Below are 55,546 nucleotides of genomic sequence, written 5' to 3'. Positions count from 1 at the left end.
TCGTATTTGGATCCGGATTTTCCCGGACAAGCCAATTTCGAACAAGCCAGCTGAAGTTCGTATGGGTAACGGTAAAGGTAACCCGGAGTACTACGTCGCTGAGATTCAGCCAGGCAAGGTACTGTACGAAATGGACGGCGTCGATGAGACGTTGGCCCGGGAAGCGTTCCGTCTGGCCGCCGCCAAACTGCCACTGGCGACGACGTTTGTCATCCGCCAAGTCGGCCAATAAAAGGAGTTGTATATGAAAGCAACAGAACTCCGCGGCAAAGACCAGGCAGCTCTCCAGACAGAGCTGAATGATTTGTTGAAGGCCCAGTTCGGCATGCGCATGCAAATCGCTACGCAGCAGCTGAGCAATACTTCGCAACTCAAGAAGGTACGCCGCGATATCGCGCGTGTGAAGACAGTGATGAACTCGAAGGATGCCAAATGACCGACACAACAACTGCTAAAGTGGCGCTGAAGCGCACGCTGGTCGGCAAAGTGGTGTCCGACAAGATGGACAAGACGGTTACCGTCTTGATCGAACGTCACGTCAAGCACCCGCTGTACGGCAAGATCATCATGCGCTCGAACAAGTATCACGCGCATGACGAGACCAACTCGGTCAAGACGGGTGATACCGTCGAGATCCAGGAAGGTCGCCCGATCTCCAAGACCAAAGCCTGGACGGTTACCAAAGTTGTGCAAGCAGCTGTCGTAATCTAAAGCTTGGCAAAGCAGGGGAAAGGACCAGTCGCCTGGCGGCTGGCCCGACCCCCCCGCTAATCTGAAGAGCCCGGCCGGCGCCCTCCGTTGTATAAGGGGCGTGGGGCAGGGCGATTCACCATTTAGTTCTTGCGGGCCCGCCAGTGTTATGCGATACTAGCGGGCTTCGTTCATGTGTTGCCGCAAAATTAGTCACCCCGGTGGCTGCGGTCCTGAAACGAGAGTTTTTGGAAAGTCCATCACCCAATCGGTGGCTCCAGCAGGAGCTACTGGCGGGACCAAGACTGACCGCAGGCCCACATTGTGGGAATTCTTCGGCTTAAGTTGGGAAAGAGAATACTATGATTCAAACTGAAAGCCGGCTGGAAGTGGCCGACAATACCGGTGCCAAAGAAGTAATGTGCATCAAGGTATTGGGCGGTTCCAAGCGCCGTTATGCTGGCATTGGCGACGTGATCAAGGTGACCATCAAGGTTGCTGCGCCACGCGGCCGTGTCAAAAAAGGCGAAATTTATAACGCCGTGGTGGTGCGTACTGCTAAAGGTGTGCGCCGCCAAGATGGTTCCCTGGTGAAGTTCGACAGCAATGCTGCCGTCCTGCTCAACGCCAAGTTGGAGCCGATCGGTACCCGTATTTTTGGACCAGTCACGCGCGAACTGCGCACTGAGAAGTTCATGAAAATCGTGTCCCTGGCACCTGAAGTCCTGTAAGGAGTCGTAATGGATAAGATTCGTAAAAACGACGAAGTCATCGTTCTGACCGGAAAAGACAAGGGCAAGCGCGGCGTTGTTCAGCAACGTATCGATGCTGAGCATGTCGTGGTTGAGGGCGTCAACGTCGCTAAAAAAGCGACCAAGCCGAACCCGATGACCGGTGTAACTGGTGGTATCGTCGATAAGACAATGCCGATTCACGTGTCCAACGTTGCATTGTTTAATGCAGCGACTGGCAAGGCAGACCGCGTAAGCTTCAAAGACGTCGACGGCAAGAAAGTCCGTGTTTTTGTGTCTTCCGGCGAAGTAGTGAAGGTTTAATCATGGCCCGTCTCCAAGCATTTTACAAAGATAAGGTCGTTGCCGACCTGGTAACCAAATTTGGCTACAAATCGGCAATGGAAGTGCCGCGCCTGACCAAGATCACCCTGAACATGGGCCTTGGCGAAGCAATCGCGGACAAGAAAGTCATCGAGCACGCTGTCGGCGACATGACCAAGATCGCTGGCCAGAAGCCGGTCACGACCAAGGCACGCAAGGCAATCGCGGGCTTCAAGATTCGCGAAGGTTACCCGATCGGTGCGATGGTCACGCTGCGTGGCGCCCGCATGTACGAGTTCCTCGACCGTTTCATCACCGTGGCCCTGCCGCGCGTGCGCGACTTCCGTGGTGTCAATGGCCGTTCGTTCGATGGTCGCGGCAACTACAACATCGGCGTCAAGGAACAGATCATCTTCCCTGAAATCGAGTACGACAAGATTGACGCGCTGCGTGGTTTGAATATCAGCATCACGACAACCGCCAAGACCGACGACGAAGCGAAAGCTCTGCTCGCCGCCTTTAAATTTCCGTTCAGAAACTGAGATCATGGCAAAACTATCCCTGATTAACCGCGAACAGAAGCGTGCAGACCTGGTGGAGAAATTCGCCCCGAAGCGTGCCGCTCTGAAAGCCATCATCGATGATCAGTCGAAGACGGAAGAAGAACGTTATGAAGCCCGTTTGAAGTTGCAGGCATTGCCGCGCAACTCGGCACCGACCCGCCAGCGTAACCGCTGCGCGATCACCGGTCGCCCACGCGGCACATTCCGTAAATTCGGTCTGGCGCGTACCAAGCTCCGTGAATTCGCCATGCGTGGTGAAATTCCGGGTATGACTAAAGCAAGCTGGTAATAGGAGAATATGCAATGAGTATGAGCGATCCTATCGCCGATATGCTGACCCGCATTCGCAACGCCCAAGGCGTACAGAAGACGACCGTGGCAATGCCGTCGTCGAAAGTCAAAGTGGCGATTGCCAACGTCCTCAAGGACGAGGGTTACATTGAAGATTTCGCTATCACCGAAGCCGGTGGTAAAGCGGAACTGAAAATCGGTTTGAAGTATTACGCTGGCCGTCCGGTCATCGAGCGCCTCGATCGCGTGTCCCGTCCGGGTCTGCGCGTCTACAAGGGCAAAGATGATATCCCTACAGTCATGAATGGCTTGGGCGTGGCGATTGTGTCGACCCCGCAAGGCGTCATGACTGACCGCAAAGCGCGCGCCACCGGTGTCGGCGGCGAAGTTATTTGCTACGTGGCTTAAGGAGTAGACGATGTCTCGAGTAGCTAAGATGCCAATCGCTGTCCCAGCTGGCGCCGAAGTGGCGATCACTGCAGCAGCGATCACGGTAAAAGGTCCATTGGGTACGCTGGTTCAGCCCCTTAATGGCCTGGTAAAGGTTGAAAACAATGGCGGCACCCTGACGTTTGACGTAGTCAACGACAGCCGTGAGTCGAATGCGATGTCCGGCACCTTGCGTGCCCTGGTCAACAACATGGTAAATGGTGTGACCAAAGGCTTTGAGAAGAAACTGACGCTGGTCGGCGTGGGCTACAAAGCCCAGGCTGCCGGTGACAAGCTCAATCTCTCGCTGGGTTTCTCGCATCCGGTCGCGCATGCAATGCCGGCTGGCGTCACCGTCACCACCCCGACCCCGACTGAGATCCTGATCAAAGGGATCGACCGTCAGCAGGTTGGCCAGGTTGCCGCTGAAGTGCGTGCTTACCGCTCCCCTGAGCCTTATAAAGGCAAGGGCGTTCGCTATGCGGACGAAGTGGTTAAGCTTAAAGAAACCAAGAAGAAATAATAAGGCTGACCATGGACAAGAAAGAATCACGTCTGCGTCGTGGACGCCAGACCCGCATCAAAATTGCGGAGATGAAAGTAAATCGCTTGTCGGTACATCGTACCAACCTGCACATTTACGCCAACCTGATCAGCCCGGACGCGAAGATCCTGGTTTCGGCCTCGACCGCCGAAGCCGAAGTGCGCGCCGAACTGGCAGGCAAGTCCGGCAAGGGTGGCAATGCCGCCGCTGCCGCACTGGTCGGCAAGCGCGTCGCCGAGAAAGCACTGAAAGCAGGGATTACCGAAGTTGCGTTTGACCGCTCCGGTTTCCGTTACCACGGCCGTGTGAAGGCGTTGGCAGAAGCCGCGCGTGAAGCCGGTCTGAAGTTCTAAGGAAGAATCGTCATGGCAAAAATGCAAGCGAAAATGCAAAGCGACAAGCCGGATGATGGCATGCGCGAAAAGATGATCGCGATCAACCGTGTGACCAAAGTGGTCAAGGGTGGTCGGATCATGGGTTTTGCCGCACTGACCGTCGTCGGTGACGGCGACGGCCGCATCGGCATGGGCAAGGGTAAGTCGAAAGAAGTTCCAGTCGGTGTGCAAAAGGCAATGGAAGAAGCCCGTCGCAACCTGATCAAGGTTCCTCTCAAGAACGGTACCCTGCATCACACCGTTTCCGGCCAGCACGGCGCATCGAAAGTAATGATGATGCCTGCCAAGCCTGGTACTGGCGTTATCGCCGGCGGCGCAATGCGCGCGATCTTTGAAGTAATGGGCGTGACGGACGTGGTGGCGAAATCCACCGGCTCGTCGAATCCTTACAACCTGGTGCGTGCTACGTTGAACGGTTTGTCGAAAATGAGTACTGCTTCCGACATCGCTGCCAAGCGCGGCAAGTCGGTTGAAGATATCCTCGCTTAAGGTGAACAAGATGACACAAGCTACTGGTAACAAACCCACCGTCAAAGTTCAGTTGGTCATGGGCCTGATCGGCACGCGCGAATCGCATCGCGCTACCGTTCGCGGCCTGGGTCTGCGCCGCGTCAACTCGGTTTCCGAGCTGGAAGACACCCCATCGGTGCGCGGCATGATCAACAAAGTCTCGTACCTCGTTAAAGTTGTCGCGTAAGCCTTCGGGCTTATTCGAACGGAGAAATTCATGGAATTGAATACAATTCAACCAGCTGAAGGCGCCAAGCATTACAAGCGTCGCGTAGGCCGTGGTATTGGCTCGGGCATCGGTAAAACCGCTGGCCGTGGTCACAAGGGTCAAAAGTCGCGTTCGGGCGGTTTCCACAAAGTCGGTTTCGAAGGCGGTCAGATGCCTTTGCAGCGCCGTCTGCCTAAGCGTGGTTTCAAGTCGCTCAATGCAACGTTCAAAGCGGAAGTTCGCCTGTCGGACCTGAATAACCTGGCGGTCGGCGATGTCGACATCCTGGTGCTCAAGCAAGCTGGCATCCTGCAAGTGCTGGCGCGCGATGTGCGCGTCATCCTGTCCGGCGAGATCACCAAAGCGGTGAACCTCAAGGGCTTGAAAGTGACTGCAGGCGCGAAAGCGGCAATTGAAGCTGCTGGCGGCTCGGTAGCCTGAGTTGGCTAACGGCTTGATCGGAGCACAAATTGGCGACTAATTCACAACTTGGTAAGAGTGCGGCAGCTGGCTTCCCTTGGGGTCGGCTCTGGTTTTTGCTTGGCGCGTTGGTCGTGTACCGTATCGGTGCGCACATCCCGGTTCCCGGGATTGACCCGGTACAACTGGCAGCGCTGTTCAAGCAGAACGAAGGCGGCATCCTGGGCATGTTCAACATGTTCTCGGGCGGCGCGCTGGAGCGTTTCACCGTATTTGCGCTCGGTATCATGCCTTACATTTCGGCCTCGATCATCATGCAGCTGGTGTCGATCGTTTCGCCGACGATGGAAGCGCTGAAGAAGGAAGGCGAAGCAGGACGCCGGAAGATCACCCAGTACACCCGGTATTTCACGGTGGCGCTGGCGTTGTTCCAGGCATTCGGCATTGCTGTGGCGCTCGAGTCGCAAGCGGGCCTGGTACTTGATCCTGGCATGGCGTTTCGTTTCGTGACAGTGGTAACACTGCTGACCGGCACCATGTTCTTGATGTGGCTGGGTGAGCAGATTACCGAACGCGGTCTTGGTAACGGTATTTCGATTATTATTTTTGCAGGTATTGCGGCCGGTCTGCCGTCGGCGCTGGGTGGCTTGTTCACCTTGATTTCGAACGGTTCGATCAGCAGTCTTGCAGCGATCTTTATCATCCTGCTGGTGGTGTTGGTAACGTACTTCGTGGTGTTTGTCGAACGTGGCCAGCGCAAGATTTTGGTCAACTATGCGAAGCGCCAGGTCGGCAACAAGGTCTATGGCGGTCAAACCAGCCACTTGCCGTTGAAGCTGAACATGGCCGGCGTGATCCCGCCGATCTTCGCGTCGTCGATCATCCTGTTCCCGGCGACCATCGTGGATTGGTTCACGAAGGGTAAAGACAGCAGCAGCCCGTTCATCGGGTTCTTGAAAGACCTGGCGGCATCGATGGGTCCTGGTGAGCCTATCCATGCGCTGTTGTATGCAGTAGCAATCGTATTTTTCTGTTTCTTCTATACAGCGCTGGTATTTAACAGCAAGGAAACAGCGGATAACTTGAAGAAGAGTGGCGCGTTCGTGCCGGGGATTCGTCCCGGCGACCAGACCGCCCGCTACATCGACAAGATTCTGATGCGGTTGACGTTGGCCGGCGCGGTGTACATCACCCTCGTGTGTTTGTTGCCGGAATTTATGCAAGCCCAATGGAAGGTACCGTTTTATTTTGGTGGTACTTCCCTGTTGATTATTGTGGTTGTCACCATGGACTTCATGGCTCAAGTACAAAACTACGTCATGTCGCAGCAATATGAATCGCTGCTGCGCAAGGCAAATTTCAAGGGCGGAATTCCGACGCGATAAGCGCCCAGGAGTGCACAGACCGAATGGCAAAAGACGACGTCATACAAATGCAGGGGGAGATTCTTGAGAATCTGCCTAACGCTACATTTCGAGTAAAGCTGGAAAACGGCCACGTGGTGCTCGGACATATTTCGGGTAAAATGCGGATGAATTACATTCGCATCTTGCCTGGCGACAAGGTGACGGTGGAGTTGACGCCGTACGACTTGAGCCGGGCCCGGATTGTGTTCCGTACCAAGTAAGATTAAAAATCGAACCAATCTAAAGAGAGTGCAAATATGAAAGTTCTCGCATCAGTCAAGCGGATCTGCCGCAACTGCAAGATCATCAAGCGCAAAGGCGTTGTCCGCGTAATCTGCGTGGAACCGCGTCACAAGCAGCGTCAAGGTTAATTTAACGTTATTTATTTGAGGAATAACGAATGGCACGTATTGCAGGGGTAAACATCCCAAATCATCAGCACACTGTTATTGGCCTTACGGCGATCTACGGTGTTGGACGTCCACGCTCGCAGAAGATTTGCGACGCGACCGGTGTTGCGACGAATAAAAAAGTCAAGGACCTGGACGATAACGAACTCGAGAAGCTGCGTGACGAAGTCGCGAAGTTTGTCGTAGAAGGCGATCTGCGCCGTGAGCTGTCCATGAACATCAAGCGTTTGATGGATCTGGGTTGCTACCGCGGTATGCGTCACCGGAAGGGCCTGCCTTGCCGCGGCCAGCGTACACGCACCAACGCCCGCACCCGCAAAGGTCCGCGCAAGGCTGCTCAATCGCTTAAGAAATAACTAGGAAACAAATATGGCTAAGCAACAAAGCAGCGCCGCAGCAGCGCGCGTACGCAAAAAAGTTAAGAAGAACGTCGCTGAAGGCATCGCGCATGTCCACGCATCGTTCAACAACACCATCATTACGATCACCGATCGCCAGGGCAACGCCCTGTCGTGGGCGACGTCCGGCGGTGCAGGCTTCAAGGGTTCGCGTAAATCGACCCCGTTCGCAGCGCAGGTTGCGGCTGAAGCTGCAGGCAAGGTCGCTGTTGAGTGCGGCGTGAAGAACCTCGAAGTACGCATCAAGGGCCCAGGTCCTGGTCGTGAGTCGGCAGTTCGCGCTTTGAACAACCTGGGTATCAAGATCACCGAAATCCAGGACGTGACGCCGGTGCCGCACAACGGTTGCCGTCCACCGAAGCGTCGTCGTATCTAATACGCCGCACTTCGCTGAAAAGATCGCCGGTGCAGTTCCCGAATAGGGTATACTGCCCGGCTGTCGTCGCCTGTCGCGCATGTGCGCCGGGTATTGAAGCCACCGTCCGGACTACAGCAGATTCGGACTAGCGCCTGCCGCATCTTTTAATAAAGGTGTCCTCGGGGCGTGATCATTAAATAAAAGGAAGCATCGTGGCACGTTATATCGGACCTAAAGCAAAATTGTCCCGCCGTGAAGGTACGGACCTGTTTCTCAAGAGCGCACGTCGTTCGCTCGATTCGAAATGCAAACTGGACGTCAAGCCAGGTCAGCACGGTGTCAAATCGGGCGCCCGCACTTCGGACTACGGTAACCAGCTGCGCGAGAAGCAAAAAGTCAAGCGCATGTACGGCATCCTCGAGCGCCAGTTCCGCCGCTATTTCGCCGAAGCGAACCGCCGCAAGGGCAATACCGGCGAAACGCTGCTGCGTTTGCTGGAAGCGCGCCTCGACAACGTCTGCTACCGGATGGGCTTTGGTTCGACCCGCGCCGAAGCGCGCCAGTTGGTCAGCCACAAAGCGTTCACCGTGAACGGCAACGTTGTCAATATCGCTTCGTATTCGGTCAAGACCGGCGACATCATCGCTGTGCGCGAAAAGTCGAAGAAGCAAGTGCGTATCCTCGAAGCACTTTCGCTGGCGGAACAAATTGGTATGCCAAGCTGGGTGTCGGTCGATTCGAAGAAGATGGAAGGCACTTTCCGTTCGTTCCCAGAGCGTAACGAAATCGCCAACGACGTCAACGAAGCGCTGATCGTCGAGCTGTACTCGCGTTAATAGCGGCAGTTTCTAGCTTTGCCGTAGTCGTATTTCCGCCCGCTCCACAAGGAGCGGGCGTTTTCACTAATGCCATCAGCCTTATCGGCGTAACGAGCCGAGGGTATTGAAAAGGACATTTCATGCAAAACAGTTTGTTGAAGCCACGTATTATCGATGTTGAATCCCTCGGTGCCGGTCACGCCAAAGTCGTGATGGAGCCGTTCGAGCGTGGCTATGGCCACACATTGGGTAACGCGTTGCGTCGTGTGCTGCTGTCGTCGATGGTCGGCTACGCGCCTACCGAAGTGACGATCGCTGGCGTTGTGCACGAATATTCGTCGTTGGACGGCGTGCAGGAAGACGTCGTCGACCTGTTGCTGAACCTGAAGGGCGTTGTGTTCAAAGTGCACAACCGTGATTCGGTCACGTTAACGTTGAAAAAGGAAGGCGAGGGCGCGATCCTGGCATCCGATATCGACCTGCCGCATGACGTCGAGCTGATCAACCCGGACCACGTGATCGCTCACCTGACCGCCGGCGGCAAGCTCGACATGCAGATCAAGGTCGAAAAGGGCCGTGGTTATGTTCCGGGCAACGTGCGTCGCCTGTCCGAAGACACCAACAAGACGATCGGCCGGATTATCCTGGACGCGTCGTTTTCGCCGGTGCGCCGGGTATCGTACTTCGTTGAATCGGCCCGTGTCGAACAGCGTACCGACCTCGACAAGCTGGTCATCAACATCGAAACGAACGGCGTGATCACGCCCGAAGAGGCGATCCGCCAGTCGGCCCGTGTACTGGTCGATCAGCTCAACGTATTTGCCGCGCTGGAAGGCACGGAAGCGGCCGCCGAAGCGCCATCGCGCGCCCCGCTGGTCGATCCGATCCTGCTGCGTCCGGTCGACGACCTCGAGCTGACGGTGCGCTCGGCCAATTGTCTCAAGGCCGAAAACATCTACTACATCGGCGACCTGATCCAGCGTTCGGAAAACGAACTGCTGAAGACGCCGAACCTAGGCCGCAAGTCGCTCAACGAAATCAAGGAAGTGCTCGCTTCGCGCGGCTTGACCTTGGGCATGAAGTTGGAAAACTGGCCGCCTGCCGGGCTTGAGAAGTAAAAACATATTTTGCAGCATCTGGCCGGGCGCTGTGCCCGGTTGGCATTTTTTAACTTTTTTTAAAACCGGTCCGCGGCGATTCAATCACCGATCGAAGAACTGGAATAAAAACACTCGAAAGGAATTACCATGCGTCACCGTCACGGCCTTCGCAAGCTGAACCGTACCTCGTCCCACCGTCTTGCCATGCTGCGCAACATGACTGTTTCCCTGCTGCGTCATGAAGCCATCAAGACCACCCTTCCTAAAGCCAAGGAACTGCGTAAAGTGATCGAGCCGATCTTGACTATGGGCAAGACCGACACCCTGGCCAACAAGCGCCTGGCATTCGCCCGCCTGCGTGACCGCGAAATGGTGCTGAAGCTGTTCGCTGAACTCGGCCCACGCTATGCAAACCGCAACGGCGGCTACCTGCGCATCCTGAAAATGGGTTTCCGCGTTGGCGACAATGCCCCGATGTGCTACGTCGAACTGATGGACCGCCCAGAAGTCACCGATGTGGAAGATGCCGTAACGGCCGAGTAATCAGCGCGCTCATCGTCACTATCATCGTTACAATCAAAGCCAGGCCTAGCCTGGCTTTTTGTTTTTTACAGCCGCGCAAAGAGTGGCCCGGCGTGAAGCGTGGCACGGGTGTACTATGCTGGCTGCGCCCGGAAGGACGGGCAAGCGTTAAAATTTACAGGAAAATCATGGCCAGTGTTTCGACCCGTTCCGCCAATGCCAGTTCGCCGTTGGCGGGGCTGTTGCGCGTATTTGCGCCGTTATTTGCGCCGTTATTTACGCTGTTGCTGCTCGCGGCGATGCTGGTCCCCGGCCACACCAAAGCCGCCGACGACTACCTCGAACCCGGTGCTGCTTTCAAATTTTCTGCCCGCATGATAGATGCCGGCACGGTCGCCGTTACCTACGAGATCGCTGACGGTTACTACATGTACCGCGAGCGTTTTAAATTTACGGCCGAGTCCGCGACCTTGGGCAACCCCAGCTTCCCGGCGGGTAAAGTCAAATTCGACGACACCTTTCAAAAAAACGTCGAAACCTACCGCCATTCGGTAACGATCACGATTCCCGTCCAGGCGCCGGGCCTGTTCACGTTAAACGCGACGTCGCAGGGCTGCGCCGACGCCGGCCTGTGCTATGCGCCGCAAGACGCCAGCGCGCGCCTGATGGGCAGTACCGTTGCGCTCAGCACGCCTGCCCAGGCGACGTCGATCGGCGCGCCGGCAGCCGCACCTGCGATGAGCCTGCCCCCGGCGATCAGCGCCGGCATGCCCGCGACCTCTGCCACCGCCGCCGCCGCTATGACCCCTGCCGCCAGGCCGTCCGAGCTGGGCGGCATCACTGCGGTGCTGGCTGGCGGCAAGCTGCTTGCCATCATCCCGGCCTTCATCCTGCTCGGCCTCGGCCTGGCCTTCACGCCCTGCGTGCTGCCGATGGTGCCGATCCTGTCGTCGATCATCGTCGGCGAAGGCGCCCAAGTCAGGCGCTCGCGCGGTTTGCTGTTGTCAAGCACCTACGCGCTCGGCATGGCACTGGTCTACACCTCGCTGGGCGTCGCGGCCGGGCTGCTCGGCGAAGGGCTGGCGGCGGCGCTGCAAAATCCGTGGGTGCTGGGCAGCTTCGGCATCCTGATCGTCGCGATGGCGCTGTCGATGTTCGGCGTCTACCAGTTGCAAGTGCCGGCCGCGCTGCAGACCCGGCTGGCTATGGCGTCGGGCCGCCAGGCGTCCGGCAAGCTGGCCGGCGTGTTTGCCATGGGCGCCATTTCGGCCCTGATCGTCGGCCCGTGCGTGGCGGCGCCGCTGGCCGGCGCCCTGGTCTATATCAGCCAGACCCGCGACGTCATCATCGGCGGCGCCGCACTATTTGCGATGGCGATCGGCATGAGCGTCCCGCTGCTGCTGGTGGGCGTGTCGGCCGGCTCGCTGCTGCCGCGCGCCGGCGCCTGGATGGATGCGGTCAAGCGTTTCTTCGGCGTGCTGATGCTGGCGATGGCGATCTGGCTGGTGTCGCCAGTGCTGCCGGCGCTGCTGCAGATGGCGCTGTGGGCGGCGCTCCTGATGGGCTACGGTTTCTACCTGATGCGCCCGGCGCGCCACTGGGGCGCCACCGCCCTGGGCGCGCTCTTCGCCGTGCTCGGCATACTGCAGCTGATCGGCCTGGCCGGCGGCGGGCGCGATCCGCTGGCGCCGCTGGCCAGTCTCGGCGGCGCGGCGCAGGCGCACGGCTTGCAGTTTGCGCGCGTCAAGACAGTGGCCGATCTCGACGCCGCGCTGGCACGCACCGGCGGCAAGACCGCCTTGCTCGACTTCTACGCCGACTGGTGCGTCTCGTGCAAGGAAATGGAAAAACTGACGTTTGTCGATCCCGCCGTCAAAGCCCGATTGGCCGACAGCGTGCTGATGCAGGTCGACGTCACCGCCAACGACGCCGACGACAAGGCCATGCTCAAGCGTTTTAATTTGTTCGGGCCGCCCGGCATCATCATGTTCGATGGGCGCGGCCAGGAGATCCCCGACAGCCGCGTCATCGGCTACCAAAACAGCGTCAAATTCGCCGCCTCGCTGGAGCGGCTGAAGTAGTTGGCGACGAGTCAGTGCGGCATCACGCCTTTCATCTCCGTCATCGCTGCGCCGTCGTGGTGGCCGCCACGATGGCTACCGCCGTGCATGGTGGCGGTGTCGAACGCCTTCTTCTGCGGCGGCGTCAGCACCGCATAAAACGTGTTCAGCGCGGCCAGGTGCGATTCCATCGCGGCGGTGTGCTGCTTGGCCATGCCGAGCATCTTCTCCATGCGGGCCGGCGCCGGCAGCATGGCCCAGGCGGCGCGCTCGCCGTGCTGGTCCATCGCCATTTCGGCGGCCGGCTTGATGGCCGACTGGTAAGCCGCCCAAGCCGGTTCCTGCGCCGCCGTTAGCTGCAGCGCTTCATGAATTTTTGCCTGGCGCCTGGCCATGTACTCGCCCCATTTGGCCATCCGCTCCTGCTGGGTGGCGGCGTTCGCATGACGTCCTTCCGGCGCGGTCGGCTGCGCCTGTGCGGCGAGCGCCGTGCTGCCGATGCCGAGCACGGTCAAGGCGATCAAGACCTGCTTGTGTAATGTGTTCATGGTTGAATCCTTTGAGCGTTAAGTAGGTATGTGCATTGCAAGTACTCACTGCACATGTTGATCATCTGCCTCCAGTGTTTCCGCCGCGTGTACGCTGCCGCACACTTTGTATCAATATGTTTCGACTCCGATGGTATACACATGCCGATACAAATAGGCTGTTCAGGGCTGCTTTTACTGGCGATAATCGCGTATGGATACTCTTTCTACCATTCTGATCGTCGACGACGACCGCGACATCCGCTCCCTGCTGGCCGACTACCTCGAGTCGAACGGCTATCGCGCGCTGGCCGCGGCCGATGGGCAGGCGATGTGGAAAATACTTGACGAAGCACGGCCCGACCTGATCGTGCTGGACCTGAACCTGCCGGGCGACGACGGCCTGACCCTGTGCCGCAAGCTGCGCGCGCACTCGACCCTGCCGGTCATCATGCTCACGGCGCGCAACGAGCCGCTCGACCGCATCCTCGGCCTCGAAATGGGCGCCGACGACTACCTGCCCAAGCCGTTCGAGCCGCGCGAACTGCTGGCGCGCATTCGCAGCGTGCTGCGGCGCAGCCATGCGATGCCGTCCAATACGCCGTCCGACAACGCCCAACAGATGAAGTTTTCGGGCTGGACGCTGGACCTGACGGCGCGCCACCTGCTCAACCCCGACGGCATCGTCATCATGCTCTCGGGCGCCGAGTTCCGTCTGCTGCGCGTCTTTCTTGAACATCCCAACCGGGTACTCAACCGCGACCAGCTGCTGAACCTGACCCAGGGCCGCGACGCCGATCCGTTCGATCGCTCGATCGACATCCAGATCAGCCGCCTGCGCCAGAAGCTGGGCGAAGACGCGCGCCTGCCCCAGATCATCAAGACAGTACGCAACGGCGGCTACGTGCTGGCCGGCCAGGTGACGGTGGTGCCGTCCGCATGAAAGCATTTTTCGGCTCGATGACGGGCCGCGTCTTCCTTACCCTGCTGCTCGGTATCGTGCTGTCGGCCGCGCTGACGCAGTGGCTGGCCGACGCCGAACGCCAGCGCGTGATCGAAGACTTTCGCGACCTGCACGCGCTGGAGCGCTCGGAGCAGCTGATCATGGCCACCGAAGTGGTGCCGGCGTCGGCCCGGCTGGCCTACCTGGCGGTGGCCAACCGGCCCGGCATCCGGCTCGAGGAAATCGCCAGCCCGCTGCCGCGCGCGCAGGCGCTGTCGCAATTTGCCGCCGCGCTGGCGCAGCGCCTGGGGCCTGCCTACATGCTCGAGTCGATTGCCGCCCGCCCGCACGCCTGCGACGTGCCGCGCACCCAGTCGACCATGTTCGGACCGACCCAGGCGCAGTGGCGTGGTGCCTGCGAAGCGATCGACGTGCGCTTGCGCGACGGCGAATCGCTGCGCCTGTCGGTACTGCCGCCGCGCTCCTCGCTGATCGCCGGCAAGACCGACTTTTCCACCATTATCGGGCTGTTCCTGGTCAGTATCGCCGTCCTCGCCTACCTGGTTGCGCGCATGACCACCCGCCCGCTCGAGCAGCTGGCGCAGGCCGCCAAGGACCTCGGCAACGACATCAACCATCCGCCGCTGGCCTTGGCCGGCGCCAGCGAGATCCGCCAGGCCAGCGCCGCGTTCAACGCCATGCAGGCGCGCATCCGCCAGTACATCTTCCAGCGCACCCAGATGCTGGCGGCCATCACCCACGACCTGCAAACCCCGCTGACCCGCTTGCGCCTGCGGCTGGAAAAAGTGGCCGACGCCGAACTGCGCGAGCGCCTGGTGGGCGACCTGTCGGCGATGCAGGCGATGGTGCGCGAAGGGCTCGACCTGGCGCGCAGCATGGACACCACCGAAACCATGCAGGCCCTCGATTTCGATTCGCTGCTCGACAGCGTGTGCGCTGACGCCAGCGACGCCGGCCAGCAGGTCGAACTCAGCGGCCGTGCAGCGATGGCGTTGATGGGCCGGCCGATGGGCTTGCGGCGCTGCCTGGTCAACCTGATCGACAACGCCGTCAAGTACGGCCACCAGGCCGCTGTCAAGGTCGAGCGGGTGGCCGGCGCGGCGCGCATCCGCATCCGCGACGCCGGCCCCGGCATCGCCGAAGCCGAGCAGGCCAGGGTGTTCGAGCCGTTCTACCGGGTCGAGAGCTCGCGTTCGCGCGAATCGGGCGGCACCGGGCTGGGTCTGACGATCGCCCGCAACATCGCCGAGCAGCATGGCGGCACCCTCGCGCTGGCCAACCACCCCAACGGCGGCCTCGAAGTGACGCTGGTGCTGCCCGAGTATTACGCCGGAAAATGACGTACTGAACTCAATTAACAGGAACCGCCGTCCATCTGGGCGGCCATGAAAAATAGCATGCACAAGAAAAATATCGGCGTCATTGCCGCCGCTATCGCCATCATCGGCGCTACCGCCTGGTACCTGCAGGGCGGCGCCGAGCCGGCCAAATCCGCGGCCACGGCGAAAGGCGCCGGCCAGCCGCCGACCGCGGTCAACGTCGTCAAGCCGCAGCGCCAGGATGTGCCGGTCGTGCTGCAGTCAAACGGCAGCGTGACCCCGGTCAGCAGCGTCGAGCTGCATCCGCAGACCACCAGCACCATCCGCACCGTCCACATCAAGGAAGGCCAGTTCGTCAAGGCAGGCGAACTGATGTTCTCGCTCGACGACCGCGGCGACCGCGCCAACGTCGACAAGGCGCGCGCCCAGATCGCGCGCAACCAGGCGGCGCTGGCCGATGTCGAGCGCCAGTACAAGCGCAGCGAGGAACTGGTGGCGCAGAAGTTCCTGTCGCAAAGCGCGGTCGATACGCTGAAAAGCCAGGTCGAGGCGGCGCGCGCGTTGCTGGCGGCCGACCAGGCCGCGCTGCGCTCGACGAGCGTGTCGGCCAGCTACAACACGATCCGTGCGCCGATGGCGGGCCGGGTCGGCGCCATCAACGTGTTCCCGGGCAGCCTGGTGCAGCCGGCCACCGCGCTGACCTCGGTCACCCAGCTCGATCCGATCAATGTCGCCTTTACCTTGCCGGAAGCGGCGCTCGGCAAGCTGCTGGCGGCGCAGAAGAGCGGCGTGGTGCGGGTAGAGGCCAGCGCTGGCGACGCCGGCCAGGCCGTCACCGGCACGCTCAGCTTCATCGACAATGCGGTCGATCCGGTCGCCGGCACGATCCGCGTCAAGGCCCGCTTCGACAACCGCGACAGCAGCCTGTGGCCGGGCCAGTACGTCACCACCAAGGTGACGGTACAGACGCTGCCCAACGCGGTGGTGATCCCGCAGACGGCGATCATCACCAACACGCGCGGCACCTTCGTCTACGTCGTCGATGCCGACTTGGCGGCGCGCCAGGTGCCGGTCGAGCGCCTGCATGGGTTCGGGCTGAACGCGGCCGTCTCCGGCCTGGCCGGCGACGAGCAGGTCATTACCGAGGGCAAGCAGAACCTGCGCCCGGGCGGCAAAGTGAAACCGGCCGAACCGGCCGAACCGGCAGGCGCCACGCGCGTGGCCAGGAAGGATGCCCCGGCATGAACATCTCCGAACTGAGCATCCGGCGCCCGGTCATGGTGGTGCTGCTGTCGATCAGCCTGATCCTGGTCGGCATCCTGGCCTACCGCAGCATCCCGGTGGCGGCGCTGCCGAGCTATAACACGCCGGTCATCAACGTGTCGGCCAATCTGTCCGGCGCCAGCCCGGAAACCATGGCCTCATCGGTCGCGCTGCCGCTCGAGAAGCAGTTCTCGACGATTGCCGGGATCGACCTGATCACGTCCACCAGCACCCAGGGCCAGACCTCGCTGACGCTCGAGTTCAACCCCAGCATCGACGTCAACGTCGCCGCCATCGACGTCCAGGCCGCGCTGCTCGGCGCCCAGCGCCAGCTGCCGCAGGAGATGACGGAGCTGCCGTCCTACCGCAAGGTCAACCCGGCCGATGCGCCGGTGCTGTTCATGACCATGACGTCGCCCTCGCTGAGCCTGTCGGAGCTGAACGACTACGCCGAAAACCTGATCGCGCCAAGCCTGTCGACCTTGCCCGGCGTGGCGCAGGTCAGCGTCAACGGCCAGAAGCGCTTCGCGGTGCGGGTGCGCGCCAAGGCCGACCTGATGAACGCGCGTAACCTGTCGATGGACGAACTGGCGATCGCGCTGCGCGCTGCCAACTCGAATTCGCCGCTCGGCATCCTCGACGGCCCGCGCCAGACCCTGACCATCCAGGGCAATGCCCAGCTGATGAAGGCCGCCGAGTTTGCCGAACTGATCGTCGCCAACCGCAATGGCGAAGCGGTGCGCCTGAAAGACGTCGCCACCGTCGAGGATAGCTTCCAGTCGGTCAAGACTGCCGGCAGCTACAACGGCGAGCGCTCGATCGTGCTGCTGGTGCAGCGCCAGCCGAATGCCAACACGGTGCAGGTGGTCGACGCGGTGCGCGAGCTGCTGCCGCGCTTCCAGTCGCAGGTGCCGGCCTCGATCAAGATCAACCTGGTCAACGACCGCTCGGTGTCGATCCGCGAAGCGATCCACGACGTCAACCTGACACTGGCGCTGACGGTGGCGCTGGTGGTGCTGGTGATTTTCCTGTTCCTGCACCGCGCCTCCGCCACCTTCATTCCGGCGGTGACGATGCCGATCTCGCTGCTTGGCGCCATCGCGCTGCTCAACTGGCTCGGTTACAGTCTCAACAACGTCTCGCTGCTCGGCATCACGCTGGCGGTCGGGCTGGTGGTCGACGACGCCATCGTGGTGCTGGAAAATATCGTGCGCCACATCGAGATGGGCAAGAAGCCGCTCGACGCCGCGCTGGTCGGCTCGAAGGAAATGGGTTTTACCATCGTCTCGATCTCGATCTCGCTGGTGGCCGTGTTCATCCCGATCTTCTTCATGCCGGGCGTGATCGGCCTGCTGTTTCACGAATTCGCGGTGGTGGTCGGGCTGGCGATCCTGGTCTCGGCGATTGTCTCGCTGACGCTGGTGCCGATGCTCGCCAGCCGCCTGCTGCCGGCCCACGTCGACAACGGCGAAGGCGAAAAGAGTTTCATCGGGCGCCACTTCGAAGCCGGCTTCACGCGCGTTCGCAACGGCTACGCGCGCTCGCTCGACACCGCGCTGGCGCACCGCAGCGTGGTGCTGCTCATTGCACTGGGCACCCTGGCATTGTCGGTGGTGCTGTACGTGACGATCCCGAAAGGCTTCTTCCCCGAAGAAGACCTGGGCCAGATCCGGGTCACCACGGAAGCTGCCGAAGACACCTCATCGGCCGCGCTGCTCGAGCTGCAGGAAAAAGTGGTGGCGGTGCTGATGGCCGATCCGGCCGTCAAGGACGTGACGTCGTTTACGGGCGGCGGCAACAGCGGACGCATGTTCCTGGTGCTCAAGCCGCGCGCCGAGCGCGACAAGATGGCGCAAGTGCTCGACCGCGTGCGCCGCGCCACCCGCGCCATTCCCGGCATCGCGGTGTACCTCAGCCCGATCCAGAACCTGCAGCTGGGTGGGCGGCCCAGCAAGAGCCGCTACCAGTACACGCTGCAAAGCGTCAGTTCCGATTCGCTCGGCGAGTGGGCCGCCAAGTTCCAGCAGGCGATGCGCAACGACCCCAGCTTCCGCGACGTCACCAGCGATTCGCAAAACAGCGGCCTGCAGGCCCAGCTCAGGATCGACCGCGACAAAGCCAACGTGCTGGGGGTCCAGATGGCCGACGTGCGCACCGCGCTGTACGCCGCCTTTGGCGAGCGCCAGGTGTCGACCATCTACGCGCCGGCCGCCAGCTACAACGTGATCCTCGAGGCAGACCTGGGCGATCGCCAGTTTGACGATGCGCTCGCGCGCGTGTCGGTGCGCAGCAAACAAGGCGCGCTGGTGCAGCTGTCCTCGTTCGCGCGGGTCGAGCGCACGGTCGGCCCGATCTCGGTCAACCACCAGGGCCAGCTGCAGGCGATCACGCTGTCGTTCAATCTGGCGCCGGACGTGCCGCTGGGCGTGGCCACCGGCGCGATCGACAAGATGGGCCGCGACATGAAGCTGCCGCCGTCGATTATCACCAAGTACGGCGGCGACGCGGCCGTGTTCAAGGATTCGCAATCGAGCCAGATCATCCTGATCGTCGCCGCGCTGGGCGTCATTTATGTGCTGCTCGGGGTGCTCTACGAGAGCTACATCCATCCGCTGACGATCCTCGCCGGCCTGCCGTCGGCGGCGGTGGGGGCGCTGTTGACGCTGCGCCTGTTCGGCCTCGACCTGACCATGATCGCCATCATCGGCATCCTGATGCTGATCGGCATCGTCAAGAAAAACGCCATCATGATGATCGACTTCGCCCTCGACGCCCAGCGCAACCGCGGCATGGCGCCGGAGGCGGCGATCCGCGAAGCGTGCATTTTGCGTCTGCGGCCGATCCTGATGACCACGCTGGCCGCGCTGATGGGCGCGCTGCCGATCGCGCTGGGCCTGGGCGCCGGCGCCGAACTGCGCCAGCCGCTCGGCCTGGCGGTGGTCGGCGGCCTGCTGTTCTCGCAAGTGGTCACGCTGTACATCACGCCGGTGATTTACCTGTACCTGGACCGCTTCAGCGGCATCGGGCCGATGACCGACGTCCAGCTCAAGGAGTTCGACGCGGCGCGTTGATAGGTTGATACGTTGATACGTTGATACGTTGATGCGTTGATCGGCTGGCGGGGGAAAGCTTAGGCGAGGCTCAGCCGATACATTCTGTAACAACCGCCAGGCAGGCTGTCTTGTAAGCTGCACAAGTACCCGCGCGTGCGCAGCCGCCGCAAAACGGTTAGACTGCGCCTCTTGTGCTGCCTTTGACGCCGTCCCTCGGAAAGCCGTATTCATTTTGCGCGACCACTCCCATTTTTCACCGGAACACGATGGTATTTGCGCCCATTGCGGCCACGCTTTGAGCGTGGCAGCGACGCCGTACGGCGTGCGCGGCGCCAACCGTACCGGTCTCGTCTTGACGGTGCTGCTGCATCTGTTGTTGGTGGCGCTCTTTTTCCTGACCAAGGACCACCGGGAGAAGCACGCCGCGCCGCCGGCCGGCGCCGCGATCGTGTACATCGCACCGCTGCCGCCAGGCAAGCCGAAACCAAAACCGCAGCAGCAGCAGGCGCCCAAGAAAACGCCAAAGACGCCGCCGGTACAGATCAAGCGCCTGCCAAATACGATTACTTTGCCCGATGAAAAACCGGTCAACGTGGTGCAAGCCGAGCCGAAACCGGTGACCACGCCGCCGCCGCCCGAAGCCGACATGCAGGCTTACATCGAAGCGCGCCGCAAGGCCAGGGGCGCCAGGGACCCGGGCAACGAGCCGGCCGAGGAAAGCGAGAACGCCCGCGCAACCCGCATCGCGATGGCCAACATCGCGGCGGCGAACGGGCGCAGCCGCGGCGACGACCGCAACGAGACCGGCGGCGTGTTCAGCATTTCGAACAAGACTTTCCACAGCGCCGAACTGAAATTTCGCGGTTGGAACCCGAACTTCAAGCGGCGCTGGTTGCAGCAGTTGACGGTGGAGCAGGGCACCGAGGTCGATGTCGAGACCGCCATCGTCAAGAAGATGGTCGAGCTGATCCGCAAGGAAAAGACCGGCGATTTCGAATGGGATTCGCACCGCCTGCAACGGGTGGTGACGATGAGCGCGCGGCCGCAGGACAGCGCCACGCTGGAGGCCTTCCTGTTCAAGGAAATGTTCCCTGAATACCGGCGGGCCTCGCGCTGATGGGCCCTAGCCTTGGCGCTTGTCGCGCAGCAGGCGCGCGATGTCGCGCGCAAAATACGTCAGCACGCCATCGGCGCCGGCGCGCTTGAACGCCATCATCGATTCCATCATGACTTTGTCGTGGTCGAGCCAGCCGTTTTGCGCGGCCGCCTTGATCATCGCGTATTCGCCGCTGACCTGGTAGGCGAAGGTCGGCACGCGGAACTCGTCTTTTACCCGGCGCACGATGTCCAGGTACGGCATGCCGGGCTTGACCATCACCATGTCGGCGCCTTCGGCCAGGTCGAGCGCCACTTCGCGCAGCGCCTCGTCGCTGTTGGCCGGGTCCATCTGGTAGGTGTTCTTGTCGGCCTTGCCGAGGTTGGCCGAGGAGCCTACCGCGTCGCGGAACGGGCCGTAGAACGCCGACGCATACTTGGCCGAATACGCCATGATGCGGGTGTGGATGTGGCCGGCTTCTTCGAGCGCGGCGCGGATGGCACCGATGCGCCCGTCCATCATGTCCGATGGCGCCACCACGTCGACGCCGGCGGCGGCGTGCGTCAGGGCCTGGCGGATCAGCATGGCGATGGTCAGTTCGTTGACGATGTAGCCCGATTCATCCGGCAGGCCATCCTGGCCATGCGTGGTGTACGGGTCGAGCGCGATGTCGGTCAGGATGCCCAGTTCCGGGAAGCGGCTTTTCAACGCCCGCACCGCACGCGGCACCAGACCGTCGGGGTTGAGCGCCTCGATGCCGTCGTAGGTTTTCAGCGCGGCGTCGATCACGGGGAAAATTGCCAGCACCGGAATGCCCAAGGTCACGCATTCCTGCGCCACTTCCAACAGCAAGTCGACCGATACCCGCTCGACACCCGGCATCGAGGCGACCTGCTGGCGCTGGCCGACGCCATCGAGGATGAACACCGGGTAGATCAGGTCGGCCGGCGTGATCGTATTCTCGCGCATCAGCGCGCGCGAGAACGGGTCGCGCCGCATGCGGCGCAGTCGGATGGCGGGGTAGGCGGCGAAAGGAATGGCGGGCATGGTCTCTCGATAAAAAAAGTTATGCGTTAGCGCCGTCAGGGTCGACTGAGTCGACCGGATCGACCAGCACCGCGTCCGGGTCGAACGGCACATCGGTCAGCCCGAGCAGGTCGATGATCTTGGCGTTCGCTTCGTCGATGCCGACCCGCTTGAGGGCCGAGAACAGCTGCACGGTGAACGGGAAGCCTTCGCCGTCCTCGTCGACATAGCTTTCGAGCATCATACGCGCCTGGCGCAGCACGTTGGTCGATTCGTTGCGGTTGAGCTTGTCCGCCTTGGTCAGGATGCAGTGGATCGGCTTGCCGGTCGGGGCGAACCATTCGAGCATCTGCACGTCGAGCTCGGTGAACGGGCGGCGCGAATCCATGATCAGCACCAGCGCGGCGAGCTGTTCGCGGCGCTGGACGTAGTCGCCCAGTAGCCTTTGCCAGTGCAGCTTGGCCGAACCGGACACTTCGGCGTAACCGTAGCCGGGCAAGTCGACCAGGAAGGCCTCGATTTCCTCGACGATGGTGACGTCCTTGCGGTGCTGGCCGACCTGGGCGCCGCCGATCGAAAAGTAATTGATGTGCTGGGTCCGGCCCGGCGTTTTGGAGGCGAACGCCAGCCCCTTCTGATTGGTCAGAATGTTGATGGCGGTCGATTTGCCGGCATTCGAGCGCCCTGCAAAGGCGATTTCGGGCGCCTGCGTGTCGGGCAGGTCGCGTAGTTGGTTGACGGTCGTAAAGAAGCGGGCTTGCCAAAGTTTGGACATAGGGAGGGAGAAAATGCGACAAAAGGGAGCGATAACGCAAGAAAGCTATTGTACAATAAGGGGTTACGATTGGAGCTAAGCCGCCGTCATTTGGCTTGCACAATTATATAAAACTAATACATAAAACTAATTTTTGACTTTCGTCTCAGGGTGGCTGAATGAATCGTGTGTTTGTGAAATCCTTGTTGGTAGCGACCCTGGCGGTTTCCGGTCTCGTTTGCGCAGCGCAGCAGCCGCCAGCCAGCGGCGCAGCGGCGCCGGCCGTGATCAAGGCCGACGTCGCCAAGGGCGGCACGCTGTACGACGCGGGCGACGCTGCGCGTGGCCTGCCGGCCTGCGTTTCCTGCCACGGCGCCGCCGGCAATTCGACCATCGCCGCCAATCCGAAACTGGCTGGCCAGATCGAGAGCTACACCTACAAGCAACTGGTCGAATTCACCGGCCCGGACCGCAATCATCCGCTCATGACGACGTACGCCAAGATGCTGACGGATGCTGAAAAGAAAAACATCGCCGCCTACCTCGGCACGCAGCAGCAAAAGCCGGGCGCCGCCAGGAACAAGGACACGCTCGAGCTGGGTAAAAAAATCTATCGCGGCGGCATTGCCGACAAAGGCGTTGCCGCCTGCGCCAGCTGCCATGGCGCCAACGGCGGCGGCTTGCCGAGCCAGTATCCGCGCCTGGCCGGGCAGCACCAGGATTACACCGTCGCCCAACTGGTGAACTTCCGCGCCGGCGGACGCAAGAACAGCGCCCAGATGACAACGCTGTCCAAGCGATTGTCGGACGACGAAATGAAAGCCGTTGCCGACTATATCGCCGGCCTGAAGTAAGCAAACGCGTAAGCACACGGAGGCGGGCAGTACGGGCGCGCCAGCCGGCATCACCTGAAAGGGCGGCAGCGCAAGCGGGCTGCCCTTTTTGTTGATATCCTCGAGAGTCAATGGCGCAGTGCCCGACCCGCAGCACAGGAAATTGTCCAGTATGAACACCACCGGAATTGAATTGAAAACCAGGCGCGGCGCGCCGGCCGAAGCGGTCGAGCTGGTGTCGTCGATGCGGTTTGCCATCAGCTTGCTTACCATCATCGCCATCGCCTCCATGATCGGCACCGTGATGAAGCAAAACGAGCCGATGCCGAACTATGTCAACCAGTTCGGGCCGTTCTGGTTCGAAGTGTTCAACAAAATTGGCCTGTACGCTGTGTATTCGGCCTGGTGGTTCCTGCTGATCCTGACCTTCCTGATCGCTTCGACCGCGCTGTGCATCGCCCGCAACGGCCCGAAGATGATCAAGGACATGCGCAGCTGGCGCGAAAACGTGCGCGAGGAATCGCTGCGCAATTTCCACCACAAGGCCGAATGGAACTCGACGTTGCCACGCTTTGAGCTGGCAAGCCAGAGCGCCGCGCGGCTGAGCGACGCCGGCTACGCCGTTAAAATCGTCGACAAGGGCAACGGCACGCTAGTAGCGGCGCGCAAGGGCGCGGCCAACAAGTTCGGCTACATCTTCGCCCATAGCTCGATCATCATCATCCTGGTCGGCGGCATGCTCGACTCGGACCTGCCGATCCGCTTCCAGCAGTGGTTCATGGGCAAAACTCCGTTCGGCGGCACCGGCGTGATCGCCGACATTCCGGCCCGCCACAGGCTGGGCCTGGGTAATCCCACTTTCCGCGGCAACACCATGATTCCGGAAGGCGGCAGCAGCCAGACGGCCATCATCCCGCAGGCAAGCGGGGTGCTGGTGCAGGACTTGCCGTTCGATATCATGCTGAAGAAATTCACCATCGATTTCTACTCGACCGGCATGCCCAAGCTGTTCGCCAGCGACGTATTGATCCGCGACCACGAGACCGGCAACAGCTTTGCCGCCACCATCGAAGTGAACAAGCCGCTGATCTACAAGGGCGTGGCGATGTACCAGTCGAGTTTTGAGGACGGCGGCAGCAAGCTCAAGCTGACCGGCTTTCCAATGGCAGGGGTCGACAGCCAAAGCTTCGCACTGGCCGGCGAAGTCGGCGCCGCGACCGACCTCAAGCGCGGCGGCGAGCAGTATTCGGTGGAGTGGTCGGGATTTCGTCCATTTAACGTCGAAAACATCGGTGGCGCCGACGTGCGCGCGGTGACCAAGGGGCAAAGCCTCGAACAGCAGTTTGCCCTCACGCTCGACAAGCACTCCGGCTCGGCCGCCAAGAACGCCAATAACAAGGACTTGAAGAACGTTGGCCCAAGCGTGCAGTACAAGCTGCGCGACAAGACCGGCCAGGCCCGCGAATTTCAGAACTACATGCAGCCGGTCACCATCGACGGCGTGCAAGTGTTTTTGGCCGGCATGCGCGAATCGCCGTCCGACGCCTTCAGTTTCCTGCGCATTCCCGCCGATGACGAGTACAGCGTGCGCGAATGGATGCGCCTGCGCGCCGCGCTGGCCGATCCGGCCCTGCGTGCGCTGGCCGCTGCCCGTTATGCGAAGCGCGCGATCCCTTCTGACGGCAGCGCCAGCGCCGGCGCCCTGGCACTGGCAAAGCAGCTCGAGGAATCGAGCGCAAAGACCCTCGCCATCTTCGCCGGAAGCGGCGCGGGCAAGGGGGGCGGTTTCATGGCGATGTCGGAATTTATCGGTTCGCTCAAGGTGCCGGAAGCGGAACAGCGCAACGCCGCCAATGTCTTCCTTAAAATGCTCAACGGCACCTTGTGGGAATTGTGGCAAGCCGCGCGCGAACGCGACGGCAAGGCTGCGGTCAATGCCGACGACACCCACGCCCGCTTCCTGCAACTGGCCACCAACGCGCTGTCTGACAGTTTCTTTTACGGCGCGCCGGTCTACCTGCAGCTCGACGAATTTGTCGAAATTAAAGCGTCGGTGCTGCAGGTGTCCCGCTCGCCCGGCAAAAAAGTGGTCTATCTCGGCTGCCTGTTCCTGGTGCTGGGCGTTTTTTCGATGTTCTACATCCGCGAACGCCGGCTGTGGGTGTGGCTCAGCGACGCCGGCGATGGCCAGCCCGGTAGCCGCGCGCTGATGGCGATGAGCACCCAGCGCAAGACGCTTGATTTTGAACATGAATTCAATGACATGAAAGCGAAACTGCCACAATCGGCGTAAGCTGGCCAAGCGCCGCAGCGCTGGTAGTCCCAGGAGAAAAATAATGGAACTGTTACAACCTCAAACTTCAACCCAGACCTACGCGCAGGCGCCCGGCTATTTCCGCCGCCTCGGCGCGCTCGACTGGCTGTTCGCCGCCGTGCTGCTGGGCGGTGTCGTGTTCGCCCTGAATCGCTACGGCAACTTCATGGATTACTACGAAAAAGCGATCCTGGTGCTGACCGCGCCGACTTTTATCGCGCTGGCGTGGCACTGGAAGCCGGTGCGCTGGCTGATGCCGGTCATCGCGCTGCTGTCGCTGTGGGCAATCTTCCTGTACGCCGGCAACCTCGACATGGCCAACAAGAAGTTTTTCCTCAAATACATGCTGTCGTCGCAGTCGGCGATTTTGTGGATGAGCGCGATGTTCGTGTTCTCCACCGTGTTCTACTGGATCGGCCTGATCTCGCGTTCCGGTTTCGGCCTGTCGGTCGGCTCCAAACTGTGCTGGGCCGGCGTGATCCTCGGCTTTACCGGCATGATGGTGCGCTGGTACGAATCCTATCTGGTGGGCGTCGACGTCGGCCACATCCCGGTGTCGAACCTGTACGAAGTGTTCATCCTGTTCTCGATGATCACCGCCATGTTCTATCTGTACTATGAGCAGCGCTACGCCACCCGCCAGCTGGGCCCGTTCGTGCTGCTGATCATCGCAGCCGCGGTCGCTTTCCTGCTGTGGTACACCGTCACCCGCGACGCCGCCGACATCCAGCCGCTGGTGCCTGCGCTGCAAAGCTGGTGGATGAAGATCCACGTGCCGGCCAACTTTATCGGTTACGGCACCTTCGCGCTGGCGGCGATGGTCGGTTCGGCCTACCTGCTCAAGTCGCATGGCCTTCTGGTTGACCGCTTGCCGCCGCTCGAAGTGCTCGACGACGTCATGTACAAGGCCATCTCGGTCGGCTTCGCCTTCTTTACCGTCGCCACCATCCTCGGCGCGCTGTGGGCGGCCGACGCTTGGGGCGGCTACTGGTCATGGGACCCGAAGGAAACCTGGGCGCTGATCGTCTGGCTCAACTACGCCGCCTGGCTGCACATGCGCCTGATGTCGGGCCTGCGCGGACGAGTGGCGGCCTGGTGGGCGCTGATCGGCCTGTTGGTGACGACGTTTGCTTTCCTTGGCGTGAACATGTTTTTGTCGGGCTTGCATTCGTACGGCAAGCTGTAGGTTCCGCAGCGCACGGAAATATTTGGCAGGATAGTGTAAGGTAAGCCTATGTCCACGACAAACCGCTTTCCACACATCACTGAATTGCCGGAGAACCCATGCTGATCAAACGTAGCCCGAACGGCGTCGACCTGCCGTTTTCGTCCGAAATCACGCCGCAGGAAGTTTACGAATCGCGCCGCAAGTTCATCGCCCGGATGGCGGCCGGCGCCGCCGTTGGCAGTGCGCTGTGGGAAATGGCCAACCGCGAGGCCTTCGCCGCTGATGCGCCCGCCGCCCAGAAATTTGCCGGCAAGCGCAATCCGGCTTATTCCACCATGGAAAAGCAGACGCCATTCAAGGACGCCTCGACCTACAATAATTTTTACGAGTTCGGTACCGACAAGTCGGAGCCGGCCGCCAACGCCGACACGCTCAAAACCAGGCCGTGGACGGTGTCGATTGAAGGCGAAGTCAAAAAGCCGATGACGCTCGACCTTGACAGTTTAACCAGGCTGGCGCCGCTCGAAGAGCGGGTCTACCGCTTGCGCTGCGTCGAAGGCTGGTCGATGGTGATCCCGTGGGTCGGTTTTTCGCTGTCCGAATTGATTAAAAAAGTCGAGCCGACCGGCAACGCCAAATACATCGAGTTCATCACCCTGGCCGACAAGAAGCAGATGCCGGGCGTCGGCAGCCGCGTGCTCGAGTGGCCGTATGTCGAAGGCTTGCGGATGGACGAGGCGATGCATCCGTTGACGTTACTGACGATGGGCATGTACGGCCAGGTGTTGCCGAACCAGAACGGCGCGCCGGTGCGGGTAATCGTGCCGTGGAAGTATGGGTTTAAATCCGCCAAGTCGATCGTCAAGATCCGCTTCGTCAAGGACCAGCCGAAGACGGCATGGAACGTGTCGGCGCCGTCCGAGTACGGTTTTTATTCGAACGTCAATCCCGAGGTCGACCATCCGCGCTGGTCGCAGGCGACCGAACGGCGCATCGGCGAGGACGGTTTTTTCCAGAAGAAGAGAAAGACGCTGATGTTCAACGGCTACCCGCAGGTGGCGTCGCTGTACACCGGCATGGACCTCAAAAAGAACTTCTGACGCCATGGCCAAGTTCAATCCGACAGCGCGCCAGGTCGGCGCCATCAAGGCGGCCGTCTTCGCGCTGGCGCTGGTGCCGGTGGCGAAGATGACCTACCTCACCGTCACGCAGCAACTGGTCGAGCCGCTCGAGCACATCACGCGCGGCACTGGCGACTGGGTGCTGTACTTCCTGTGCATGACCTTGGCGGTGACGCCGCTGCGCAAGTTCACCGGTTGGAACTGGATACTGAAACTGCGCCGCGAGATCGGGCTGTTCGTCTTTTTTTACGCTTTCCTGCACTTCATGACCTTCCTCTGGTTCGACCATTTCTTCGATGTCGCCGAGATGTGGAAGGACGTGCTCAAGCGCCCGTTCATCACGGTCGGTTTCAGCGCCTTCGTGCTGCTCATTCCCCTGGCCATTACGAGCACTAACGGCATGATCAGGCGATTGGGCGGCAAGCGCTGGCAATGGCTGCACCGGCTGATCTACCTGGTCGCGCCGTTGGGCATTTTGCACTTCTGGTGGATGAAGGCGGGCAAGCAAGACTTCGAGCAGCCGATCATCTTCGGTGCGATCGTCGCTGTGCTGCTGGGACTGCGGATTTACTGGAAGCTGGCAAAACCGGCCGCGCGCGCGCAGCCGCATCAAGCGAATGCGCGCAGCGGCAGCGCTTTGTAATCCTCTATTTAATGATCGACTCGAGCGCGAACAGATCGGCCGGGTTTTCGCGCTGGCGGATCAGGTGGACGCAATCGCCGTCGACCATGACTTCGGCGGCGCGCCCGCGCGTGTTGTAGTTCGACGACATCGTCAGGCCGTAAGCGCCGGCGCTCATGATCGCCAGCAGGTCACCCGGCGCCACCACCAGGGCGCGTTCGCGCGCCAGCCAGTCGCCCGACTCGCATACCGGGCCGACGACGTCGTAGGTGTGGGCCTCGCCGGCGCGCGCAACCACCGGCTGCACGTCCATCCACGCCTGGTACAGGGCAGGGCGCATCAGGTCGTTCATGGCCGCATCGACCACGCAAAAATTCTTTTCCTGGCCGGGTTTTAAGAATTCGATGTTCGTCAGCAGCACGCCGATATCGCCGACAATCGAGCGGCCCGGCTCGAAAATCACCTTGATCGGCGCGCCGGCGTAGCACTCGGCGCGCCAGGCGTCGATCCGCTTGAACAGCCGTCCCAGGTAGTCCGCCACCGGCACCGGTTCGGCTTCGCCGGCTTCGCCGTAGTTAATGCCCAGGCCGCCGCCAATGTCGAGGTGGTGCAGCACGATGCCCTCGCGCGCCAGCGCGTCAATCAGTTCGATCAGTTTATCGAGCGCTTCGAGCAGCGGGGCGTCGTCCAGCAACTGCGAGCCGATGTGGCAGTCGATGCCGGCCACTGTCAGGTGCGGCAGGCCGGCGGCGGTGCGGTAAGTCGCCAGCGCATCGTCGAAAGCCACGCCGAACTTGCTCGCTTTCAGGCCGGTGGCGATGTAGGGGTGGGTCTTGGCGTCGACGTTCGGGTTCACCCGCAGCGACACGCGCGCGGTCTTGCCCATCGCGCCTGCCACTTCGTTGAGGCGGTGCAGTTCGGGGATCGACTCGACGTTGAAACACAGGATGTCGTGGGCCAGTGCCAGGCGCATTTCAGCGACGGTCTTGCCGACGCCCGAGAAAATCACCTTGGCCGGATCGCCGCCGGCGGCGATCACGCGCAGCAGTTCGCCGCCCGAGACGATGTCGAAGCCGGCGCCGCGGCGCGCCAGGATGTCGAGGATCGCCAGGTTCGAGTTGGCCTTCATGGCGTAGCACACCAGCGCATCGCGCCCCGCGCAGGCGTTGGCGTAGGAATCGAAATTTTCCAGCAGTGCCGCCTTCGAGTAGACGTAAGTCGGCGTGCCGAACTGTTCGGCGATGTTGGACAAGGACTTGCTTTCGGCGTGCAGGACGCCGGCTTGATAAGAAAAATGCGGCATGTTTTCGTGTTTATTGTTGCGAGGATGGTGGGGAAGAAGGCGGGATCACTGGTATCGCGGGTGGCGCAGCCGGCGCGGCAGCCGATTGGGGGGGCTTCGGCATGAACAGCGGGCCGGGCTGGCCGCAGCCTGCCAACAGCGCGGCGGCGCCGATAATGAGCGCAAGGGATGACTTCACGATTAGAATCACGGTTGGATTAAGACTTTGGAGTGTAGCATGATGAGCGAAACAGAATTTCTCGGCCTGGCCGAGTCGACCCTCACGACGATCGAAGCGGCGCTTGACCGCTTAAATGACGAGGACGTGCTCGACGTCGAGTGCAAGCGCAGCGGCAACGTGCTCGAGATTGAATTCATCGACAACGGCAGCAAGATCATCGTCAACAGCCAGGCCCCGATGCAGGAGCTGTGGGTGGCGGCCAAGTCGGGCGGTTTTCATTACAAGCGGGTCGGCGAGCAGTGGATCAACACGCGCGACGGCTCGGAATTGTTTGCCGCGCTGTCGCTGCTGGCCGGCGCGCAGGGTGGGGCGGAGGTCACCCTCTAAGCTGGGCGCGACGGTTTTGCAGTGAGCGGTTAAAACAACTCGTTCTTGACCGCATCCTTCTGCTTCTCCTCGGCCGGGGTGCCGCGCGTGCCGACGTCCAGGCTCGTCACCCCGGTTCCCGGCGGATTCTCGGCGTAGTAATACTCTTCTCCCACTTGCACCAGGCCGGACGGTACCACCCGCTCTTCCACCGGGTAGTTTTTCAACGCCTTTTGCATGTAGCCGATCCAGATCGGCAGGGCCAGGCCGCCGCCGGTTTCCTTGTTGCCCAGGTTTTTCGGCTGGTCGTAGCCGATCCAGGCGATGCCCACCAGCTTCGAGGAATAGCCGGCGAACCAGGCGTCGATCGAATCGTTGGTGGTGCCGGTCTTGCCGGAGATGTCGGGGCGCTTGAGCACCAGCGCCTTGGTCGCGGTGCCAAAGCGCACCACGTCTTTGAGCATGCTGTCGACCAGGAAGGCATTGCGCTCGTCGATGACGCGGTTGGCCTCGACGCCGGCCTTGTCCGGATTGGCCTGCGACAGCACCTTGCCGTCGGAGTCGGTGACCTTCGAAATCAGGTACGGGCTGACGCGGTAGCCGCCGTTGGCGAACACCGCGTAGGCGCCGGCCAACTGCAGCGGCGTGGTCGCGCCGGCACCGAGCGCCAGTGTCAGGTATGGCGGGTTCTTGTCGGCGTCGAAGCCGAAGCGGGTGACGTATTCCTGGCCGTACTTGGCGCCGATCTTGTTGAGGATGCGGATCGAAATCATGTTCTTCGACTTGGTCAGGCCGCGCCGCATCGTCATCGGACCGTCGTACTTGGCGTCGTAGTTCTTCGGCTCCCACGCTTGGCCGCCGGTCTGGCCGGCATCAAAACTGATCGGCGCGTCGTTGATGAGGGTGGCCGGCGACAGCCCGCGCTCGAGCGAGGCCGAATAGATGAACGGCTTGAACGAGGAGCCCGGCTGGCGCCACGCTTGCGTGACGTGGTTGAACTTGTTGCGGTTGTAGTCGAAGCCGCCAACCAGCGCGCGGATTGCGCCGTCGGTGGTGTCGGCGGCGACGAAAGCCGACTCGATCTGCGGCATCTGTGTCACGCTCCAGGTGGTGCCGCCTTCCTGCGTGACGCGGATTACGGCGCCGCGCTTGACGCGCTTGGTCGGCGCCGCCTTTTCAGTGAGCCACTCCTTTGCAAAAGTCAGGCCGGCGCCGCTGATCTTGATCTCCTCGCCCGACGCCGTCACCGCCGTGATGCCGGTCGGGCTGGCGCGCAGCACCATCGCGGCGATGATGTCGTCGCTGTCGGTATGCTCGGCCAGCTCGGTTTCGATCGCCTCGTCGGCTTCTTCCTTGGTCGTCGGGATGTCGATGTACGATTCAGGGCCGCGGTAGGCATGGCGCTTCTCGTACTCCATCACGCCGCGCCGCAGCGCCAGGTAGGCGGCGTCCTGGTCGGCCTTGGTCACCGTGGTGAAGACATTCAGGCCACGCGTGTAGGTCTCTTCCTTGAATTGCTCGTACACCAGCTGGCGCGCCATCTCGGCGACGTACTCGGCGTGCACGCCGAATTCGCCGCTGTCGGTCTTGATCTTGAGCGGCTCGATTTTAGCCGCTTCGAACTGGGCGTCGGTGAGGTAGCCCAGTGTGTGCATGCGGATCAGGATGTACTGCTGGCGAGTACGCGCCCGTTTCGGGTTGACCACCGGATTGTAGGCCGACGGCGCCTTCGGCAGGCCGGCCAGCATTGCCGCCTCGGCGATGCTGATGTCTTTCAGGTTCTTGCCGAAGTAAATCTGCGCCGCCGACGAAAAGCCGAACGCGCGCTGGCCGAGGTAAATCTGGTTCATGTAGACCTCGAGGATCTGGTCTTTGGTGAGGTTCTTCTCGATTTTCCAGGCCAGCAGCACTTCATAGGCCTTGCGCTTCAATGTCTGTTCGGACGACAGAAAGAAATTGCGCGCCACCTGCTGGGTGATGGTGGAAGCGCCCTGGCGCGCGCCGCCGCTGGCGTTGTGCAGCGCCGCGCGCAAGATGCCGAGGTAGTCGACCCCGCCGTGCTGATAGAAGCCGGCGTCTTCGATCGACAGCACGGCCTTCTTCATGACGTCCGGAATATCGTTGATGCGCACCAGGGTGCGGCGCTCTTCGCCGAATTCGCCGATCAGCACGCCGTCCGACGAAAAAATTCGCAGCGGCATCTTGGGCCGGTAGTCGGTCAGCGTGTCGAGCGCCGGCAGGTTCGGGTACGCCATGGCCAGCGCGAACACCACCACCAGCACGCCGGCCAGCGCGGTGCCGGCCAAAATGCCGAGCAGGGTCAGCAGCACACGCTTGGGCGTGTTCTTGGGCTTGCCTGGCCGGGGAGGGGATTGCTTGCTGTCCGTTGTCGAAGATTTCATGCGGGTCGAATCTTTCGCTATATTGATGCGCCTCATTATAAAGCACGCCCTTTACCACGCAACCCGACTCGGTTGAGGTCCCGGTTCAAGATCGCTGTGACCCCGCCGACAACTTAGATGTCACGCGGTTCACAGAGTGTCGCAAATCCGCCCAACTCTACAATATTCCAGCGTAGAAATATCTTTACGGCTTGGATGCTTGTTGCTACGATTTAATGTATTGCCTTATATGTCTGATCTAAATAACGGTTTTATAACAAGATACCCGTCTGCGGGCGTTTTCATTATTCGTTCTGCACAGAAACTTTTGCAACGTAAGTAACGATCCAGGTAGGTGAGGAGCACGCGCGTGATGGTCAATCTAGGTTCCTTGTTCGGGCCATCCAGTCCCCCTTTGCTGGGCCTGGACATCAGCACATCCGGCGTGCGCCTGGTCGAGCTGGCCGACGGCGGCAAAAATGTGCTGCGTCTCGAGCGCTATGCCTCCGAACCGCTGCCGCGCGGCGCCGTCGTCGACGGCAATATCGAAAACATCGAGCAAGTGTCGGAAGCGGTGCGCCGGGTCTGGAAGAAGAGCGGTACCCGCGTCAGGCTGGTCGCGCTGGGCATGCCGCCGGCGTCGGTGATCACCAAGAAAATCATCTTGCCGGCCGGGCTGACGGAAGACCAGCTCGAGGTGCAGGTCGAATCCGAGGCCAGCCAGTACATCCCGTTCGCCCTCGATGAGGTCAGCCTCGACTTCGACGTGCTCGGCATGGCTGCCAACTCGCCCGACGACATCGACGTCATGCTGGCAGCGGCGCGCAAGGAAAAAGTCGAGGACCGCGTCGCCATCGCCGAAGCGGCCGGCCTGACGGCGGTGGTGATGGACATCGATTCCTACGCCGCGCGCGCCGGGCTCGAAAGAATCACCGACCAGATGCCGGGCGGGCAGGACCAGATCATCGCCTTGTTCCAGATCGGCGCGCAGGTCACCCATATTTCGGTGATGACCGGCGGCGAAACGCTCTACGAGCGCGAGCATTCGTTCGGCGGCAACCAGCTCACGCAAGACATCGTGCGCGCCTACGGCCTGTCGTTCGAGGAGGCCGACGCCAAGAAAAAAGCTGGCGAGCTGCCGGAAAACTACCAGGCCGAACTGCTCAACCCCTTCCTCGAAAACGCCGCGCTGGAAGTAACCCGGGCAATCCAGTTTTTCTACACGTCGACGCCGTACACCCGCGTCGACCAGCTGTTTTTGGCCGGCGGCTGTGCGCTAATTCCCGGCCTGCTCGACATGATCGCCAACCGCACCAAAATTTCCACCGCCGTGGTGTCACCGTTCAAGGGCATGCAGCTTGGACCCGAGGTGCGCGAATCGCAGTTGCGCGCCGAGGCGCCGGCTTACCTGGTCGCCTGTGGCCTGGCGCTGAGGAGATTTGGCTGATGATCAGGATTAATCTTCTCCCGCACCGGGAAGCCAAGCGCAAGCTCAAGCGGAACGCCTTCGCCGCGCTGCTGGCGCTGGGCGGCATCCTCGGCGTGGCGGTCGTGCTGGTCGTTGGCGGCTACAACGCCAGCCGCATCTCGATCCAGAACGAACGCAACCTGGTGCTGAAAAACGCCAACGCCGAACTGGACAAAAAAATCGCCGCGATCGCTACCTTGAAGCAGGAGATCGAAGCGTTGAAAGCGCGCCAGCAGGCAGTCGAGGACCTGCAGGGCGACCGCAACCAGCCGGTCTACCTGCTCGACGAACTGGTCAAGCAGGCGCCGTCCGGCGTCTACCTGAAGGGGTTCAAGCAGGATGGCCAGCGTGTCACCCTGTCCGGCTTGGCGCAGTCGCAGGAGCGGGTCGCCGAACTGCTGCGCAACCTCGGCGGCGCCTCACCATGGCTGGAACGGCCCGAGCTGACCGAAGTGCGGGCGGTGCCGCTGGCCCAGAGCAAGACGGGCAGGAAAGTGGTCGAATTCACGCTGGCGGTCGCAATCAAGCGCCCGCGCGACATCCAGGTCGCGACCGACGCTCCTGGCGCCAGCTCCAAGTAACGCCGATCGGACCTCCATGGACATCAATCTGAAAGAACTCGGCGCGCAGCTGTCGGGCCAGTTCCAGGGCCTCGCCGGGCGCCATCCGGGCCTGTGGCCGCTGGCGCCGCGCGTGCTGTGCGCCGCCGGCGCGATGGCCGCCGTCATCGCGCTCGGCTGGGTCGGCTACTGGAGCAGCCAGTTCGAAGAACACGACGCGCTGGCGCAGCAGGAAATGAACTTGCGCGAAGCGTACACGATCAAGATGGCGCAGGCGATCAACCTCGAGGCGTTGCAGGTTCAAAAGGCGCAAGTGGACCAATATGTCGAGCGGCTGCAAAAGCAGCTGCCGAGCAAGGCCGAAATGGCCGCGCTGCTGACCGACATCAACCAGGCCGGCCTCGGTCGCGGCCTGCAGTTCGAGCTGTTCAAGCCAGGCAACGTGATGGTGCGCGATTACTACGCCGAGCAGGCGATCGACATCAAGGTCAGCGGCAGCTACCACGACATCGGCGCTTTCGCCGCCGACATGGCCAACCTGCAGCGCATTGTCACGCTCAACAACATGTCGCTGACGGCGGGCAAGGACGGCGTGCTGATGCTCGACGCCGTCGCAAAAACGTTCCGCTACCTCGATCCGGACGAGGCCGCCGCGCAGCGCAAGGCGCGCGCCGACAAGCAAAAGCTGGCCAAGAAAGCTGCCCAATGACGATTCTTCGCAGCGGCGCTACGGCGCTGACGGCAATCCTGCTGGCCGGTTGCAGCGCCAGCGACGTCAAAGAAGTCCAGGACTGGATGGCGCAGGTCAAGAAGGACACGCGCGTATCGGTGGTGCCGATCGCCGAGCCGAAAACCTTCATCCCATTTGCCTATGCGGCGCGCGAACAGATCGATCCGTTCAGCCCCAACAAGCTGCTCGCCGAGCTGGCGCGCGTGGCCGAGAAGAGCGATAACAAGTTCAAGCCGGACATGGACCGCCGCAAGGAGCCGCTGGAGAACTTCCCGCTCGACACTTTCATGATGGTCGGGGTGATCCAGAAAGCGGGTATCAATTATTCGCTGCTGCAGGTTGACCGCGCGTTGCACCAGGTCAGGACAGGCCAGCGGATCGGCCAGAACTACGGGCTGGTGACCGGTGTCAGCGAGACGGCGGTCAATATCAAGGAAGTGGTTCAAGATGCCGGCGGCGAATGGGTCGAGCGCTTGTCGAAGCTGGAGTTGCAAGAAAGTAAGGAGAGCAAGAAATGATCGCATTCAACATGAACCGTACCGGCCTATTCGGTCCGCTCAGTGTACTTCGGCCGCTGGTAGGCCTTGGCGCATCGCTGGTGCTCGCGCTTGCCGGTTCGGCGGCGCTGGCCCAGGACAACGCGATCGAATCGATCACGGCCAACCAGCAGGGCTCGAACGTGGTGGTCAACATCGCCATGAAGCACGCGCCGGCCAAGCTGCCGATCGGGTTTTCGATCACCAACCCGACCCGTATCGCGCTCGACTTCGGCGCCACCGTCAACGCCACTGGCAAGAATACCCAGGACATCAACCAGGGCGACCTGCGCTCCATCAACGTGGTGCAGGCGGGCGAACGCACGCGCCTGGTGTTGAATCTCAAGCGGCCGCTGAACTACGCCACCGCGATCGACGGCAAGTCCGTGATCGTCACGGTGGAAGGTTCCGGCGGCGTGGCGCAGGCGGTCAACGCCGCCGGCTTGCCGGCGCAGGCCAGCGCCACGCCAGGGAGCCAAGTGCCGCCCACAGGGCGACAACTGCTGCGCGACATGGATTTCAAGCGCGGCGCGAACGGCGAAGGCCGCATCGTCGTCGACCTGCCGAACAGCCAGGTGGCGGTCGACGTGCGCCAGGTCGGCAACAAGGTGCTGGTCGACTTCATGAAGACCGGCCTGCCGCCGACCCTGCGCCGCCGGCTCGACGTCACCGACTTCGGCACCCCGGTGGCGCTGGTGACGACGGTTCCGCAAGGCGACAACGTGCGCATGACGATCGAGACGCGCGGCCTGTGGGAACAGACCGTCTACCAGAGCGACACCCAGCTGGTGATCGACGTCAAGCCGATCCGCGACGACCCTAACAAGCTGGCGCAGGGTACCCAGGGCTACCGTGGCGAAAAGCTGTCGTTCAACTTCCAGAACGTCGAAGTGCGCGCCGCCCTGCAGGCGATCGCCGACATTTCGGGTCTGAACATCATCACCAGCGATTCGGTGACCGGCAACCTGACGTTGCGGCTGAAGGAAGTGCCGTGGGATCAGGCACTCGACGTCGTGCTGCAGGCCAAGGGCCTGGACATGCGCAAGAACGGCACGGTGCTGTGGATCGCGCCCAAGGAAGAAATGCTGACCAAGGAAAAGCTCGAACTCGAGCAGCGCGCCCAGATCGCCGATCTCGAGCCGCTGCGCTCGGAAATTTTCCAGCTCAATTACCAGAAGGCCGAATCGTTCCGCACCGTGGCCGGCCTCGACGGCGGCAGCGGCGACAGCAAGAACCGCGTGCTCTCCAAGCGCGGCAGCGCCATCATCGATGTGCGTACCAACCAGCTGTTCATCACCGACATCGCCTCGAAAATCGAAGACATCCGCAAGCTGATTGTTAAAACCGACGTCGCCTCCAGGCAGGTGTTGATCGAAGCGCGGCTGGTCGAGGCGAGCGACAGCTTTAGCCGCAACCTCGGCGCCAAGCTTGGTTTTAACGACATGCGCACCGTGCGCGGCGGCGATTCTGGCTACCAGGTCAACGGCAACAACCGCGTTGCCGTCGGCGGTAACCTGGCCGGCATCGGCCAGACTACCGGCCAGGTAGCCGGCACGGCCGACTCGTTCAACAACACCCAGTTCCTGAACCTGCCGGCCGCCGCCATCGGCACCATCCCGCCGGCCACGCTCGCCTTCAGCCTGTTCTCGGCTGCGGCGAACCGCTTCCTGAACCTGGAACTGTCGGCCCTCGAAGCCGACGGCAAGGGCAAGATCATTTCCAGTCCACGCATCCTGACCGAAGACAAGATGGTCGCCATCATCGAGCAGGGCATCGAGCTGCCGTACCAGGTCGCCACCAGCAGCGGCGCCACTTCGATCACCTTCAAGAAGGCCAACCTGCGCATGGAAGTGACGCCGCAGATCACGCCCGATGGCAACGTCGTACTGGAAGTGGAAGTGAACAAGGATTCGAAGGGAGACATCACACCGGCCGGTTTCGCCATCAACAACCAGCACATCAAGACCAAGGTGCGGGTCGAAAACGGCGGCACCGTGGTGCTGGGCGGGATCTACCAGCAGCAAGAACGCAACAACGACACCAAGGTGCCGCTGCTGGGCGACCTGCCAGTGGTCGGCTACCTGTTCAAGACCACCGGACGCGAGACGTCGAAGACGGAACTGCTGGTGTTCCTGACGCCGAAGATCGTCGCCGACAGCGTCCCGATTCATTAATCCCTCATAAAAATAATACTGGAATTGCCATGCGCCCGAATCTAGACCATCCGCTCGCCACCCTTGCCACGCTTGCCCGCTACTCGGCCGTCGGTCTGATCGCGGCGACGCTGGCCGCCTGCGGCGGCGGCGGCGGCTCGCCGGGGATGTCCACCGGCGCCGGCCCCGGCACCGGTGCCGGTACGGTAGGGCAGGGTCCGGCAATCAAGCTGGCCATCGTCGACGGCGGCGGCAACGCCATCACCACGCTGTCGGGCGGCCAGAGCGGCACGGTCAAGTCAACTCTTACCACCGCCACCGGCGCGCCCGTGGCCGGCGCCATCGTCAAGTTCACCACCAGCGACGCCTTGGTTGAATTCACCCCAGCATCGGGTTCAGTGCTGACCGATGCGGCAGGCGTGGCGGTAATTACCATCAAGCCGGCCAGCGTCACCGCTTCCGGCGCGGTGGCGATTAGCGCTACTTCTGTCATCGACAGCAAGACCGCCACTGCGTCGTCGAATATCGCTGTCGGCGCCGCACCGTTGACGGTGGGCGCATTGACTTTCGATCCGAAGCCAGTCGGCAGCCTGCCGGCCTTTTCGACCTTGTCGCTGAACATTCCGATCACCAGCGGCGGCCAGCCGGTCAATAACGTCGTCGGCCTGACGATGTCGTCGTTGTGCGTCGGCGATGGCCTCGCTACGTTGGTGCCGGGCACGCTGGCCAACGGCGTCCAACTGGCTACCTACACGAATAACGGCTGCCGGCGCGTCAACGACGTTATCACCGTCGCTGTCGGCAACTCTTCCCAGTCCATCGATGTGAAGGTCGACGCCGCCAATATCGGCACCGTGCAGTTCGTCGGCTCGAACCTGACCGGCACATCGATCGTACTCAAGGGCTCGGGCGGCCTCGGCCGTTCCGAAGCGGCCCAGCTGACGTTCCGCGTGGTTGATCAGCACAACAACGGCCTGGCCGGCGTCGAAGTCAGGTTCACCGCCACCACAAATACCGGCGGTCTGGCAGTGACGCCGGCGATCGCCACCACCGACAGCACCGGCAACGTCAACACGATGGTCTCGTCCGGCACCATCCCGACGCCGGTGCGGGTGACTGCCGAAGCGACCCGCAATGGCGTCACCATCAGCGGCCTGTCAGATGCATTGACGATCTCGACCGGCCTGCCGATCCAGAAGTCGATGTCGATGAGTGCCGACAGCTTTAACATCGAGGGATGGCTCAGTGACGGCGAAGTGAGCAACATCACCGTGGCGCTGGCCGACCAGTACGGCAACAAGGTGTCGGACGGCACTGCCATCAATTTCGTCACCGAAGGCGGCGCCATCGGCAGCTCGTTGCAAGGCGCTTGCACCACCAAGGACGGCTTCTGCACGGTGCCGCTCAAGAGCCAGGAATTCCGGCCGAGGAACGGCCGTGTAACGGTGCTGGCGTTCGCCCAAGGCATTCCGACATTTATCGACAGCAACGGCGATGGCCAATACAGTTGCCCCGCCTTCAGCGGGCCGGGGCTCTACCGGCCGCTGGTCGATACCTGCCCGCGCGACGGCGGCGAGCCGTTCGAGGCGCTGGGCGACGCTTTCCTCGATTCCGGCAAGCTCGGGCCGACCACCGGCGCGATGCCAGGCGACTGGCTCGACGGCAGCTACGATGCGGCCAACGGCGACCAGCCGTTCCCGTACAACCATACCGACTTCCGCGTCGCCGGCCCGGCTTCGTTCGGCATCACTTACATCCGGCGCGCCTTCGAAGTGACCTTCAGCGGCTCGGTGCCGCGGATGGTGCGGCAATTCTGCAGCGGCGAAGTCTGCCGCGACTGGACCACGGCGGACGGCGACCCGAGCCTGATCGCCGGTGTCGCCGGTACCTCTTGCTCGGTCCAGCCGCTATCGTTCCGTCTGTTCGATATCAACAACAACCCGATGCCTTTCGGCACCACCGTGGGTGCCGTCGACGCGGATAAATTGGCACCATTGACGTTTTCGCCAGACAAAGTTCCATCGACCAACGCAATTGGCGGTACCATTCATACCGTGAACATTAAACCGGACGCGAATTGCGCTCCCGGCTATTTTTCGGTCAAGGTGACGACACCGAAAGGTACCGCGACGCTGTTCCCGTTCAAATCAAAATAGTGAAATCTGGAAATATCTATCTCGTAGGACTGATGGGGGCTGGCAAGACGACAATCGGCCGCATCCTCGCCCGCAAACTGGGCAAACGCTTCATCGACTCGGACCACGAGATCGAGGCCCGCACTGGCGCCTCGATTCCGTGGATCTTCGAAATCGAGGGCGAAGACAGCTTCCGGCGCCGTGAGGCGGAAATCATCCGCGACCTGTGCGCCGAAGACGGCGTGGTGCTGGCCACCGGCGGCGGCGCCGTCCTCGACGCGCAGACGCGCGCCATTCTTGCCGCGCGCGGCACCGTGATTTACCTGCGCGCCAGCGTCCACAGCATCATGCTGCGCGTGTCGAACGACAAGAGCCGCCCACTGCTGCAGACCGCCGATCCACGCCGCCGGCTCGAAGAACTGATGGCCCAGCGCGAGCCTTTGTACCGCGAAATTGCCAGGCTGGTCATCGACACCGGCCGTCCTAACGTACAATCGATGGTTCAGACCATTCTGGACCAGCTGGACCTGCTCGAAGCCGCACGCCTCGCGCAAGCTCTCGCGTCCGACCCATCAATGAACGCTTCGACCACCTCGCTGCCCATCCCGGCATCCACCTTCACGCTCAACGTCGACTTGGGCGAGCGCAGCTATCCGATCGCGATCGGCGTCAACCTGCTGGCCGACCCGGCGCTGCTGGCGCGTCACGTCAAGAGCCGCCGGGTCGCCATCGTCACCAACACCACCGTCGCGCCTTTGTATCTCGACACGGTCGCGGCGCCCTTGCGCGCGGCCGGGCTGGACGTGATCGAGATCATCCTGCCGGACGGCGAACAGTACAAGAACCACGCCTCGCTGATGCAGATCTTCGACGCGCTGCTGGCCAACAAGTGCGATCGCAAGACGACGCTGGTGGCGCTTGGCGGCGGCGTGATCGGCGACCTGACCGGCTACGCCGCGGCCAGCTACATGCGCGGCGTGCCGTTCGTGCAGGTGCCGACCACGCTGCTGGCGCAGGTCGACTCCTCGGTCGGCGGCAAGACCGGCATCAACCACCCGCTCGGCAAGAACATGATCGGCGCCTTCTACCAGCCGCGCGCGGTGTTGGCCGATACCGCCACCCTGGCGACGCTGCCGGCGCGCGAACTGTCGGCCGGACTGGCCGAAGTGATCAAGCACGGCGCCATCATCGACCTCGCCTTGTTCGAGTGGGTCGAGCGCAATATCGGCAAGCTGATGGCGCGCGACCAGGCCGCGCTGGCGCACGCGATTGCCCGCTCGTGCGAAATCAAGGCCGAAGTGGTGCGCCAGGACGAGCGCGAAGGCGGCTTGCGCGCCATCCTCAATTTCGGACACACCTTTGGCCACGCCATCGAAAACGGCCTTGGCTACGGCGCATGGCTGCACGGCGAGGCGGTTGGCTGCGGCATGGTGATGGCGGCCGACCTGTCGCGCCGCATGGGGCTGGTCGACGAAGCGACGGTGGCGCGCATGCGCGACCTGGTGGCCGCCGCCGGCCTGCCGACGGTGGCGCCCAAGTTCAGCTTTGAGCGTTGGGTCGAGCTGATGGAAGTGGACAAGAAAAACGAAGGCGGCGCGATCAAGTTCATCCTGCTCAAGCCGCTGGGCAGCCCGAGCATCGGCGGCGCGCCGCGCGAGCTGCTGCTCGAAACGCTGGCCGCCTGCAGCGCCTGACATGAACTTCGATGACCGCCTCGCCCCGTACGCCGCGCACTCGGCGCGCGGACGCGGACGCCAGTTCGCCGAGGCGCCGGCCGGCTCGCGCAGCGAATTCCAGCGCGACCGCGACCGCATCATTCACTCGACCGCTTTTCGCCGCCTCGAGTACAAGACCCAGGTCTTCCTCAACCACGAAGGCGACCTGTTTCGCACCCGGCTGACGCACTCGATCGAAGTGGCGCAGATCGGCCGCACCCTGGCGCGCAGCCTGCAGCTGAACGAAGACCTGGTCGAAGCGATCTCGCTGGCGCACGACGTCGGCCACACGCCGTTCGGCCATGTCGGCCAGGACGTGCTCAACGAATGCATGGCTGATTACGGCGGCTTCGAGCACAACCTGCAAAGCCTGCGCGTGGTCGATTCGCTCGAGGAGCACTACGGCGCCTTCGACGGCCTGAACCTGATGTTCGAAACGCGCGAAGGCATCCTCAAGCATTGCTCGCAGGCGAACGCGCGCCAGCTCGGCGAAGTCGGCCACCGCTTCCTCAAACGCACCGAGCCGAGCCTGGAAGCGCAATTGACCAACCTGGCCGACGAAATCGCGTACAACAACCACGACATCGACGACGGCCTGCGCTCCGGCCTGATCACGATGGCGCAAATGGAAGAAGTCGATCTGTTCGCGCGCCACCGCCACGCCGTCGAAGCGCAGTATCCAGGCCTGCCGGGCCGGCGCGCGCTGTACGAAACGTCGCGCCGGATGATCACCGTGATGACGGCCGACGTCGTCGAGACGTCCCAGGCGCTGATCGCCGACGCGGCGCCGCAAAGCATCGACGAGGTGCGCGCCTGTTCGCCGCTGATCCGCTTCTCCGACGCCATGCGCGCCGACACCTCCGCCCTCAAGCGTTTCCTGCACGGCAACCTGTACCGCCATTACAAGGTCAACCGGACGCGCGTCAAGGCCAGCCGCATCGTGAATGACCTGTTTGGCGCGTTCATGCAGGACCCGGTGTTGCTGCCGCCGGACTACCAGGTTGGCGGCGGCGACGTCGCCAAGCAGGCCCGCAAGATCTCCGACTACATCGCCGGCATGACGGACCGTTATGCCATTCGCGAGCACCGGCGCATTTTTTCGATCGACGAACTTTGACACGTCGTCTTCGCGAAAGAGTGTGTCGCAAAAGGGCGAATGGCCACAACTGACACGTCGTCCTCGCGAATGCGGGGACCCAATTTTTCGCAAATATCGACAATGCCTGGCTTCGTCCGTTAAAAAAATGGTCAACTAATCGGGCAAATTTGATCCCCGCGTGCGCCAGGATGACGGTCTCTGGGTTAGCGGCTCAAATGAACAGGGCCGGCTGCGTGAGCTGGACCAGCAGCTTTTTCACCGGCGCCGGCAGCGGCGCTTTTTCGATTTCCGCCAAATCCCACCAAACATACCGCGGTTCCGGCGCCGAGCGTTGCCCCAGCGCGATCCTGTGCGGATAAATATGCAGCTTGTAGTGCGTAAAAACGTGCACCAGCGGGAGCAGCGCCTGCACTTCCTCCACCACGCCGAAGCGGCCGGCCGCCGCCAGCGCATCCGGCATCGGCGCATCGAAGTCGCCATGCCCGTCCACTTCTGGCAGCGACAGCAAGCCGCCCCAGATGCCGCTGCCGGCACGCTGCTCGAGCAGCACCTGGCCGGCATCAAAAATCACCAGCATCGCCGCGCGCTTTTCGGGATTGGTCTTTTTGGGTTTGCGCACCGGCAGTTCGGCGGTGCGCCCAAGCGCAAACGCGACGCAGCGCTCGCGCAGCGGGCAGCGCGCGCAATCGGGCGATGAGCGCTTGCACAAGGTCGCGCCCAGATCCATCAGCCCCTGCGTGTAACTTTCGATGCCGCTGTCGGGCAGCAACGCTTCGGCGCGCCGCCACAGCACGTCTTCCACCGCCTTGATGCCGGGGTACTGGTCGATGCCGAACACGCGCGCGAACACGCGCTTGACGTTGCCGTCCAAAATGGCGGCGCGGGTACCGCTCGAAAAGGCCGAAATCGCGGCGGCGGTCGAACGGCCGATGCCCGGCAGGCCGGCCAGCAGCTTCGGGTCGCTCGGGAACACGCCGCCGTATTCGGATGCCACGCGCCGCGCGCAGGCGTGCAGGTTGCGTGCCCGGGTGTAGTAACCAAGCCCGCTCCACAGCGCCATCACGTCGGACTGCGGCGCTTCGGCCAGCGCAAGCAAAGTAGGAAAGCGATCGAGGAAGCGGGCGTAATACCCCAGCACCGCGCTAACCTGGGTTTGCTGCAGCATGATCTCGGACAGCCAGATGCGGTAGGCGTCGGTGGTGTTTTGCCACGGCAGCGCATGGCGGCCATGCTGGCGCTGCCAGTCGACGACGGCGCTTGAAAACGTCGGGTCGGCGAACTGGTCGAATTCGGTCAGCCGCTTCATGTCGTCACCTTCACGCCGCTGTCTTCAATGGCGCCAGCTGCGACTGCAGCGCCAGCGTCACGCCACCTGCCAGCTGGTGCAACTGGGCCCTGACTTTTTCGAGGTCGCGGTGAGACGCCTCGAACGCCTCGATCTTGTGTTCCAGGCTGTCGGTGGCGTCATGGATGCGCTGGATCGACGCCAGCCGGTGCTTGAGCTGTTCCTTGTGCTGGCGGATCTGTGCTTCGAGCGGCGCCATGATCACCTTCAGCCACGCCTCGGCGTCGGCGTTGGCGCCGCGGTAGGTGCGCCGCACGCGCGAGGCGATCGAATCGAAAAAGCGTTCCATCAGCGTGCCGCGGCTGGTCATGATCAGGGTGGCGGTGCCGAACTGCTTCAGGTAGACCGCTTCGATGGCGTCGATGTCGTGCCGGTACTTGTCGAGCGAGAAGGCCATCGGCAGCGACAGCGCCAGCCCGTGCTCGGTCGAGAACTTGCGGTACATCGATTCCATCATCTCGCCGATTTCGGCGATCTTGCGGGCCGAATCGTCCAGGTTGACCTTGGCCTGGTCGAAAAAATACTTGACCGGCGCGCGCATGCCGGTGGCGAAGCGGCTTGCCTGCATGGCGTCGCGCACGGCGTCGATTTCCTGCTGCACGGCGGCCATGCCTAGCGTGGTGAAGAGCTCCGTCGACAGGCGCGCGAACACCGAACGGGTGCCGGCAAGCTTGACCAGGCTGGCGTCGAATTCCTTCTTCTCGATGTCGATGCGGCGCATCATGTGCGCGATCACGCCCTGGTTCTTGCCGCGCAGGCTTTTCAGTTCCTGCAGTTGCTCGACCAGGTCGCGGATGCGCGCGCCGATCATCGCCTGCTGGGCGCCGACCAGCCGCGCCATGTCGTCGGCCAGCTGCTGGCGGATGATGTCCTGCTTGGCCGGAATGAGCTCGTTGAACAGCGCCGCTTCGAGCGTGCCAAGGCGGCTTTTTTTCAGCAGCGCCATGTCGTCGTTGATCTTGGCGACCAGCGCCTTCTGCGCCGACACCGGATACACCTGGTGCGGCTCGAGGCCGAGCAAATGGGCAACGCTGGCCTGCTGGCGTTCGATCTCGGCGTCGTTTTGCGCTTCTGACTTCAGTTCGTCCCACATCGCGTCGATCTTGTTGAGTACGACAATGCGGCCGGCGCCGGCGCCGATATGGGTGCGCCACACTTCGATGTCGCTTTTGGTCACGCCGGTTTCGGCGGCCAGGATGAACAGCACCGCGTGCGCGTTCGGGATCAGGTTCAGCGTCAGTTCGGGTTCGGTGCCGATCGCGTTCAGGCCCGGCGTGTCGAGGATCACCAGGCCTTGCTTGAGCAGCGGATGAGGAAAATTGATGATCGCATGGCGCCACAGCGAAATCTCGATCATGCCGTCGGCGTCCAGCGTGGCGGCGACGTCGGGGTCACGCTCGTCGTACAGGCCGTAACTTTGGGCTTCGGCGACGCTGACCTGCTTGGTGAGGCTGACCTGCTTGAACGTCTCGTGCAGGCTGGTTCCCGCATCCAGCGCCAGCGCCAGCGGCAGCACGGTCCAGGCGGCAGGGTCGTCGCGGTAGTCGGAAGTGGACAGGTTGCTTGCCCGCGTTTCGATCGGCAGCAGGCGCAGGCAGGGCGGCCAGGCCGGATCGTACATCAGTTCGGTCGGGCACATGGTGGTGCGCCCGGCGGCCGACGGCAGGATGCGCTGGCCGTAATCGGCGAAAAAAATGGCGTTGATCAGTTCGGATTTGCCGCGCGAGAACTCGGCGACGAAGGCGACCGACAGCTTGTCGTCGGCGAGGCGCGCCAGCGCGCGCGCGATGCGCTGCGCGGTGGCGCCGTCGGTCAGTTCGGCCGCGTTGACCCACATCTGGTAGCTCTCGAGCGCGGCCACCACGCCCTGGCGCCATGCGCCGTATTGTTCGAAATCCTGCACCATCGTTCACCTTGCGTTGTTGCGTTGTTATTTCGCCGCGGTTGGCGGCCTTTACGTCTATTTTTGGCAATTCACACAGTAAAACGTCGAACGCTGCCCTTGCACGATCCTGCGCACCGGCGCGCCACAGTTGCGACACGGCACTCCTTCACGATCATAGACGAAATACGTCTGTTGGAAATACCCCGATTGGCCATTCACCGCAATAAAATCGCGCAGCGTGCTGCCGCCCTGATTGATGGCTTCGGCCAGGATATTGCGGATGGCAATTGCCAGCTTGTCGTAGCGGCCACGCGATATACGGCCGGCGCTTGTCTTTGGATTAATGCCTGCCCGAAACAGGCTTTCGCAGGCGTAGATGTTGCCGACCCCGACCACCACATCGCCCGCCAGCAGGAATTGCTTGACCGGCGCGCTGCGCTTGCGGCTGGCGCGAAACATCAGCTCGCCGGAAAACCCCGGCTCCAGCGGTTCGACGCCGAGGCCGCGTAGCAGCACGTGCTGGCCGAGTTCGCCGTCGTCGCTGGCATGCCACAGCACGGCGCCAAAGCGGCGCGGATCGTGCAGGCGCAGCACTTGCGTGCCATCGCCGGCCTCGACGACGAGGTCGAAATGGTCGTGTTTTTTCGGCTCGGTACCGGGCGGCAGCACGCGCAAATGACCCGACATACCGAGGTGGATGATCAGCGTGCCATGGGCAAAATGGATCAACAGGTACTTGCCGCGCCGGCCGGTCAGCAGGATGCGCTGGCCGGCAAGCGTGGCCGACAGGGCAGGGGGGAACGGCCAGCGCAGGCCGTCGCGGCGCAGCAGCACGCTTTCGACCCGCCGGCCTTCGAGGTGGGGCGCGATGCCGAGCCGCGTGACTTCGACTTCTGGCAATTCCGGCATGTCAGTTCCGTAACATCAATATTATAGTGGCGAGCGCGCACGCAAAGGAAGGGTTGGGCGTAGAATCTGTGATCATTCGTGTCATCTTGGAATTGCCTTGAAAAACGCTTTCGCCATTGTAACCCTCGCAGGCCTGCTGTCCGCGTGCATGGCGGCGCCGGCAGCGGCGCAAACAGCACCCGCACCTGCGCCCGGCCCGGTCCAGGCCGACGCCACCGTTGACGCCGCCGCCGCCGCCGAGGCTGCGGCCGCGGCCGAGGCGAGCGCAATCGCGGCGCGCTTGCCGAAGGTGGCGCTCACCGGCGAGCTGCTGTACAGGCTGATGAAGGCCGAGATTGAATTTCGCGATGGCAACTGGCAGCCGGCTTACCTGGCCATGATGGCCACCGCCCAGCGCACGCGCGATCCGCGCCTGGCCCAGCGCGCCACTGAAATGGCGTTGTTGTCGAAGCAGGGCGAACCGACCCTGGCGGCAATCCGCCTGTGGCGCCAGCTGGCCCCCGATTCCGAAGAGGCGTCCCAGTACTATCTCGGCTTCGTGATCATGTCCGACAATCTGGCCGAGGCCGAACCGATCCTGCGCCGGCGCCTGCAAGCGGCGGCCCCGGCCGAGCGCGGCATGGCCATGTTCCATGCGCAGCAATTGCTGGCCCGCGCCAAGGACAAGGCCGCCGGCTTCGCCATGACCGAACGGCTGATGACTCCCTACGCCGACAGCATGGAAGCGCATATCGTGCTGGCGCAGGCGGCGTTCGCCCGCGGTGCCGGCGCGGTGGCGGTCAAGGAAGCGCGCACGGCGCTCTCGCTGAAGCCCGACGCCGAAATCGCGGTGCTGACGCTGGCCCAGGTCACCGACGACGAGGCCGGCTCGGCCGCCGTGCTGTCGGCCTTCCTGGCGGCCAATCCGGGCGCGCGCGAAGTGCGCGCCGCGTATGCCCGCGTGCTGGTGAGCCGCAAGCAGTACGAGCTGGCGCGCCAGCAGTTCCTGGCGTTGCAGAAGGCCCAGCCGGACAATCTCGGCACCTTGTACGCGCTTGGCATCGTGTCGCTGCAGCTGAACGACCAGGCCGGCGCCGAGCAATATTTAATCCGCTTCACCGACGTGCTGGACACCAACCCGGACGAAGAGCGCGACGCGTCGAAAGTGTTCGTGATCCTGGCCCAGCTGGCCGAGGAGCGCGGCGACCTGAAGGGCGCCATGAAGTGGCTCGACAAGGTCGAACAAGGCGAGGGTGGGGGCTGGTTCAACGCCCAGCTCAAGCGCGCGCAACTGGTCGGCAAGGGCGGCGATATCAGTGGAGCGCGCAAGCTGCTGGCCGACCTGCCCGCGGCGCAGCCGGCCGAGCAGTCGCAGGTGCTGCTGACCGAAGCGCAGATCCTGCGTGACAGCAGCCGCCTGGACGAAGCCTACGTGCTGATGCAGGCGGCGGTGGCGAAATTCCCGGGCAACGCCGACCTGCTCTACGATTTCGCCTTGCTTGCGGAAAAAACCGGCCGCCTCGACGTGATGGAAAAGTCGCTGCGCGCGGTGATCGCGCAGGTGCCCGACAATCACCACGCCTACAACGCGCTCGGCTATTCTTTGGCCGAACGCAACGTGCGCCTGCAGGAAGCGCTCGAGCTGATCGACAAGGCGCTGAAGCTGGCGCCGGGCGACCCGTTCATCATGGACAGCATGGGTTGGGTACAGTTCCGGCTTGGCAACCTGAACGCGGCCGAGGCACAGCTGCGCCAAGCCTATACGCTGCGCAACGATCCCGAGATTGCAGTTCATCTGGGCGAAGTGCTGTGGCAGAAGGGGCAGAAAGCGGACGCCCAGAAACTGTGGCGCGAAGCGCGTGCCAAAGACCCGAAGAACGACACGCTCAAAAATACGCTCGCGCGCCTGAACGCGAACTTGTAACGGAATCACGATGCCATCAATAAAATTTCATGCCGCCGCCGTGCGGGTCAGCCTTTGCCTTAGCCTCGGCACTGCGTTGCTGGCCGGCTGCGCCAGCACTCCTGTCAAAACGTCACAGCCGCTGCAGGCCGGGCTCTACCAGGACAGCTTCGAGGCGGCCGGCCGGCTATCAATCAATTACCGCAAGGACGGCAATCCGGAGTCGCTCACCGGTAAGTTCAACTGGTCGCAAACGCCGGGACGGATCGACGTCAGCCTGTCGTCGTCGATGGCGACCATCGCCACCATCAGCATCACGCCGCAGTCGGCCACGCTGGTGCAGGCCGACAAGGTGCCGCGCGTGGCGAAGGACCTCGACACGCTCACCGCCGAGTCGCTCGGCTGGTCGTTGCCAGTGTCGGGCCTGCGCGACTGGCTGCAAGGCTACGCCACCGGTGCCGACGGCAAGCGCTTCACCGCCACGCCGGCCAACAACAACGTGCTGACGGCCGACGGTTGGCGGCTGCGCTTTGTGTCGTGGCAAGATGAGACGGCGGCGCGGCCAATGCCCAAGCGCATCGACGCCGAGCGGGTCACCAACGCCAGCGCCGACGCACTGGCGATCCGCATTCTTATCGACGGCCAGGGCTGACGGTGCATCAAATTTCGTTTCGACAACATTCGCTGCACGACTGCCCGGCCCCGGCCAAACTCAATCTTTTCCTGCACATCAATGGCCGCCGCGCCGACGGCTACCACCAGCTGCAGACCGTGTTCCAGTTGGTCGATCATGGCGACACGCTGCACTTCGACCTGCGCGCCGACGGCCTGGTCCGGCGCACCACCATTGTTGCCGGCGTGCCTGAGGAAATTGACCTGATCGTGCGTGCGTTGCGCCTGCTGGCGCTTGAATTCGCGCGCCGCCACGGCCGCCCGGCGCCCGGTGTCGACGTCGCCATCGACAAGCGCTTGCCGATGGGCGGCGGCTTGGGCGGCGGTTCGTCCGACGCCGCCACCGCGTTGATCGCAGTCAACCACCTGTGGCAGGCGGGTCTGGACCGTGCCGAACTGATGGCGCTGAGCCTGCCGCTGGGCGCGGATATTCCGTTCTTCATCTTCGGCGAGAACGCCTTTGCCGAAGGCGTCGGCGAGCAGTTGCAAGCGGTAACGACGCGCGACTGCTGGTATGTGGTCATCGAGCCCGGAGTTGCCGTGCCGACCGCTGCAATATTTTCCTCCGAGGATTTGACACGGGACACAAAACCGGTCAGAATAGCGGACTTTTCCAGGCACCTGGTGATCCAAACAGATCGCAAAGGGTTTGGCAAGAACGACTTGCAGCCGGTAGCAACTCGACTGTTCCCGCCGGTAGCCGAAGCGGTTCGATGGTTAAGTAGCTATGGCGACGCCAGGATGACTGGCTCCGGAGCATGCGTGTTCTGCGCATTTTCCAGTGAGCTCGAGGCCGAGGCGGTGCTGGCCAAGGTGCCCCAGGTCTGGGGTGGTTGGAAAGCGCAATCGCTTCAGCGTCATCCGATGCACGCGCTGTTGCAAGTTGGTAGAGTTATAGAATAGAATTCGGCTTGGCGAGATGTTTGACGATACAATGCGTCAAATGTCACGACAAGCAGTCAGTTGCGTAGGGGAATCGCCAAGCTGGTTAAGGCACTGGATTTTGATTCCAGCATACCAAGGTTCGAATCCTTGTTCCCCTGCCATTCGTTTTGCTGGCCTGTCGATGCGAGGTTTGCGTCCAGACAGCAGGATTGATCGATCCGCTCTCGCGGGTCATCCTAGCATAGTGCCGGCACGGTATGATCGGCCGGCGTCTTTCAAAGAAATAATCAACGCTACTCTCTTGGGACTCCCATGGCTTACGAAAACCTGATGGTTTTTACCGGCAACGCTAATCCGGCGTTGGCAGAAGGAGTCGCAAAAAACCTCGGCATCTCCCTTGGCAAGGCAAATGTCTCGAAGTTTTCCGATGGCGAAGTGATGGTCGAAATCAACGAGAACGTCCGTGGTAAAGACGTTTTCGTGTTGCAGTCGACCTGCTGCCCGACCAACGACAACCTGATGGAAATCATCCTGATGGTCGATGCCTTGAAGCGCGCTTCGGCTGGCCGCATCACCGCCGCCATCCCGTACTTCGGCTACGCCCGCCAGGACCGCCGTCCGCGTTCGGCGCGCGTGGCGATCTCGGCCAAGGTAGTGGCCAACATGCTTGAAAAAGCCGGCGTCGAGCGCGTCCTGATCATGGACTTGCACGCAGACCAGATTCAAGGCTTCTTCGACATTCCGGTCGACAACATTTACGCCTCGCCGATTTTGCTGGGCGACTTGCAAAAAAAGAACTACGACGACCTGCTGGTGGTCTCGCCCGACGTCGGCGGCGTAGTGCGCGCGCGTGCGCTGGCCAAGCGCCTCGGCTGCGACCTGGCCATCATCGACAAGCGGCGCCCGAAAGCGAACGTGTCGGAAGTGATGAACATCATCGGTGAAGTCGAAGGGCGCAACTGCGTCATCATGGACGACATGGTCGACACCGCCGGCACGCTGACCAAGGCTGCCGAAGTGTTGAAGGAACGCGGCGCGAAAAAAGTCGTGGCCTACTGTACCCACCCGGTGCTGTCGGGCCCGGCGATCGAGCGCATTGCCGCTTCGCCCCTCGACGAGCTGGTGGTGACCGACACGATCCCGCTGTCCGCCCAAGCGGCCGCCTGCAGCAAGATCCGCCAGCTGACGTGCGCACCGCTGCTGGCCGAGACGTTCAAGCGGATCAGCAAGGGCGACTCGGTGATGTCGCTGTTTATCGATTAAATACAGCAGGCTTTTCATGCTGCCCAACCTGCGGCGCACCGGCAATGAGCTGGTGCGCCGTTGGTGTTTCAACATTTGCTGTTGGTACCCTTTTCTTGAGTGCGATGCTGCGCTCATATTCGGAAGACCCCTGGTCGCGGGGGTCTTCACACCGCGGGGCAATCAAGCCCCGCAATTCTTGGAGTAACACATGAAAGTTATCGCATTCAATCGCACATTGCAGGGGTCCGGAGCGAGCCGCCGCCTGCGTACTTCCGGCCAGACTCCGGGCATCATCTACGGTGGCACCGAAGCCCCGGTCATGATCTCGCTGGACGGCAACGCGCTGTACCACGCGCTGAAAAAAGAAGCCTTCCACGGTTCGATCCTCGACCTGGAAATCGACGGCGCCAGCCAGCAAGTCATGCTGCGCGACTTCCAGATGCACGCATACAAGCAATTGGTCATGCACGCTGACTTCCAGCGCGTCGACGCCAAAGCCATGATGCACACGAAAGTGACGCTGCACTTCATCAACGCCGACGTGTCGCCGGCCGTCAAGCTGCACGCCGCAATCGTCTCGCACGTGCTGTCGGAAATCGAAATCAGCTGCCTGCCAGCCGACCTGCCTGAGTTCATCGAAGTCGACCTGGCCAACATCGACGTCGGCCACTCGATCCACGTTGCCGACCTGGTCATGCCAAAAGGCGTTACCGTCGTCACCGGTGCGACCCAGACCGTTGCTACCGCTGCCGTGCCAGCCGGCCACGTTGCCGCTGAAGCAGAAGAGTCCGCTGCTGCCGCAGCCGCTTCCGAAGCCGACGCTGCCGCCAAGATCGCTGCCAAGCCAAAGAAGTAATTCTTTAGTCTCGGTAAGAAAAACCCGCCCGGCTCGCGCCCGGCGGGTTTTTTTTCGCCGTTTTCCCGGATAATCACGTTTTCTTTACATCTGCTTCCTATGTCCATACGCCTCATCGTCGGCCTCGGCAACCCCGGCCCCGAATACGAACCAACCCGCCACAATGCGGGCTTCTGGCTGGTCGACAACCTGGCCAACAGCCTTCCCGGCTGCCGGCTGCAGCGCGAAGCGCGCTTCAACGGCCTGGTTGCCAAGACCACGATAGCCGGCAACGAGCTGTGGCTGCTGGAGCCGCTCACCTTCATGAACCGCTCCGGGCTGTCGGTCGGCCAGCTGGCCCGCTTCTACAAGATCGAGCCAGGCGAAGTGCTGGTCGTGCACGACGAGCTCGACTTGGCGCCGGGCGTGGCAAAACTGAAAAAGGGCGGCTCGTCGGGCGGCCACAACGGCCTCAAGGACATCACCGCCGCGCTCGGCACCCAAGATTACTGGCGCCTGCGCTTAGGTATCGGCCACCCGCGCAGCCTGAACTCGCAGCAGCAAGTGGCCGACTACGTGCTGCACCGGCCGCGCAAGGAAGAGCAGGTCTTGATCGAGGAAGCGATCGAGAAAAGTCTGCGCGTGCTGCCGCTGGCAATTGACGGCAAATTCGATGCCGCGACGATGCAGTTGCATACGGTTTGACCGGTTCGGGCGCGCCGACACGCGGGGCGATAATTTTCCCGTGAGTTCACTTTCACGATGAGCCGATTCGCAACTGGCAGCGCGCGACGGGGAGGGGCAGCGGTTGTGCGACGAGTTCGCCGCGTCGCTTACCGGCGTGCCTGCCACCAATGAATCGCTGCCAGCACGAGCCGGAATAAGAGCGGCAGGCGCTGCCACTGCAGCTGGTCCATGAGATAGGCCAGCACGTGCGCATCATGTTGATGTTTTAAGTACATATCGTCGCTCCACGGGTGTGTTAAGTGGTGTGCCGGTTATTACGATAGTGCATCCTTGATGCTGATCACTGATACAGATCAGCGCGTTGTTTGATAGCCAGAATTGCAGTGTTCGAGCGTGGTGTCGAATCAGCCGGCCGCCGCACATTTCCCGGAGAGTATCGCTTTGCCCGGGCCATGCGTAGCGCGTACGCGGGTCGATTCTTTACCGGCTGAAAATAGTTAGGCGCCTTGATCAGCGCCACCGAGCTGGCGAATTCCTAGTGTTTGTTGGCCATAAAAAACATCTACCCGTCATGCGACAGTAGCGCGGGTGCAGCATGCCGGGTGCAATTTCGTCTGCAATTTCGGCTACAACATCGCCCATGGATGGGGGAGCTGCACGTAATGCCGGTACAATAACGGGTTTCGGGGAACCCGCGCCTGCGCGATCCTCGACCATCGAATCAGAAAGCCTTCCCATGAGTCTCCAATGCGGCATCGTCGGCCTGCCTAACGTCGGCAAGTCCACCCTTTTCAATGCGCTGACCCGTGCCGGCATTCCGGCCGAGAACTACCCGTTCTGCACCATCGAGCCGAACGTCGGCGTCGTCGAGGTGCCGGACCCGCGCATGGATGCGCTGGCCGCCATCGTCAAGCCGGAGCGCTTGGTCAATGCCATCGTCGAGTTCGTCGACATCGCCGGTCTGGTGGCGGGCGCGTCGAAAGGCGAGGGCCTGGGCAATCAGTTCCTGTCGCACATCCGCGAGACCGATGCCATCGTCAACGTGGTGCGCTGCTTCGAAGACGACAACGTGATCCACGTCGCCGGCAAGGTCAGCCCGCTCGACGACATCGAAGTGATCCAGACCGAGCTGGCGCTGGCCGACATGGCCGCCGTCGAAAAAGCGATTCACCGCGAGAGCAAGAAAGCGCGTTCGGGCGACAAGGATGCCGCCAAGCTGGTTGCCATCTGCGAGCGCCTGATGCCCCACCTCGACCAGGGAAAACCTGTGCGCACGATGGGCCTCGACGACGAAGAAATGGCGATGATCAAGACGCTGTACCTGATCACCGCCAAGCCGGCGATGTTCGTCGCCAACGTGTCCGATACGGGTTTTACCAACAACCCGCTGCTCGACCAGTTGACTGCCTACGCCAAGGCGCAAAACGCGCCGATCGTCGCCATCTGCGCCTCGATCGAGTCGGAGATTGCCGATCTGGACGACGCCGACAAGGGCGCCTTCCTGGCCGACATGGGCATGCAGGAGCCGGGCCTCGATCGCCTGATCCGCGCCGCCTACAATCTGCTCGGCCTGCAAACTTATTTTACCGCCGGCGTCAAGGAAGTGCGGGCCTGGACCATCCACGTCGGCGACACCGCGCCGCAGGCGGCTGGCGTCATCCACACCGACTTCGAGCGCGGCTTCATCCGCGCCCAGACCATCGCCTACAACGACTTCGTCGCCTGCAAGGGCGAGGCCGGCGCCAAGGAAGCGGGCAAGATGCGCGCCGAGGGCAAGGAGTACGTTGTCAAGGATGGCGATGTGCTGAACTTCCTGTTCAACGTATAAAAATAGCAGCATGTGTTTTCGAAGGGCGCCGTTGGCGCCCTTTTTTGAATCCCCGAGAAGGCAAAATGGCAATGTTGAAAAAACTTGCCAAGGGCGCCGCGCGCACGCTGAGCGGCGCCATTTTTTTAATTTATTCCGACCCGGTACTCAGCATGGCGATCCTGTCCCACCTCATTATCTACCCGGTCAAGTCATGCGCCGGCCTGTCGGTGCCTGCTGCGACGCTGACCCGCGCCGGCCTCGAGGTCGACGGCGTGGGCGACCGCGAATGGATGGTCGTCGACCCGGACGGCCAGTTCCTCACCCAGCGCGAACATCCGCGCATGGCGCTGGTCACGCCGCGCGTCGATGCCGGCGTCCTTACATTGCGCGCGCCGGGCATGGCCGCGCTTGCGCTGGCGCCGGCCGGACCGGCCGCCACCCGCGAGGTCGGCCTGTGGGACGACCGCGTGCTGGCGGACGACTGCGGCGAGGCCGCCGCTGCCTGGTTCTCCTGCGTGCTCGGCGCGCGCTGCCGGCTGATGCGTTTC

The 55,546-nt window shown here is 62.2% G+C and carries 59 protein-coding genes and 1 tRNA gene (1 of these 60 cut by a window edge); 50 read left to right on the top strand and 10 right to left on the bottom strand.

Annotation, left to right across the window (positions count from 1 at the left end; translation table 11 throughout):
* From rplP to dsbD, 22 genes are all read left to right on the top strand, one after another.
* Positions 1 to 232: the 3' portion of a 50S ribosomal protein L16 gene (rplP, locus tag CR103_RS14785; RefSeq protein WP_099916733.1), read on the top strand. 188 nt of this gene lie to the left of the window's left edge; only the last 232 of its 420 coding nucleotides appear in the window; the start codon falls outside the window, past its left edge; it ends in the stop codon at positions 230 to 232.
* Positions 233 to 244: 12 nt separating this feature from the next.
* On the top strand, positions 245 to 436 hold the full coding sequence (gene rpmC, locus CR103_RS14780) for a 50S ribosomal protein L29 (protein ID WP_099916732.1): 192 nt from the start codon (positions 245 to 247) through the stop codon (positions 434 to 436).
* Positions 433 to 711: a 30S ribosomal protein S17 gene (gene rpsQ, locus CR103_RS14775; RefSeq protein ID WP_099916731.1), complete on the top strand. Its 279-nt coding sequence runs from the start codon at positions 433 to 435 to the stop codon at positions 709 to 711. The genes rpmC and rpsQ overlap by 4 nt, the downstream gene beginning before the upstream one ends.
* A gap of 341 nt (positions 712 to 1,052) precedes the next feature.
* Positions 1,053 to 1,421: a 50S ribosomal protein L14 gene (rplN, locus tag CR103_RS14770; RefSeq protein ID WP_099916730.1), complete on the top strand. Its 369-nt coding sequence runs from the start codon at positions 1,053 to 1,055 to the stop codon at positions 1,419 to 1,421.
* A 9-nt stretch (positions 1,422 to 1,430) separates the two neighbouring features.
* Complete coding sequence (rplX, locus tag CR103_RS14765; protein ID WP_099916729.1) at positions 1,431 to 1,745, top strand: 50S ribosomal protein L24; 315 nt, start codon at positions 1,431 to 1,433, stop codon at positions 1,743 to 1,745.
* A 2-nt stretch (positions 1,746 to 1,747) separates the two neighbouring features.
* Positions 1,748 to 2,287: a 50S ribosomal protein L5 gene (rplE, locus tag CR103_RS14760; RefSeq protein ID WP_099916728.1), complete on the top strand. Its 540-nt coding sequence runs from the start codon at positions 1,748 to 1,750 to the stop codon at positions 2,285 to 2,287.
* Between the two features lie 4 nt (positions 2,288 to 2,291).
* On the top strand, positions 2,292 to 2,597 hold the full coding sequence (gene rpsN / locus CR103_RS14755; RefSeq protein WP_099916727.1) for a 30S ribosomal protein S14: 306 nt from the start codon (positions 2,292 to 2,294) through the stop codon (positions 2,595 to 2,597).
* 14 nt (positions 2,598 to 2,611) lie between these two features.
* Positions 2,612 to 3,007, top strand: a complete 396-nt coding sequence (gene rpsH / locus CR103_RS14750) for a 30S ribosomal protein S8 (RefSeq protein ID WP_099916726.1) — start codon at positions 2,612 to 2,614, stop codon at positions 3,005 to 3,007.
* Positions 3,008 to 3,017: 10 nt separating this feature from the next.
* The gene (rplF, locus tag CR103_RS14745; protein ID WP_099916725.1) at positions 3,018 to 3,551 is read left to right on the top strand and encodes a 50S ribosomal protein L6; all 534 of its coding nucleotides are present in this window, start codon (positions 3,018 to 3,020) and stop codon (positions 3,549 to 3,551) included.
* Positions 3,552 to 3,562: 11 nt separating this feature from the next.
* A complete protein-coding gene (rplR, locus tag CR103_RS14740; RefSeq protein WP_099916724.1) occupies positions 3,563 to 3,925 on the top strand; it encodes a 50S ribosomal protein L18 in 363 nt (120 codons plus the stop codon).
* A gap of 12 nt (positions 3,926 to 3,937) precedes the next feature.
* Positions 3,938 to 4,456, top strand: coding sequence for a 30S ribosomal protein S5 (rpsE, locus tag CR103_RS14735; RefSeq protein ID WP_099916723.1), 519 nt, complete (start codon positions 3,938 to 3,940; stop codon positions 4,454 to 4,456).
* Between the two features lie 10 nt (positions 4,457 to 4,466).
* On the top strand, positions 4,467 to 4,664 hold the full coding sequence (rpmD, locus tag CR103_RS14730; protein WP_099916754.1) for a 50S ribosomal protein L30: 198 nt from the start codon (positions 4,467 to 4,469) through the stop codon (positions 4,662 to 4,664).
* Positions 4,665 to 4,694: 30 nt separating this feature from the next.
* Entirely contained in the window at positions 4,695 to 5,126 is a 432-nt protein-coding gene (rplO, locus tag CR103_RS14725) for a 50S ribosomal protein L15 (RefSeq protein ID WP_099916722.1), read from the top strand.
* Between the two features lie 29 nt (positions 5,127 to 5,155).
* Positions 5,156 to 6,490 (top strand): preprotein translocase subunit SecY, encoded by a 1,335-nt coding sequence (gene secY / locus CR103_RS14720; RefSeq protein WP_099916721.1) that lies wholly within the window; start codon positions 5,156 to 5,158, stop codon positions 6,488 to 6,490.
* Positions 6,491 to 6,513: 23 nt separating this feature from the next.
* On the top strand, positions 6,514 to 6,732 hold the full coding sequence (gene infA, locus CR103_RS14715) for a translation initiation factor IF-1 (RefSeq protein WP_005663428.1): 219 nt from the start codon (positions 6,514 to 6,516) through the stop codon (positions 6,730 to 6,732).
* Positions 6,733 to 6,768: 36 nt separating this feature from the next.
* A complete protein-coding gene (gene rpmJ, locus CR103_RS14710) occupies positions 6,769 to 6,882 on the top strand; it encodes a 50S ribosomal protein L36 (protein WP_010394471.1) in 114 nt (37 codons plus the stop codon).
* A gap of 29 nt (positions 6,883 to 6,911) precedes the next feature.
* Positions 6,912 to 7,277, top strand: a complete 366-nt coding sequence (gene rpsM, locus CR103_RS14705; protein WP_099789589.1) for a 30S ribosomal protein S13 — start codon at positions 6,912 to 6,914, stop codon at positions 7,275 to 7,277.
* 13 nt (positions 7,278 to 7,290) lie between these two features.
* Positions 7,291 to 7,695, top strand: coding sequence for a 30S ribosomal protein S11 (gene rpsK, locus CR103_RS14700; RefSeq protein ID WP_008444339.1), 405 nt, complete (start codon positions 7,291 to 7,293; stop codon positions 7,693 to 7,695).
* Positions 7,696 to 7,889: 194 nt separating this feature from the next.
* The gene (rpsD, locus tag CR103_RS14695; protein ID WP_099916720.1) at positions 7,890 to 8,513 is read left to right on the top strand and encodes a 30S ribosomal protein S4; all 624 of its coding nucleotides are present in this window, start codon (positions 7,890 to 7,892) and stop codon (positions 8,511 to 8,513) included.
* A gap of 122 nt (positions 8,514 to 8,635) precedes the next feature.
* Entirely contained in the window at positions 8,636 to 9,613 is a 978-nt protein-coding gene (locus CR103_RS14690) for a DNA-directed RNA polymerase subunit alpha (protein WP_099789594.1), read from the top strand.
* A 129-nt stretch (positions 9,614 to 9,742) separates the two neighbouring features.
* On the top strand, positions 9,743 to 10,138 hold the full coding sequence (gene rplQ / locus CR103_RS14685) for a 50S ribosomal protein L17 (RefSeq protein WP_099916719.1): 396 nt from the start codon (positions 9,743 to 9,745) through the stop codon (positions 10,136 to 10,138).
* Between the two features lie 167 nt (positions 10,139 to 10,305).
* Entirely contained in the window at positions 10,306 to 12,198 is a 1,893-nt protein-coding gene (gene dsbD, locus CR103_RS14680; protein ID WP_099916718.1) for a protein-disulfide reductase DsbD, read from the top strand.
* Positions 12,199 to 12,209: 11 nt separating this feature from the next.
* Here dsbD and CR103_RS14675 read toward each other — a convergent pair whose 3' ends face one another.
* Positions 12,210 to 12,725 (bottom strand): Spy/CpxP family protein refolding chaperone, encoded by a 516-nt coding sequence (locus CR103_RS14675; protein ID WP_099916717.1) that lies wholly within the window; start codon positions 12,723 to 12,725, stop codon positions 12,210 to 12,212.
* A 193-nt stretch (positions 12,726 to 12,918) separates the two neighbouring features.
* Between CR103_RS14675 and CR103_RS14670 the strand changes: the two genes are divergently transcribed.
* From CR103_RS14670 to CR103_RS14650, 5 genes are all read left to right on the top strand, one after another.
* Positions 12,919 to 13,647 carry a response regulator gene (locus tag CR103_RS14670; protein ID WP_099916716.1) on the top strand — a complete coding sequence of 243 codons (729 nt, stop codon included), beginning with the start codon at positions 12,919 to 12,921 and terminating at the stop codon, positions 13,645 to 13,647.
* A complete protein-coding gene (locus CR103_RS14665; protein WP_099916715.1) occupies positions 13,644 to 15,008 on the top strand; it encodes an ATP-binding protein in 1,365 nt (454 codons plus the stop codon). The genes CR103_RS14670 and CR103_RS14665 overlap by 4 nt, the downstream gene beginning before the upstream one ends.
* A gap of 57 nt (positions 15,009 to 15,065) precedes the next feature.
* The gene (locus tag CR103_RS14660; protein WP_099916753.1) at positions 15,066 to 16,232 is read left to right on the top strand and encodes an efflux RND transporter periplasmic adaptor subunit; all 1,167 of its coding nucleotides are present in this window, start codon (positions 15,066 to 15,068) and stop codon (positions 16,230 to 16,232) included.
* The gene (locus CR103_RS14655) at positions 16,229 to 19,321 is read left to right on the top strand and encodes an efflux RND transporter permease subunit (protein ID WP_099916714.1); all 3,093 of its coding nucleotides are present in this window, start codon (positions 16,229 to 16,231) and stop codon (positions 19,319 to 19,321) included. The genes CR103_RS14660 and CR103_RS14655 overlap by 4 nt, the downstream gene beginning before the upstream one ends.
* Before the next feature lie 283 nt (positions 19,322 to 19,604).
* Entirely contained in the window at positions 19,605 to 20,420 is an 816-nt protein-coding gene (locus tag CR103_RS14650; protein WP_229443102.1) for a hypothetical protein, read from the top strand.
* A gap of 6 nt (positions 20,421 to 20,426) precedes the next feature.
* Here the strand turns inward: CR103_RS14650 and hemB are convergent, their stop codons facing one another.
* On the bottom strand, positions 20,427 to 21,446 hold the full coding sequence (gene hemB, locus CR103_RS14645; protein ID WP_099916712.1) for a porphobilinogen synthase: 1,020 nt from the start codon (positions 21,444 to 21,446) through the stop codon (positions 20,427 to 20,429).
* A 19-nt stretch (positions 21,447 to 21,465) separates the two neighbouring features.
* Positions 21,466 to 22,200 carry a ribosome biogenesis GTP-binding protein YihA/YsxC gene (gene yihA, locus CR103_RS14640; RefSeq protein WP_099916711.1) on the bottom strand — a complete coding sequence of 245 codons (735 nt, stop codon included), beginning with the start codon at positions 22,198 to 22,200 and terminating at the stop codon, positions 21,466 to 21,468.
* A 158-nt stretch (positions 22,201 to 22,358) separates the two neighbouring features.
* Here yihA and CR103_RS14635 point away from each other — a divergent pair, with 158 nt between their 5' ends.
* The 5 genes from CR103_RS14635 to msrQ all read left to right on the top strand — a co-directional run bounded on the left by CR103_RS14635 (position 22,359) and on the right by msrQ (position 28,258).
* On the top strand, positions 22,359 to 23,033 hold the full coding sequence (locus tag CR103_RS14635) for a c-type cytochrome (protein WP_099916710.1): 675 nt from the start codon (positions 22,359 to 22,361) through the stop codon (positions 23,031 to 23,033).
* 151 nt (positions 23,034 to 23,184) lie between these two features.
* Positions 23,185 to 25,305 carry a cytochrome c biogenesis protein ResB gene (locus tag CR103_RS14630; protein ID WP_099916709.1) on the top strand — a complete coding sequence of 707 codons (2,121 nt, stop codon included), beginning with the start codon at positions 23,185 to 23,187 and terminating at the stop codon, positions 25,303 to 25,305.
* A 43-nt stretch (positions 25,306 to 25,348) separates the two neighbouring features.
* Positions 25,349 to 26,512 carry a c-type cytochrome biogenesis protein CcsB gene (gene ccsB / locus CR103_RS14625; protein ID WP_099916708.1) on the top strand — a complete coding sequence of 388 codons (1,164 nt, stop codon included), beginning with the start codon at positions 25,349 to 25,351 and terminating at the stop codon, positions 26,510 to 26,512.
* Between the two features lie 98 nt (positions 26,513 to 26,610).
* Positions 26,611 to 27,594, top strand: a complete 984-nt coding sequence (msrP, locus tag CR103_RS14620; RefSeq protein WP_099916707.1) for a protein-methionine-sulfoxide reductase catalytic subunit MsrP — start codon at positions 26,611 to 26,613, stop codon at positions 27,592 to 27,594.
* 4 nt (positions 27,595 to 27,598) lie between these two features.
* On the top strand, positions 27,599 to 28,258 hold the full coding sequence (gene msrQ / locus CR103_RS14615) for a protein-methionine-sulfoxide reductase heme-binding subunit MsrQ (protein ID WP_099916706.1): 660 nt from the start codon (positions 27,599 to 27,601) through the stop codon (positions 28,256 to 28,258).
* 4 nt (positions 28,259 to 28,262) lie between these two features.
* Here the strand turns inward: msrQ and lysA are convergent, their stop codons facing one another.
* Positions 28,263 to 29,540: a diaminopimelate decarboxylase gene (gene lysA / locus CR103_RS14610; protein ID WP_099916705.1), complete on the bottom strand. Its 1,278-nt coding sequence runs from the start codon at positions 29,538 to 29,540 to the stop codon at positions 28,263 to 28,265.
* A 10-nt stretch (positions 29,541 to 29,550) separates the two neighbouring features.
* Positions 29,551 to 29,718, bottom strand: coding sequence for an LPS translocon maturation chaperone LptM (lptM, locus tag CR103_RS24160; protein ID WP_370659446.1), 168 nt, complete (start codon positions 29,716 to 29,718; stop codon positions 29,551 to 29,553).
* A 42-nt stretch (positions 29,719 to 29,760) separates the two neighbouring features.
* Between lptM and cyaY the strand changes: the two genes are divergently transcribed.
* A complete protein-coding gene (gene cyaY, locus CR103_RS14600) occupies positions 29,761 to 30,087 on the top strand; it encodes an iron donor protein CyaY (protein WP_099916752.1) in 327 nt (108 codons plus the stop codon).
* Positions 30,088 to 30,116: 29 nt separating this feature from the next.
* Here cyaY and CR103_RS14595 read toward each other — a convergent pair whose 3' ends face one another.
* The gene (locus tag CR103_RS14595; protein WP_099916751.1) at positions 30,117 to 32,468 is read right to left on the bottom strand and encodes a penicillin-binding protein 1A; all 2,352 of its coding nucleotides are present in this window, start codon (positions 32,466 to 32,468) and stop codon (positions 30,117 to 30,119) included.
* A gap of 352 nt (positions 32,469 to 32,820) precedes the next feature.
* Here CR103_RS14595 and CR103_RS14590 point away from each other — a divergent pair, with 352 nt between their 5' ends.
* From CR103_RS14590 to CR103_RS14555, 8 genes are read left to right on the top strand one after another with little or no spacing between them, the layout of a single operon-like run.
* Positions 32,821 to 33,894, top strand: coding sequence for a pilus assembly protein PilM (locus CR103_RS14590; protein WP_099916703.1), 1,074 nt, complete (start codon positions 32,821 to 32,823; stop codon positions 33,892 to 33,894).
* Positions 33,894 to 34,496: a PilN domain-containing protein gene (locus tag CR103_RS14585; protein ID WP_099916702.1), complete on the top strand. Its 603-nt coding sequence runs from the start codon at positions 33,894 to 33,896 to the stop codon at positions 34,494 to 34,496. The genes CR103_RS14590 and CR103_RS14585 overlap by 1 nt, the downstream gene beginning before the upstream one ends.
* Positions 34,497 to 34,512: 16 nt before the next feature.
* Positions 34,513 to 35,184, top strand: a complete 672-nt coding sequence (locus CR103_RS14580; RefSeq protein ID WP_099916701.1) for a type IV pilus inner membrane component PilO — start codon at positions 34,513 to 34,515, stop codon at positions 35,182 to 35,184.
* Positions 35,181 to 35,723 (top strand): pilus assembly protein PilP, encoded by a 543-nt coding sequence (locus tag CR103_RS14575; protein ID WP_099916700.1) that lies wholly within the window; start codon positions 35,181 to 35,183, stop codon positions 35,721 to 35,723. The genes CR103_RS14580 and CR103_RS14575 overlap by 4 nt, the downstream gene beginning before the upstream one ends.
* Before the next feature lie 11 nt (positions 35,724 to 35,734).
* Positions 35,735 to 37,915 (top strand): type IV pilus secretin PilQ, encoded by a 2,181-nt coding sequence (locus CR103_RS14570; RefSeq protein ID WP_099916750.1) that lies wholly within the window; start codon positions 35,735 to 35,737, stop codon positions 37,913 to 37,915.
* Positions 37,916 to 37,944: 29 nt separating this feature from the next.
* Positions 37,945 to 40,050, top strand: a complete 2,106-nt coding sequence (locus CR103_RS14565) for an Ig-like domain-containing protein (protein ID WP_099916699.1) — start codon at positions 37,945 to 37,947, stop codon at positions 40,048 to 40,050.
* A 32-nt stretch (positions 40,051 to 40,082) separates the two neighbouring features.
* Positions 40,083 to 41,723 carry a bifunctional shikimate kinase/3-dehydroquinate synthase AroKB gene (gene aroKB / locus CR103_RS14560; protein ID WP_099916698.1) on the top strand — a complete coding sequence of 547 codons (1,641 nt, stop codon included), beginning with the start codon at positions 40,083 to 40,085 and terminating at the stop codon, positions 41,721 to 41,723.
* A gap of 1 nt (position 41,724) precedes the next feature.
* The gene (locus CR103_RS14555) at positions 41,725 to 42,861 is read left to right on the top strand and encodes a deoxyguanosinetriphosphate triphosphohydrolase (RefSeq protein ID WP_099916697.1); all 1,137 of its coding nucleotides are present in this window, start codon (positions 41,725 to 41,727) and stop codon (positions 42,859 to 42,861) included.
* Between the two features lie 193 nt (positions 42,862 to 43,054).
* On the opposite strand, the gene mutY is transcribed toward CR103_RS14555, so the two are convergent.
* The 3 genes from mutY to mutM are packed head-to-tail and all read right to left on the bottom strand — an operon-like array spanning position 43,055 to position 46,982.
* Positions 43,055 to 44,149 carry an A/G-specific adenine glycosylase gene (mutY, locus tag CR103_RS14550; protein WP_099916696.1) on the bottom strand — a complete coding sequence of 365 codons (1,095 nt, stop codon included), beginning with the start codon at positions 44,147 to 44,149 and terminating at the stop codon, positions 43,055 to 43,057.
* 10 nt (positions 44,150 to 44,159) lie between these two features.
* Positions 44,160 to 46,094: a dynamin family protein gene (locus CR103_RS14545; protein ID WP_099916695.1), complete on the bottom strand. Its 1,935-nt coding sequence runs from the start codon at positions 46,092 to 46,094 to the stop codon at positions 44,160 to 44,162.
* Positions 46,095 to 46,148: 54 nt separating this feature from the next.
* The gene (gene mutM, locus CR103_RS14540) at positions 46,149 to 46,982 is read right to left on the bottom strand and encodes a bifunctional DNA-formamidopyrimidine glycosylase/DNA-(apurinic or apyrimidinic site) lyase (protein WP_099916694.1); all 834 of its coding nucleotides are present in this window, start codon (positions 46,980 to 46,982) and stop codon (positions 46,149 to 46,151) included.
* A 97-nt stretch (positions 46,983 to 47,079) separates the two neighbouring features.
* Between mutM and CR103_RS14535 the strand changes: the two genes are divergently transcribed.
* The 7 genes from CR103_RS14535 to pth all read left to right on the top strand — a co-directional run bounded on the left by CR103_RS14535 (position 47,080) and on the right by pth (position 53,206).
* Complete coding sequence (locus tag CR103_RS14535; RefSeq protein ID WP_099916693.1) at positions 47,080 to 48,885, top strand: tetratricopeptide repeat protein; 1,806 nt, start codon at positions 47,080 to 47,082, stop codon at positions 48,883 to 48,885.
* Positions 48,886 to 48,895: 10 nt separating this feature from the next.
* Positions 48,896 to 49,516, top strand: coding sequence for an outer membrane lipoprotein LolB (locus tag CR103_RS14530; protein WP_099916692.1), 621 nt, complete (start codon positions 48,896 to 48,898; stop codon positions 49,514 to 49,516).
* A 2-nt stretch (positions 49,517 to 49,518) separates the two neighbouring features.
* Positions 49,519 to 50,439: a 4-(cytidine 5'-diphospho)-2-C-methyl-D-erythritol kinase gene (ispE, locus tag CR103_RS14525; protein ID WP_229443098.1), complete on the top strand. Its 921-nt coding sequence runs from the start codon at positions 49,519 to 49,521 to the stop codon at positions 50,437 to 50,439.
* Between the two features lie 66 nt (positions 50,440 to 50,505).
* Positions 50,506 to 50,582, top strand: a tRNA-Gln gene (locus CR103_RS14520).
* 151 nt (positions 50,583 to 50,733) lie between these two features.
* Positions 50,734 to 51,684 carry a ribose-phosphate pyrophosphokinase gene (locus CR103_RS14515; protein WP_099916691.1) on the top strand — a complete coding sequence of 317 codons (951 nt, stop codon included), beginning with the start codon at positions 50,734 to 50,736 and terminating at the stop codon, positions 51,682 to 51,684.
* A 190-nt stretch (positions 51,685 to 51,874) separates the two neighbouring features.
* Complete coding sequence (locus CR103_RS14510; protein ID WP_099916690.1) at positions 51,875 to 52,522, top strand: 50S ribosomal protein L25/general stress protein Ctc; 648 nt, start codon at positions 51,875 to 51,877, stop codon at positions 52,520 to 52,522.
* 99 nt (positions 52,523 to 52,621) lie between these two features.
* Complete coding sequence (pth, locus tag CR103_RS14505) at positions 52,622 to 53,206, top strand: aminoacyl-tRNA hydrolase (RefSeq protein WP_099916689.1); 585 nt, start codon at positions 52,622 to 52,624, stop codon at positions 53,204 to 53,206.
* A 128-nt stretch (positions 53,207 to 53,334) separates the two neighbouring features.
* Here the strand turns inward: pth and CR103_RS23870 are convergent, their stop codons facing one another.
* The gene (locus tag CR103_RS23870) at positions 53,335 to 53,463 is read right to left on the bottom strand and encodes a hypothetical protein (protein WP_267874001.1); all 129 of its coding nucleotides are present in this window, start codon (positions 53,461 to 53,463) and stop codon (positions 53,335 to 53,337) included.
* Positions 53,464 to 53,924: 461 nt separating this feature from the next.
* On the opposite strand from CR103_RS23870, the gene ychF reads away from it, so the two are divergent.
* Positions 53,925 to 55,016 (top strand): redox-regulated ATPase YchF, encoded by a 1,092-nt coding sequence (ychF, locus tag CR103_RS14500; RefSeq protein ID WP_099916688.1) that lies wholly within the window; start codon positions 53,925 to 53,927, stop codon positions 55,014 to 55,016.
* A 71-nt stretch (positions 55,017 to 55,087) separates the two neighbouring features.
* The coding region (locus CR103_RS14495; RefSeq protein WP_229443096.1) for an MOSC N-terminal beta barrel domain-containing protein at positions 55,088 to 55,546 on the top strand (459 nt) is incomplete at its 3' end.

The organism is Massilia psychrophila (assembly GCF_002760665.1).
Classification (GTDB): Bacteria; Pseudomonadota; Gammaproteobacteria; order Burkholderiales; family Burkholderiaceae_D; genus JAFCUW01.
This window is presented reverse-complemented; position numbering and strand designations above follow the sequence as displayed.

Bases quoted from the DNA above. Each gene is read 5' to 3' on its own strand.
- CR103_RS14530 (WP_099916692.1), top strand. From the start codon at position 48,896: ATGCCATCAATAAAATTTCATGCCGCCGCCGTGCGGGTCAGCCTTTGC.
- yihA (WP_099916711.1), bottom strand. From the start codon at position 22,200: ATGTCCAAACTTTGGCAAGCCCGCTTCTTTACGACCGTCAACCAACTA.
- rplR (WP_099916724.1), top strand. From the start codon at position 3,563: ATGGACAAGAAAGAATCACGTCTGCGTCGTGGACGCCAGACCCGCATC.
- infA (WP_005663428.1), top strand. From the start codon at position 6,514: ATGGCAAAAGACGACGTCATACAAATGCAGGGGGAGATTCTTGAGAAT.
- CR103_RS14515 (WP_099916691.1), top strand. From the start codon at position 50,734: ATGGCTTACGAAAACCTGATGGTTTTTACCGGCAACGCTAATCCGGCG.
- lysA (WP_099916705.1), bottom strand. From the start codon at position 29,540: ATGCCGCATTTTTCTTATCAAGCCGGCGTCCTGCACGCCGAAAGCAAG.
- hemB (WP_099916712.1), bottom strand. From the start codon at position 21,446: ATGCCCGCCATTCCTTTCGCCGCCTACCCCGCCATCCGACTGCGCCGC.
- rpmD (WP_099916754.1), top strand. From the start codon at position 4,467: ATGACACAAGCTACTGGTAACAAACCCACCGTCAAAGTTCAGTTGGTC.
- ychF (WP_099916688.1), top strand. From the start codon at position 53,925: ATGAGTCTCCAATGCGGCATCGTCGGCCTGCCTAACGTCGGCAAGTCC.
- pth (WP_099916689.1), top strand. From the start codon at position 52,622: ATGTCCATACGCCTCATCGTCGGCCTCGGCAACCCCGGCCCCGAATAC.
- CR103_RS14575 (WP_099916700.1), top strand. From the start codon at position 35,181: ATGACGATTCTTCGCAGCGGCGCTACGGCGCTGACGGCAATCCTGCTG.
- CR103_RS14675 (WP_099916717.1), bottom strand. From the start codon at position 12,725: ATGAACACATTACACAAGCAGGTCTTGATCGCCTTGACCGTGCTCGGC.
- msrQ (WP_099916706.1), top strand. From the start codon at position 27,599: ATGGCCAAGTTCAATCCGACAGCGCGCCAGGTCGGCGCCATCAAGGCG.
- rpsM (WP_099789589.1), top strand. From the start codon at position 6,912: ATGGCACGTATTGCAGGGGTAAACATCCCAAATCATCAGCACACTGTT.
- CR103_RS14595 (WP_099916751.1), bottom strand. From the start codon at position 32,468: ATGAAATCTTCGACAACGGACAGCAAGCAATCCCCTCCCCGGCCAGGC.
- dsbD (WP_099916718.1), top strand. From the start codon at position 10,306: ATGGCCAGTGTTTCGACCCGTTCCGCCAATGCCAGTTCGCCGTTGGCG.
- rpmC (WP_099916732.1), top strand. From the start codon at position 245: ATGAAAGCAACAGAACTCCGCGGCAAAGACCAGGCAGCTCTCCAGACA.
- CR103_RS14555 (WP_099916697.1), top strand. From the start codon at position 41,725: ATGAACTTCGATGACCGCCTCGCCCCGTACGCCGCGCACTCGGCGCGC.
- rpsQ (WP_099916731.1), top strand. From the start codon at position 433: ATGACCGACACAACAACTGCTAAAGTGGCGCTGAAGCGCACGCTGGTC.
- rpsE (WP_099916723.1), top strand. From the start codon at position 3,938: ATGGCAAAAATGCAAGCGAAAATGCAAAGCGACAAGCCGGATGATGGC.
- rplO (WP_099916722.1), top strand. From the start codon at position 4,695: ATGGAATTGAATACAATTCAACCAGCTGAAGGCGCCAAGCATTACAAG.
- rplQ (WP_099916719.1), top strand. From the start codon at position 9,743: ATGCGTCACCGTCACGGCCTTCGCAAGCTGAACCGTACCTCGTCCCAC.
- CR103_RS14655 (WP_099916714.1), top strand. From the start codon at position 16,229: ATGAACATCTCCGAACTGAGCATCCGGCGCCCGGTCATGGTGGTGCTG.
- rpsK (WP_008444339.1), top strand. From the start codon at position 7,291: ATGGCTAAGCAACAAAGCAGCGCCGCAGCAGCGCGCGTACGCAAAAAA.
- mutY (WP_099916696.1), bottom strand. From the start codon at position 44,149: ATGAAGCGGCTGACCGAATTCGACCAGTTCGCCGACCCGACGTTTTCA.
- CR103_RS14545 (WP_099916695.1), bottom strand. From the start codon at position 46,094: ATGGTGCAGGATTTCGAACAATACGGCGCATGGCGCCAGGGCGTGGTG.
- CR103_RS14670 (WP_099916716.1), top strand. From the start codon at position 12,919: ATGGATACTCTTTCTACCATTCTGATCGTCGACGACGACCGCGACATC.
- ccsB (WP_099916708.1), top strand. From the start codon at position 25,349: ATGGAACTGTTACAACCTCAAACTTCAACCCAGACCTACGCGCAGGCG.
- CR103_RS14580 (WP_099916701.1), top strand. From the start codon at position 34,513: ATGGACATCAATCTGAAAGAACTCGGCGCGCAGCTGTCGGGCCAGTTC.
- rpsN (WP_099916727.1), top strand. From the start codon at position 2,292: ATGGCAAAACTATCCCTGATTAACCGCGAACAGAAGCGTGCAGACCTG.
- rpsH (WP_099916726.1), top strand. From the start codon at position 2,612: ATGAGTATGAGCGATCCTATCGCCGATATGCTGACCCGCATTCGCAAC.
- CR103_RS14630 (WP_099916709.1), top strand. From the start codon at position 23,185: ATGAACACCACCGGAATTGAATTGAAAACCAGGCGCGGCGCGCCGGCC.
- CR103_RS14565 (WP_099916699.1), top strand. From the start codon at position 37,945: ATGCGCCCGAATCTAGACCATCCGCTCGCCACCCTTGCCACGCTTGCC.
- msrP (WP_099916707.1), top strand. From the start codon at position 26,611: ATGCTGATCAAACGTAGCCCGAACGGCGTCGACCTGCCGTTTTCGTCC.
- mutM (WP_099916694.1), bottom strand. From the start codon at position 46,982: ATGCCGGAATTGCCAGAAGTCGAAGTCACGCGGCTCGGCATCGCGCCC.
- rpmJ (WP_010394471.1), top strand. From the start codon at position 6,769: ATGAAAGTTCTCGCATCAGTCAAGCGGATCTGCCGCAACTGCAAGATC.
- CR103_RS14585 (WP_099916702.1), top strand. From the start codon at position 33,894: ATGATCAGGATTAATCTTCTCCCGCACCGGGAAGCCAAGCGCAAGCTC.
- aroKB (WP_099916698.1), top strand. From the start codon at position 40,083: ATGGGGGCTGGCAAGACGACAATCGGCCGCATCCTCGCCCGCAAACTG.
- CR103_RS14665 (WP_099916715.1), top strand. From the start codon at position 13,644: ATGAAAGCATTTTTCGGCTCGATGACGGGCCGCGTCTTCCTTACCCTG.
- cyaY (WP_099916752.1), top strand. From the start codon at position 29,761: ATGAGCGAAACAGAATTTCTCGGCCTGGCCGAGTCGACCCTCACGACG.
- rplN (WP_099916730.1), top strand. From the start codon at position 1,053: ATGATTCAAACTGAAAGCCGGCTGGAAGTGGCCGACAATACCGGTGCC.
- rplF (WP_099916725.1), top strand. From the start codon at position 3,018: ATGTCTCGAGTAGCTAAGATGCCAATCGCTGTCCCAGCTGGCGCCGAA.
- CR103_RS14570 (WP_099916750.1), top strand. From the start codon at position 35,735: ATGAACCGTACCGGCCTATTCGGTCCGCTCAGTGTACTTCGGCCGCTG.
- CR103_RS14635 (WP_099916710.1), top strand. From the start codon at position 22,359: ATGAATCGTGTGTTTGTGAAATCCTTGTTGGTAGCGACCCTGGCGGTT.
- rplX (WP_099916729.1), top strand. From the start codon at position 1,431: ATGGATAAGATTCGTAAAAACGACGAAGTCATCGTTCTGACCGGAAAA.
- CR103_RS14510 (WP_099916690.1), top strand. From the start codon at position 51,875: ATGAAAGTTATCGCATTCAATCGCACATTGCAGGGGTCCGGAGCGAGC.
- CR103_RS14660 (WP_099916753.1), top strand. From the start codon at position 15,066: ATGCACAAGAAAAATATCGGCGTCATTGCCGCCGCTATCGCCATCATC.
- CR103_RS14590 (WP_099916703.1), top strand. From the start codon at position 32,821: ATGGTCAATCTAGGTTCCTTGTTCGGGCCATCCAGTCCCCCTTTGCTG.
- CR103_RS23870 (WP_267874001.1), bottom strand. From the start codon at position 53,463: ATGTACTTAAAACATCAACATGATGCGCACGTGCTGGCCTATCTCATG.
- CR103_RS14690 (WP_099789594.1), top strand. From the start codon at position 8,636: ATGCAAAACAGTTTGTTGAAGCCACGTATTATCGATGTTGAATCCCTC.
- rplE (WP_099916728.1), top strand. From the start codon at position 1,748: ATGGCCCGTCTCCAAGCATTTTACAAAGATAAGGTCGTTGCCGACCTG.